The organism is Shewanella sp. YQ_9 (genome assembly GCF_043103185.1).
Lineage (GTDB): Bacteria > Pseudomonadota > Gammaproteobacteria > Enterobacterales > Shewanellaceae > Shewanella > Shewanella algae.
Genome location: NZ_JBICJO010000074.1, coordinates 57,672 through 115,342 on the forward strand (window position 1 = coordinate 57,672; position 57,671 = coordinate 115,342).

Sequence of the window (57,671 nt, forward strand, 5' to 3'; positions counted from 1 at the left end):
TAATTGACCACAGATATGGCAGGAATCATGGTTGTGATTCAGATGGCTGTCACCGCTGTGGACCTGGGCAATCTCTTCTCTGGGCGACAAGCGATCCCAGATCCATGAGCTGTCGATAACGGAGACAAACTTCACCAATAGCAGGCTGTAGAGGCAAAAAGCCCAGAAAGATGGCCCAAAACCGACATCTGCCAAGGCGATAATCTTCACCATGGCCACCAAGATCCCTACCAGAAACACATCGGCCATCAACCAGGATTCAAACTTGAAAATAAGCTTGCTGCCGGTTCTGGCCCAATCTAAAGACACTGCCTTGCCTTGGCTCGCCAGATAACCCAGGCGATAGATGCACATGGCAAAAAGGATATAGATCAGCGGCAAGATCACCACGCACAGTAAGATCACCAACGCCAATATGCTGTTGCTGGCATAATGCATGCTGACCAAGGCGCCCCAGAGGCTGACCTTTTGCGATAAACCCTGCACACTGAAAGACAGAAAGGGAAATCCCAGGCTCAAGGCCAACAGGATAAGAGTCGCCAAGCCATAGGCCCAAACCTGCTGAAACGGCACCTTCAAGGCTGACTGTAAGCCGTGATGACAGCGAGGACAGCTCACCTTATTGCCGGGTTTTGGCTCACTAAAAGCACTCACCAAACCGCACTCTTCACAGGCCTGCAGCTGGGTATTTTGCCCTTGGCGACCAGCACCTTCCGGCGGGGTATTTAACGGCTTCACAATAACTCCTGTGATTTTCAGTGTGACCAGACTCAGCGGTTCACTCAGGAAAAAGCGGGTGCAGGGATAGACTCACACAAAGTCCCTGCACCTAAGATCAACGCCTTATCGTTGCGACTGGGTTTGCTCCAAGCTCCAGTCACCCCCGAGCGCCTTATACAGAGTGACAACAGTAGAGGCGGTATTGAGCCTGGCCACCACTTCGGCATCCTGAATGTTGTTTTTGACGTTCTGGGCATTCAACACACTCAAGTGGTTCTCAAGCCCGGCTCGATACAGGGAGGTGGCCTTGGTCACCGCCGTCTCGGCTTGGGCCTCGGCCTTGGCTATATGCTTATGATATTCCTGACTATTGCCGTATAGCCTCAGCACAGTTTCCACCTCATTGATGGCGTTATTGACCGTCTGTTGGTAACTCATCACGGCGGTCTTAAAGCCACTCTTCTGGATATCGACCATGGCTTGAGTCCGACCGGCATCGAAAATATTCCAGTTAAACCCCGCCGCCAGCGCCCAAGTGGTGGAGCCTGAGGAGAAGAGATCGTCAAAGTGATCTGCCGATAATCCCGGGGCGCCGGTCAGATAAAAGCTAGGGTACTTGGCGGCAATAGCGGCACCCAACTCCTGGTTCTTGGCGGCAATTTCCCGCTCGGCCAAAGCGATATCCAAACGCCGGGTCAACAATTCAGAAGACACCCCGGTCGGGATCAACTGCTGCATCTGCGGCAATGCGGCATCAGTCAAACGCGCCTGGGTTTGATTGATATTCTCCCCAAGCAGCAACGCCAGCCGATGCAAATGCGCCTGCTTGGCCGAGTCCAGCATGGGCAGCATCGCCTTGGTCGTCGCCAGTGCCGCCTTGGCATTGGCCACATCCAAGCTGGAGCCATAACCATGGCGCTCCAGCGATTCCACCAGTGCCAGCACCTCTGTCTGCTCCTTGATATTCTTGGCCGCGATCAGCATCCGCTCCTCGGCGCCGCGATATTGCAGATAGTTATCTATGACTTCGGCCGTCATCAGGGTGGTGAGGTTGGCTCTCAGTATTCTTGCCTGCTCAACCCGAATTTCGGCGGCCCGGCTCAGGCTATCGATACGACCAAACAGATCGGCCTCCCAGGCTATAGTCGCCCCAAGAAAGCTGCTATTGGGGTCTCGGTCCATCAGTTTGACGCTGCCGCCACCGAGGGCATCGGGCAAGGCAACACCGGAAACGGCGCCCCCCATCATGGGGTCGTTCTCACTGATCCGCAGATCCATATACCCACCGCCCAGAGAAACTGAAGGCAACTTCAAAGATGACACTGCCGTTTCGTAGGCCTGAGCCGAACGGATCCGCTCGGCGGCGATTTTCAGGTTGATGTTTTGCTGCTGCGCCGTGGCTACCAAGGCATCCAATTGCGGATCATTGAACTGCCGCCACCACTCTTGATAGTCAAGGGCCTGAGCCGCCACGCCTTGGGTATCGGCATTGAAATACAGCTCACTGACCTTCACGCTTGGCAACTGATAGTCAGGTGCCATGCTGCAACCACTGACCAGGGTTACAGCGACAATGGCAGCCAAAATATGCTTCTTCATTACTTCACCTCTTTGGCTGCCAATACAGGCTGTGATGGGGCCGCCAACTCAAGTTGTTCGGCTTCTCTTTGTTCATCCCTGTGATAAAACAGGCGATAAAGGGCCGGCATTACAAACAGTGACAGCACGGATGCCGCAGTTAGACCGCCAATAATGGTGGCCGCCATCTGATCGAACAGGCGATCGGTAAGCAGAGGGATCATCCCCAGCGCCGTAGTCAACGCCGCCATTGAGATCGCCATGGTTCGATTCAAGGTCGCAGCCTTGATCGCCTCGGCAATGCCCGAACCGTTACGACGCTCAAGCTCTATCTGCTCCATCAGGACAATGCCGTTTTTGATGATCATGCCCGAGAGGCAGATCATGCCGACTATCGCCATAAAGCCGAAGGGTTTATCCAGCAACAACAGGCTCCAGACAATGCCGATGGAGGCCAGTGGCAAGGTGATCATGATGATCAGAGGCTGGCGGAAGGCATTGAACATGGCGACCAGAATGATCAGCATCAACAGGGTGGCCTTGGGATTTTGTTCCAGCAAGTCATCAATGGAGCGCTGCTCGTCATAGTATTCCCCGCCCCACTCCATCTTGTAACCGGCCGGCAAGGCAATGGCTTCAATCTCGGCGGCAATCTGCTGACGAACATTGGATGCGGTGTCGCCACTAACTCCGGCCTGAACCGTGATAGCCGGCAGCCGGTTGCGACGCCAGATCATGCTTTCTTCACCCTTGATCTCTATGCTCTCAACCACTTGCCCCATAGGCACACTGTGAGTCCCCAACAAAGAGCGCACTGGAATATTCTCAAAATGCTCCAGAGTCGCGTTGGCGCTGCGCAGCTTAATGGGAATAAGGTCATCCCCATGCCTCATGGTGCCCACCTGACTGCCTTCGGTCACCCGATTGATGGCATTGGCAATATCGGTTCGGGTCACGCCGGCGAGGCGCGCCGCATGCAGGTCCACCATAGGTGTCATCACCTTGCTTTCCTGGCGCCAATCGTCGCGAACATATTTGAGATTGGGGTGTGAAGCCATCACAGCCTTTGCCTCATCGGCCAGGCGATGCAGCACCTCGGGATCCGGGCCGATAAAGCGCGCTTCAATCGAATACTTATCCTTGGTTGCCAGCTTGAGATCCCTGAATCTCGGCTCGGCATAGGGGAATTGCGCCTTTAACCAGGCATCACCACGACTGACCAGGGGCTCAATATCCTCATAGCTGCGGGTATTGATCAGTATCTGGCCATAGCTGGAGTCCAGCGGCTCGGGTTCAACCGTCACCGAAAAGCGCGGCGCACTCTCGCCGACCGAGCTGGAGATACTTTCCACCTCTGGCTGCTGCAATAACCAGGCTTCCACCTTGCGCATATCGGCAGAGGTCTGCTCTATGCGACCACCATTGGGCAACCAGTAATCCAGAAACACTATCGCCCGGTCCGAAGACGGCATGAAGTTCACCTTCAGCAGCGGTGCGGCCAACAGGGTGCCAACCAGTAAAGGGATGACATACAACAAGGTTTTCTTGGGGTTTTCCACGACCCAATCGACCGCCTTTTGATACATCAGCCAATAGCGTGAAGGGGCTTTTGCCTTGTCTTGCTCAGCGACCTTACCGAGGAAGAACCAGCACATCAGCGGCGTGACTATCATGGCTATCACCCAGGAAAGCAGCAGTGAACTGCACAGCACCTGGACAATAGACAGGGAAAACTCGGCCGAATCGGTTTGTGACAGCAATACCGGCGCCGTGCCCATGGCGGCAATCACAGTCGCCGCCAGCAGCGGAACAGCCATCTCCTTGATGCTGTCGACAACCGCCTGGGTACGCTCTATCCCTTGTTTAATCTTGGCCTGGAACAGATCCACTATCACAATGGCGTTATCCACCAGCATTCCCAAGGCCAGCACAAATGAACCCAGGGAGACCCGCTGCAGATCCACATTGGTCAAATTCATATAGACCAGGGTAAAGAGAATCGTCAGCAGCAAACTGGCGCCGACAATCGAAGCGCTGCGCCAGCCCATAAAGATCAGCAGCACAACCACAACAATCACAATACTTTCAATAAGATTGCTGATGAAGTTATTGACCGACTTCTGCACCTCTTCCGGCTGATAAGCGATAACCCCGATACCGGCACCCGCAGGCAATTCGGCCTGGTAATCCGCCAGCACTTGTTTGAGGGTGTCGCCTATGCTGACCACATTGATACCGTTGACCGGGCTCACAGCCAGAGTAACCGCTTGTTGGCCATTGAAGCGGCTCAAAGTAGTGGCAGGATCCTGATAATCCATGCTGATATCGGCGATATCGCCCAGGCGGATCACCGCCGAGTTCAAACCATTGATCCCGGTTTGAATACTGACGTTACGAATATCATCCACGGTTTGGAAACTGCCGCCCTGCTCTACCCGCAGGTTTTCAATCCCGAGATCAAAGTCACCGGCGGTCACTGGCATATTCTGGCTCTGCAGCTGATCGATCAGTTGCAGCATGGTCAGGCCGGTTTCGCTCAGACGTTCTTCCGAGATGCGGATATTGACCACCTGCTCGTGAATGCCGTGCAGCTGCACTTTTTTCACGCCCTCGACAGCCTTGATCCGCCGCTGCAATTCCCTGGCGTGGTCTTTCATCTCCGCCATACTCATGTTGTCGCCATAGACCGCAAACAACATGCCGTAGACTTCGGAAAACTCATCCTGGACTATGCTGATCTGCGCCTGCATCGGCAGCTCCAGCTTCACATCTTCCACCTTGCGGCGCAGTAAGTCCCACTGCTGCGGCAATTCGTCAGAGTTCACCTTCTCTTTGAGATCGACAAAGATCATCGAGCTGCCGGGACGGGACAGCGAGCGCAGCTTCCACAGCGACTCCATCTCCTCCAGCTTGGTCTCGACCTTGTCGGTCACCAACTGTTCCACTTCCTTGGCATCGGCTCCCGGATAGAGAGTCACGATAACCGCGCTTTTAACCGTAAATGAAGGGTCTTCCAACTTCCCCAGATCGAAATAGGAATAGATCCCGGCAATCATCCCCAGGACAGTGAAAAAAATGACAAAGGTTTTTTGTCTCAGTGCAAACGTAGACAGACTCATGACTCAACCTGCGCCTCGCCCAATACCGCCACCTTGTGCCCTTCTTCCACAAAGGCGCCACCGGCCAAAATAATGCGCTCGCCCTGCTGGAGTTCACCGGAAACACAGATAGAGTCATCGGTTTGGCTCACGGCTTTGACCGCTACCGCCCTGGCATGCTCATCAACCACCCGATTGACATACAGCTGAGTCTTTTGGCTGGATACCGCCATGGCCGGAATGCAAAACACCGGCTTTTGGCTGGCGTAAGGCAAACTCACCGCCACATTGACCGCCTTTCCGGCAACCAACTGCCTGGGCGCTTGTTTCAAGGCAAAGGTCACTTCATAGGTGCGTTTGAGCCTATCGGGGACACTGGCAATCTGGGTGATCTCGGCCGCAACCGAACCTTCGGCGTTGAACCAGGAAACCTCACCACTGGCGCCCTGGCGCAGATTCCAAATTTGGCTTTCAGAGACATCGACCACGGCATTAAGTGTGGTGGGTTGATGTATGGTGACTATTTGGGTGCCGACATCCACCAGCTCATATCGGTCGACGAAGCGCTTACCTATGACGCCGTCATAGGGGGCCTTGAGAGAGGTATAGGCCAGGGAATCCTGGGCCTTTTTCAAAGATTGCTTCAGCAGCTCGACACCGGCATTGGCGCGGGCTTCGGCGCTGATCGCCCGATCCAGCTTGACCCCGGCTATCGCCTTTTCATTCATGGCGGCGCGAACCCGCTTAAGCTCAATGGCTGCCAAGCGATGTGCAGCCTCGGCCTCGCTGAGCCTGGCCTCAAGCTCCATCACACTGACCCGGAAGTCATGGGGATCCAAACGGGCGATGACCTGGCCCTTTTTGACCTCACTACCTTCATCGGCCAAGATCTGCTCCAGTGTGCCCGGCACCCGAAAAGACAGCTCGGCCGTCTTGTCCGACTCCAGAATGCCACTGAACTGATGCACTCTGTCACTGACAGGAGCCGGAAGCTCCATCACCTGCACCAGAGGAAGCGCGGCCGAGGCCGCCTGTGGTTGCTCACTGTTACCGCAACCCCACAGCATGAATACCACGCTACTGCAAAGCAGGCTCACCTTTAGCCCGGTCGGTTTTACTCTTGTCACTGCAATTTCCTAACTACTTGAATCAATTGCGGCACAGAGTAGTAGTAGCACTAATCTAAAACAATAATGTACATTTATACAACAATGTCACGTTTTTCGTGACAATATATTCAGGGGTGAATTTTCTGGGCTTCTTCCAGCAGGCTGTCGATCAACAGTCTGGCGGCGTGAGTCATCCCCTTGCGGCTGGGATACACCAGCCAGGCGTCATCCACATAAACCTCGAGTTCCGGCAGCACTTCCAGCAACTCACCCGACTTCACATGCTCTATAGCGCTCAACTCCGCCAACAAACTGATGCCGGCACCGTTCAAGACAGCATGTTTGATATAGTGACTGCTGTTGGATATCAAACGGCTGTGAACCCGATACTCGCCCAGATTAAAGTTCCAGTTATCTTCCAGTTCGCCGTTGGCCAAGCGGTGGATAATCAAGGCGTGATTACCGAGATCATCAATCGATGTCGGCATCCCATGCTGCGCAATATACTCCGGGCTGGCATAAAGCTTTCGTAGCACTCTCATCAAGGGTCTGGCAATAAAGGAGCTGTCTTTCATCTCGCCTATATGCATGCTGGCATCCAAGCCATAGGTCAAAATATCGTGGTATCCGAGGTTGCTGACATGGGTTTCCAGCGTAATAAGAGGGTAGGTTCTGAGAAACTCCTGCAGCAAGTTGTGCGCAATAACATCAGCATCCCCGACCAAGCCCAGCTTGACCGAACCTGTAGGCATGTTCCTCTGGTTCTTTATCGACTCGTTCAACGACTCCAGCCTGGGAATAATCTCCAGCAGCTGCTGGTAGTAGATTTCACCGGTTGGCGTCAGAGTCAGTTTACGCGTGGTTCTGGTAAAGAGTTTGCTGCCTAAATCGGCCTCCAGCTCACCGATACGGCGGCTGACAAAAGCCCTTGGAACCCCAATAGAGCTGGCCGCAGCCGCGAAGCTACCCAGATCCACAACCGACAGAAATAACCTGAGATCATCAATTTTCACTGTGCTTTTCTCACACCATTGCCACTTACACACTATGCCACTGAGTATACCAGTATGCGGAGGCGCAATTCCTCAAGCACACTGGTTATTCGCCAATAACTGCGAGTGACGCAGTATCGAAAGCCATGTCCTCTCAAAGTTATTCACCTCCAGAGTCAAGATAGATGAAGATAAGACGGCAAAAACATCACTTCGACTGGCGCAGGGAGCGTGCAATAGAGATTTACTGTCAAAATCGATAGCAGCAATCACCTTGATTTACAGAACAAATTTAAGATCAATAAGCGTAATAATCTCAAAATTGTTTCAATTTTCAAGACAAAGAGGTTCGTTTGTGAGGACTTATTCCAAACGATTCCCTGGCGTAAAGTAGGACTCGTCAATCCAATCGATATTTTAATACAACGACTTAGCAGTCTTAGGAGTCCATGATGAATCTGAACAAAATAATGATGATGGCTGTTGGTGCAGCATTGGTTTGTAGCAGTGCTCAGGCCGTCGAAATCGATTACTTCGCCGGGGTAGGCCTGGGGTATCAAACAGATGAGATAGAGGGCGCTATCAATAAAGATAGCGAAGATCTGAACTATCAGGCCCGAATAGGTATGCTGATAGAGCAGCAACACCGAATTACCGGCACATTCGGTTATATGGAAGACAAGTTCAGCTATGCCGCCAATGACTATAAACAGGAACAATACAGCTGGTTGGTCTCCTATGACTACCTGCTGCCGGTACATCAAGATGTCAATCTGTTTGCCGGTGTCAGCTTGGGTGCAAATGACAACAAAGTCGCCGGTGAATCTTCAACTGATTTCGTCTGGGGCGGCCAGGTTGGCGTGCAGTACAAGTGGAGCGAACACTTTTCCTCAGACCTCGGCTATCGTTACCTGGCCCAAGACTATGAAGAGAATGGCATAGAGATTAATAACAGCCAGCAGGTGTACCTGACTCTGGATTACAAGTTCTGAACTGAATTGGCATGATTGCCGATAGGTAGTTAACCCAGCAAATTTATTCTCATCCTTAATTCATCAACCCAATGGCCATTTGGCTAATGCCAGTCAGCTTTTAACTGACTGGCATTTTTTATTTTGGGCCATACACCTCTGAATAGGGCCTGGTTTCAAATATCAACAAAGCTTTTCCTATGAGTGAAGAAAGAAACTAATAACGGATAGATATCATCAAAATTGTGTTAGTGTGATTTCCAAAGGATACTGGCGGCATAAACAGCAAGCGGCTTTGGTATCAACAGACAATTCAAGTCATTAATGCACGGAGATAAAATGATAAATAGAGTGACAAAACTTCTGGCTATGGTACTCGGATTCTCCGTTCATTTTGCTATGGCAGAAACACCTGCTGCAAATATCCAGTCGATAACGGATGAAGTAGATCAGCAAGCCGATATGCTGATGGAAAAGTACCATATCCCTGGCATGGCTATCGCCATTAGTATTGGTGGGGAGCAGCATTTTTATCACTACGGCATGGCCGATGTGAATGCCGGCATCAAGGTATCTCGGCACACCTTATTTGAATTGGGTTCTATCAGCAAAACCTTTACCGCCATATTGGGCAGCTATGCACAAAGCCTGGGAGCATTTAACCTGGAAGATAATGCAGCCAAGTATGTGAAACTATGGGAAGGGACTCCGATTGGTAATACCAAACTTATCAATCTCGCCACTTATACAGCGGGAGGGTTGCCGCTGCAGTTTCCCAATGAAGTCACCACCAATGATGAGATGCTGGCTTACTACAAAGCCTGGCAACCTGAATTTGCCGCCGGAACCCATAGACTGTATTCAAACCCCAGCATAGGTTTGTATGGCTATCTTGCTGCGCTGAGCATGAAACGTGAGTTTTCTGAGTTGATGGAGCAAACTGTCTTGCCTCAGTTGGCAATGAACAACACCTTCGTCAAGGTACCCGATAACAGAGTGGCGCAATATGCCTTTGGTTATAATGCAAAAAATGAGCCCGTACGAGTGTCACCAGGCATGCTTGATGCCGAGGGTTATGGCGTCAAATCCACCAGTGCCGATATGCTACATTACCTCGAGGCCAACATGGGGCTCAAGCCTTTGTCACCTCAAATAGCTGCAGCCATCAAAGAGACTCACAAGGGCTATTATGACACAGCCAGCTTCACCCAGGCGTTGGGCTGGGAGATATACGAATATCCACTGACCTTGAGTAAATTACTTGAAGGAAACTCAAGAGAAATGGCATCGCAACCAACAAAAGTGAAGGCCAGCGACGATATCGTTGAAAAAACGGGGGAAGTCTGGATAAACAAAACCGGTTCCACCGGCGGTTTTGGTGCTTATGTAGCTTTTATTCCGGCCAAAAAACTGGCCATAGTGATGTTGGCAAATAAGAGTTATCCCATTAGCGCACGGGTTGAAGCTGCCTATAAAATACTTGCAGCAGCACAGGAATGATGAGCATTTTAATATTTCCATACAGAGAAGGTTCGTATCTCATGCCGGCGGCTATGAAGCGTAAAAATTATTAATTTCCAAGCTGGCACTTGCTTTCGCAGGCAACAAAAAGCCAAAGATGCGCCATTAAATTTAACACAAGACAGTATTAACCATTGAATAAATATTGTTATTACAAATCCAGAATCGACATTAAAAAATATATGGCTTGTTAGATGCAAATGTAACTCCAAGGTAAATGGAGATTTGAAATCAGCGGGCTTTCATTCAGTTAAACAGAATTCCAGAGTATCTATTATGAGTAACAAACATTGGTCAAAAGTGACCTTACTGCATGAAGCTGTCACCAATCCCAACATCACTATCAAGGGTAAACACAGTTATTACAGTGACTGCTGGGACTCGGGCTTTGAACAATCCGTCGTACGATATCTTCAAGGGGATGAGATCAGCCGCGATTGGGAGCTGGCATGGACAATCGATAAACTCCATATCGGTGACTATGTTTGCATCGCCCCGGAAGTGGTTATCTTGATGGGTGGAAACAGCACTCACAGAGCCGATTGGTTTTGTTTATACCCATTTATGGACTTTATCGAAGATGCCTATGTCGGCAAAGGTGATACACATATTCATGATGGGGTATGGCTGGGCATGAGATCCATGATCATGCCTGGGGTCACCATTGGCGAAGGTGCCATTGTTGCCGCAAACAGTGTTGTCACTCACGACGTTGAGCCGTACAGCTTTGTGGCTGGCTCGCCTGCCAAAACGGTGAAATATCGCTTTGATAAAGCCATTATCGAAGAACTTCTGGCTCTAAAGATTTATGACTGGCCCGAAGACAAGTTTAATCACCTTAAACAATATCTTTGCGCAAATGATATTGACGCCCTGAAGCAAGCCAGTGCTCTTTACGATAACGACATTCTGGAAGCTGATTAAGCGGTTATCTCAAGTTGCCGACTGAACCTTGCCTAGTGGCTCAGCAAGCCATACTGAAGCCCCGGATTCGTTCTATCTCAGTCAGGGTATTCGAGTTATCGCCAGTTCGGCGCTTATGTTTGAGCTGACGACTTTGCCAAGAGGCAGACGGCTATGACTTACCGTCACTAATTTGTTGCCCTTCCTGCGGCTTTTTCAATCAGCATTGAGGAAGTTAACACTTGCGGCAATACTTGCGGCTGCAGGTTCCCTCTTTGATACCAAAGATATAAGGGCACACCAGAGCGGTGATGTTTTGCCAGAAAGCCAGTGATCTCTGGGTCACCATTTGTCCAGTCCCCCAACATCACCGCCGTATTGGCACGGGAAAAAGCCGCTTGGGTTTCCTGCCGCTCAATGGCTGTCTTCTCATTCACTTTACAGGTTAAACACCAGTCGGCACTGAAATAGACAAAGACATCCTGATCTTTTACCAAGGCCGAGAGAGTTTCTTCATCGAACGCCATGGTGCTCTCTGCATCTGTGACAGTTGCCTTGGTGCCACTTCCGGGAGCAACTGTCGTCAGGGAGCCGCCGCTAATGACTAACACCAAAACCAGTGGCCACCAAGGTTTTTGACGCCCGGTCTGTTGGAACAATCCAGTAAGCCATAATCCCAAACTCAGTAACAACACCAACAGCAACGCAGTAAACACATATTGGCTGTTAGACTGTTGCATCAATACCCAAACCAATCCCAGAGCCGTTAAGAACATGGGCACAGCAAATAAACGTTTTGTCGTCACCATCCAGGCGCCGGGTCTGGGCATACGTTGACGCAATGCCGGAACAAACCCCACCAGTAAAAAGGGCAAAGCCATGCCCAACCCCAATCCGGCAAACACCATCACCCCTATGCTCGTCGGCAACACCAGGGCGGCGCCCAGCGCGGTGGCCATAAAGGGCCCGGTACAAGGGGTTGCCACGAATGCAGCCAGCACTCCGGTCCAAAAATCTCCCACCGCACCTGGCTTATGCTGCAACCGACTACCCGAACTCAGGGTACCCAGTTCAAACAAACCGGCCAAATTCAGCCCTATGGCCATCATCAACAGAATAAGTGCTACTATGATTTCCGGTCGCTGCAATTGAAACGCCCAGCCCACTTGATGGCCAAACTCCCGCAACATTAAGATGAAGGCACCGAGGAGAAGGCACGCCAGCACAGCACCAAGGGTGTAAGCCACAGCCCCGGTTCTGGCCACACGCTCATCACTCAAATTGGCAAGACTCAGCACTTTCAAACTCAGAATGGGAAATACGCAGGGCATCAAATTCAGCAAGAATCCGCCCAGTACCGCCCCGAGTACGGCAATCAGAGAGGTGACAAGCAAATTGCCGGGTTGCTCGGGCGGCAAACTCACCTGGGTTGGAAACACCAAGTCGCCCTCCGGTTGCCGGACAGCCTTGATTCTGATTGCCAGCGTCTCATTCAAGGAAAGCACCCCGTAAAAGTCGCTGACATTGCCCTCAGTGGCAACGGTTTGCATAAAGAGGCGATCGCCCTTTCGAACAAAGGATTGTGATGCCGTGTTGGATAGCACCCCGTTCACTTCAGGGTAAAAGTGCGGCTCCTCGGCCAAAGTGATAGATTCAGGTAACGGCAGCGACAATACAAACTGATCCTTGTGAACAGTAAAATCTGCCGACGCCGCGGCAGGCCTTGGTATCAACCGTCGCCATGTATTAAAGGTCTCAAGATATTTCTTGGACGCTCTCTTTTCCCCAACTTTGAACCGGGTTTGTAATCGCTGCTGCTCGGGCACGCACAACTTGGGACTGCACACCAGATAGCGAATATCCACGGCGAGGGTGATAGGTGTGCCCGCCGCAATATCATCAGCAATAACCAATGGCGCCAATAAGGCATAGTCGCCGTGATAGATGTAATTCATCAGGTCACTTGCCAGCAACTGCTCGGGAGCGGGATATTGCAGCTCGCCAACCGTTACCCCTTCAGGCAGATGCCATTGCAGCTGCAGCGGGAGCCCGGCGTCCCCTGGGTTTAACCAGTAGCCATGCCAGCCCGCCTGGGGAGACATACGTATTGCCAAGGTGGTTTCGGTTCCGGCCGCTGGCATGCGGGACTCAAGTAAAAGTGATGCCGCTATCTTTTGGCCTTTATCTTCATAGGCTTGCGCTGACATTGCAGAACACACCATGAGCAGGCAAGCAGTAATGATTCGCATCCATAACGAGGTGGTTTTCATAGTATGTTCTGCGCTCCAACCGCTTTACTTACCACTGAGTAACACCTGGAGGCGTTCGGCAAAGTCAGGTGCCTGGCGGCTAACCTTTTCAGTGACTTTGCCGCTCTCATCGATAAAGACTATGGTCGGCAACTGGGTAACACCGAATTGCCCAAACAGGCTGCCTTCCTCATCGAAAATAATTGGCAAACGAGTTTGATAATTGGTTTGGTACTCGACCAAATCTGTCCGGGATGACCAGAGGTTAGTGGAAATATGCAGCCATTGAGACTTGCCATTGGAGGCGGACTGCTCAACCATTTGCCGCACCAATCGACACGATTTGGCCGTATCCGGCTCTGATTCAGCCAGGTACCACTCACACCAGGGGGCAAAGAACACGAGCCCGGTAGCTTTACCCTGCCGGGTTGTGGACGGTAACGGGTAGCCAATGCTGGCAATCGACTTCAATCTCAAAGAGGCAAGCTTATCGCCAACTTCGTAGCCTGAAGCTTTTTCAGCAACAGTGCCGCTGAGCAGCGCCTTGTTTTCACCTTTGTCTGCGATAACCGCTTCCAACGCCTGATGAAACGCCTCGTCATCCTGATGCCCCACATACGCAATACGGCCACTCCTATCAACCAAAAAGTGCTGTGGGGTTACCCTTAGCTTAAACGCCCTGGCCAGAGTGCCATCGTCTATGGCCACCGGCATGTTCAAACCGGCCTGTTTCACAAAAGCCCCGACGGAATTGATGTCATCACTGATACCGGTATTCACGGCGATCACTTGCAACTTCTCACCGTACTGCTGATAAATTTTTTCAAACCCCGGCATTTGCTGGCGACATGGAACACACCAAGTTGCCCAAAACTTGATGTATACAGGCTTGCTGCCATACAGCTGTTGTAGATTGAGCGTTTCTCCGGTCAGAGTGGTCAGCTCTCGCTGCGGCGCCAGTGTGCCAATGAGTTCGCTACCGGCGAGTTTGGCCCTTCTTTCCCCTTCGGCGGCAAAATCATCCTCCGCCGAGGCCTGCCCTCCAAACACAACAGATAGAAACGGGGTTAAAAGACACACAATCAATAACTTGGATAGCTTAGGGGGTAAATGCGTCATGCTGTATTCCCATATCAAGTGATGGCTAAATGAAGGCCGTGGGGACCAAGGAGGTTTACCTGACTGAGATACAAAGTCGCCTTGAATTGGTTACGCAATGAAATGCCAGGTATCACGGCTGCTGGAATATTAGCTAACGATGGAAAATGCGAATTGTAGATTTTCGACATTTCATTAAGATGCAGTGAGGGTTACCGTGTTTTTGCCCAGCCGAGCTTTGATATACCCGCCCCCAGTTGATGGAGCACAGTAATATGTCGACATTGCCACATCTTGGTTTTCAGCGTTATCAGCCCTGTGCTCTACTGCGGCCTTATATCAGTTGTTACTGGCAGATTTATAGACCAGCCGGCCCTGAGTCACTATCGACAGAATTTATGCATCCCGAGGGAGGCACTGGCATCATCTTCAATTTTGGCGCCCCGATGCACTTTGATGGCTTGCAGCATAAATCGCTGTGCCTGGTGACGGGGCCCACAAGGCAAAGCACCAGATTGGAGTTGTCAGGTCAGGTAGATGCTTTGGGGATCCGCTTCTGGCCTGGCAGCGGGCGCGCATTTTTAAAATCCCCCCTTTCGGAAATCATGGGGCAAACCCTTACGCCGGCCGACCTGTCTTTGGCGCTGCTCAGCGATGAACTGGCGCAGCGCTTGGCCGTACTGCCGACAGCGCCGGAACGCATTGCGCTTCTGGAAACCAGGCTGATGCAATATCTGGCAGGTCATGAATCATTGGCCAAGGCAATGGAGCCGAGGATGAAATATGCACTGCACTGGATAACGGCCCAAAACGGCCAGGGAGAGATCCGCAACTTATTGACCAAGATAGATATCAGCCAACGCCAACTCGAACGTTTGTTCCAGCAAAACTTAGGCATGTCTCCCAAGAATTACAGTATCTTGCAGCGCACAGCCTTCGCCCGGGAACTACTCAAGCAGGAAACAGATAAGTCTCTTACAGAGATAGGCTATCACGCCGGCTTTTATGACCAAGCCCATTTCATTCGAGAATTCAAACAGGTGATAGGCATTACCCCTGGAAGTTTTAGAAGCAAGGCCCTACAGGGGCGATAGCACTGAAACCACCACATTTTGATAGCACTAATAAACTCAAGACTGTACATTTCCATCGATAAGATTTCCCTGTTTATATGTTAATATTCCAGTCGACGTCCTGAAATGGTGTTTCAGGAGTATCGTCATGCTGGATATGCGGGTGTGGCACTGCAAAGTTGAGCTGTCGCCAAAATGCAAAAAATTGTTCAAAAGACTATGAAGGAAGTACTTTTTGTTTTTTATCATACTATTATCATGCCTATTCATTAGAGAGTCCGGCATCAACACTTATGCGGTTTCGCAAGATCTTGTCAAAATTAACAATGAATTGATCGATTCAAACAAAGTTAATGGCGATATATTTTTTGATATAAGAAACTCATCTGAACCTTACATAAGGATTTTGATGAAAAAACACAGCATTAAACGAATTACTTTTAGTAAAATTAACCAAAGGATATCTATACGGTATTCTTTTGGCGGATGGGCGAGTTGGTTAATGCCCTATCGTTATTACTTATTTAGCTCCGACGGATACACTGAAGAGTATCAAGTTAAGTCTGTTAGACAATCAGTGAAAGATGAAACCGAAGAGTTTTATCATTTCTGCCAAAAGTTAGAATATGAAAACTGGTTCTATTGTGAATCTCAATCGTAGAAAGCATACATTAATGATATTTTTACAAAAAACTAAGTCAGTTCACCCCTTTACTTACTCCTCGAATTAATGGTGCATACAAAAACTCCATCAGTCGGCGGGTACCCGTTTTAACCTCTACCATGACTGACATGCCAGGCTTTAACTTAACCCACTTGCCATCAACATTAATTTCGTCTGTCACCAATGATGCTTTAAGGGGAAACAATAGACCAAGCTGTTCGTGCTCTATCGCGTCGGCTGAAATATCAGTTATAACACCATAGGGTTATCGAACGAAGGACGCAATCATACGGCACAACAAAGTTACCGTATTGGCAGTAAAGAGCCTTGGTTACTGGCAACCAACTTACCTATGGAGGTTTTCTCTTCAACCCAGGCGGTCAAGCTTTATGCCAGACGGATGCAAGGAGGAGAAATCTTTCGCGACCTCAAACGACATGGACTCAGACAAAACTGCAACCATTGTCCAAATCGTTATGATGTGTTGCTGTTGATAGGCTTTGATGTATCGCTCTGGCTTGATAAGGAGGCGCGACAACGTCCGGAATGCACAATCATAGAATCACATTTCCGCAGGCCCTAGGGTGAATTTCTTAAACGGGTTAACACTTCTGGGAGACCCGAATTATGAGGGGATCCTCCAGCGCCAGATCAACAGGCTAGTTGACCAATAAAATGCCAGCATAGTGAAGTGAGAAAGCCTACTAATGTGAGCGTTTGGTTGTGGGAAATTAAAGCAGAACTATGGGGTCAAGGTTGTGGGCCGGATGATATAACCACCTGAAAACAAAAAAACCGACGCAATGACTTACTCAGACCTGACTCGGGGCTGACTCGGGGCTGACTCGGGGCTGACTCGGGGCTGACTCGGGGCTGACTCTGACCTGAAAACAAAAAAACCGACTCAGGGTCGGTTTCTGTTATCTCTCAGGGAGATGGTACCAGAGGTCGGACTCGAACCGACACGCTTTTAAGGGCGGGGGATTTTGAATCCCCTGTGTCTACCAATTTCACCACTCTGGCACATATAGATTGTTTCGCGACGAAGTCTCATCGGCGAGTGAACGGCATTATACCTGTGCTCACTTCAATGGCAAGCGCTTTACGAGCCTGTTTGCCAAAATCCTGATCGGTTGGACAAAATTCAGTCTGACTACTGGGCTCCGCGGGCAATTAGGAAGCCTGTGTACTCCTTGTCACTGCCCTGAATATGGTTGATAAGCCAGGATTTGAGGAAGGCCATCAATTCATCGGCAACATCTTCACCATTGGCTACTCGTTTCTGGAAATCCAGTACCTTAGCCACTAATTGCTGGTGTTTAAGCTTGTGCTGCTCGGTCTGCGGATAACAGAAACGGGCAAACAACTCCTCTTCATAGGCGAAATGATTGGCGGTGTAATCCACCAGGCCCTGTACTATGCGTTTAATCGCTTCCAGGCCATAAGCTTCTTCCAAGGTGCGGTGCAGTTCATTGATCAGGGATACCAGACGTTGGTGCTGACGATTGATCTCTTCCATGCCGAGATCCAACTGCGGCCCCCACTCAACAAAGCGATGGCGTTTCTCCAACTGTTCCATCGCCCGTTTGTCGACATGGAAGCGCCCAAGCAGAGAACTGATCTCCTGCGACATATTGAATACCTTCAGGCTGGAGAGGTTGGTACTGTGGGTCTCTTTGGCATTCTCCACCGCCACTTGTGCCATGGAGGAGATATTACTGCTGATCTCTTCGGCAACTGCCTGCTGTTGTTCCGAAGCTGCCGCTATTTGATGCGACATATCTGTAATGCTTTCAATCTGAGCCACAATTTGCCCCAATGCTTGCTGCGCCTGGTGAGCCATAGCATGGGTGGCACTGGCCTGCTCGACACTGGTGGTCATCACTTTCACGCCTTCATCGGCGCCCTGTTGCAATTGCAATATCTGTTGTTGGATCTCAACTGTAGCCGCAGACGTCCGCTGTGCCAGGCTACGGACTTCATCGGCAACCACAGCAAAACCTCGGCCATGCTCGCCGGCGCGGGCACTCTCGATAGCGGCGTTGAGCGCCAGCAGATTGGTTTGCTCTGCCACTTGGGAAATGGTGTCTATGATGGTACTTATGTTGTTGCTGTCTTCCGCCAGGCGGGCAATCACTTGCTGAGTTTGCCCAACCTGAGCCGACATATCATCTATCTGCCGCACAACCTGCCTGACAGTTTGGTCGCCACTGCGGGCCGCCTGCCTGGCTTCTTCTGCGGCATTGGCGGCACTGGCAGCATTGCGGCTGACCTCCTGCACAGTAGAAACCATCTGGGTCATGGCGGTCGCCGCCAATTCCGCTTGTTTTTCCTGCTCCTCCACTCCGATATGGGCGGCATCGCTGATGGACTTGATATCCATAGCCACACTCTTCATCGCATCTGCAGTATTGACCAAAGACAAAATGGTGCGGCCAACGTCCTCTCCCATACGGTTGATACCGTGGACCACAGAATGGAACATGCCGGCATCCTGTTCCGACAACTGATAGCTGAGATCGCCTTCTCCCAGATGACGGGCGGCATTTTCCAGGCGCTTGAGATTGGACAGCTGTCTGGCACCGAGCCAAGCCAGCACTATCAAGGCGGCCAATAGAGAAGCAAAGGCGAGATAACTGGCGCCGTGTAACAGGCTCCACAGGGGGTAAAGCAACAAGAACAACAGCGGATAAAACTGCCACTGGTTTAATATCAGTTTTAAAAGACCTCGGGATGTTTGCATCGCACGCTCCTTGCCAATGAACAATCGCAGGCCAAGCCACCCTACTCCTTTAGTGTAGTAATTAATATTAGCCTTTGATCCTATTCCCTTTAGGGAACACTTACGTTGCTCCTTAGCCGGCTAATTTAAGCAAAACATGATAAAGCTCATGTTTTAACAAGCTGACTTACCCGATTAACAACTCTGACAACATTTGTTGATCGAGATCAGCTCCGGCCGAAGCAAATTTGGTTAGTTTAGCTTTGACTTTACAAGAAAGAGGACTTCAGTGATGGCATTCTGGTTAGATCTAATGTTCGGAAACCCCATAGGTTTACTGTCGATGATAGTTATCTTCAGTACTATCGGGATCATCTCCTACATTATGTGGATGTTTATTGTAAAGTCAGCAAAGCCTTAGCTTTGATTTCCATGTTCTTTTAAATGCAATGACGTTTTTGAGTATTGCTTGGGCAGCCTGTGGCTGCCCTCTTTTTTGCCGTCTTCAAGCGGCATGTTTCCGCACTTGGGCAATACCATTGATAAATTGCGGTCTTGCCTTGATAAGATGCTGCAGCTCTTCCTGGCTGGGCTCTCCGGATGGTAAACGCAATACTTTGCGGTTCAGATGCTTACGGGCAGCCATGGCTATCTTGTACTCGGCTGTGGGGCCTTGAATGGCGTAATGGCGTTCATTTCCCAGGCTCTCGAGTATGTGAGCCTTGAGCAGTGCCTGCACCGGCGTTTCATTTTGCGGCAGAGTCAAAACACTGGCTCCCTGCAGGAAGAACTCCCTTAACAGGGCACGCTCGGCGGGATCCAGTAACCTGACTTTCTCTTCAATCATTTCGTTGATCCGGCGCTCACTCAAACGGCTTATCGCTTCATCCAACAACAGATTGACGGCCAGCGCACCAATATAGGCCAAGGCCAGCAGCAGTGTCAGGCCAATATAATGGGCATTGGTGTCTACCCAGGATTCCAAATGCAACAGGGCCAGCAAGGACTTTGGCATAAACAGCAGCAATGTGGTTATCAGCAGCACCCACAGTGTCAGTTGCAATGCAGCGGCCTTGAACTTGCCCTCTTTCAATACCTCAAGTTTCAGTCTCTTCATGGCTCTATCCAGCGTCAGAAAATTGTTCCAACCGCTAATCAAGCAAAACCAGTGCCAGGATTGCTCAGTGAACTTTGCCATCAGCGGCAACAAAAAATGCCGCGAAAGTCAGATGCGAAGCTATGCTTAAAGCTATCCACAGCAAGCACTTAAGATAGTTGAAATTAATGCCCGGTTTTATGCAGCAGCTCATCAGTAGTCCCATCGGCCGCAGGCTGACTCTGGCTATTATCCTGTTCAGCTCACTGATCACTCTGGTGACCACAGGTTTGCAGTTGGTTTCCGATTACAAGGGTGACATTGGCCGAATCAACGATGAGTTTGCCAATATTGAAAAAGCCAACCTGGATGTGCTGGCGGCAAGTATCTGGGTAATAGATGAAAGGCTTATCAAGACCCAACTCAACGGTCTCAACCAACTGCCGGATACCAGCTATGTGGTCATAGAAGATGACAGTGGTAAAGAATGGACCGCCGGCGAGTACAGAGACCAAGGTGTAATAGAGAAGCGCTTTCCGCTGGTGCACAAGACCAGCAGCCAGAATTTCAATGTCGGTGAGCTGAGAGTTCAAGCCGATCTCTCCAAAATCTACGACAGATTGGTGAACAAGGCCTTACTGATACTACTGGCCAATGGTATCAAGACCTTTCTGGTGGTCGGTTTCATTCTCTATCTGGTTTGGGCCACCATTACCCGGCACCTGTTGCAACTGAGTGAGTACTGCTCAGAGCTCGATTTGGAGCAGGATTATCAACCACTGCAGTTTAAGCGCCGGGACAAACAGGATGAATTTACCCAGGTTGCCCTGGCCATCAATTTGATGCAGCAACAGCTGCGCGCCTCCTTCACCCAGTTGAACCGCTCCCGCTACGAACTGCAAGAAGCTCTGAGTGACAGGGAAAGACTGTTGGAACTGGAACGCAGTTATAAAGATGAGCTGGCAAGGCAGGTCAAAGAACAAACCAAAGAACTTGAACAGTCGCTGTTGGTGTTGGAACGGGCTCAACAGGTGATGGTCGAACAGCAGAAAATGGCCGCGCTCGGCGGTCTGGTATCCGGCATCGCCCATGAGATAAACACCCCGATAGGTATCTGCCTCACCGCTGCCAGTAGTCAGCTGCAGCATATCAATGAATTGGTTGAACTGTTGCAAAACGATGGCGCTACGCTGGAAGAGCTCAATGCCATTCTCAACGAATATCAACAGAGCTGTGAATTGATCATCAGTAACATTACCCGCGCCAGTAACCTGATCCAGAAGTTCAAGGCGATTGCTGCCGAGCAAGGCAATGACGTGCACGAACAGATGCTGCTACCCCAGGTATTGCAGGAATTTGCCGATGCTGTAGCGCTATCTTTCAAGCAATTCCAGGTAGATGTGGAGATCCAGGTCGAAGCCGATCTTTGGCTTACCAGCAGCCACAGCCTGCTGAAGCAGATAGTGACCAACATACTTTCCAATGCCTATGCTCACGCCTTTGAGGGTGATACCGGCCATAAGATCAGCATCAGCGCACAACAGCAGGGTCAAGAACTACAGCTGGATATCGAAGACAATGGCAAGGGAATCGCCCCCGAGATTGCCGGCCAGATCTTTGAGCCCTTCTTTACCACCAGCAGACGAACCGGCGCCACCGGGCTTGGATTGGCGGCGGCCTTCAATGCCGTCACACTACTGAAGGGCAATATCACCCTTCTCAATGACTCCAGCCTCGGCGGCGCACACTTTCGGGTTCGCTTCCCGGCTGTGGTAGAGTCCCGCCCCGCCGATGACGACAGGGTGGAACTCTTTATTTAGATTACTCGGCGTATCTTTGAGTGGTTAACCTGGCGATATTGATGATCACCTCTACCGCCTTTTCCATTGACTCAAGACAAACATACTCATGTTTGCCATGGAAATTGTGGCCACCGGCAAAGATGTTGGGGCAAGGCAGCCCCTTCCAGGACAGTTGCGCACCGTCAGTGCCGCCGCGGATAGGTTTGATATCCGGTGTTATGCCGGCCATCTCCATCGCCTGACAGGCAATATCTGTCACATGAGGCACAGGCAAGATGCAGTCCTTCATATTGTAATAACTGTCGCTGATGCTAATCTCCAGGCTACCGGCCTGCAGCTCGGCATTACATTTGGTCACAGATTCCTGCAGCCAGGCCTTGCGCTGCTCAAACTGAGCCCTATCAAAGTCCCTTATCAGGTACACCAACCTGGCTTCTTCTGTTTGGCCTTCCATGGATAACAGATGGAAAAAGCCCTGATAACCTTCGCTGGTCTCGGGTGCATCATTGAGTGGCATTCTGGCGTGAAATCTGGCAGCCATGGTCAAGGCATTGACCATCACCCCATAGGCACTGCCTGGATGACAATTATTGCCTTTTGCGGTGATCACCGCAGTGGCGGCATTGAAGTTTTCATATTGAAGTTCGCCAACTGCGCCACCATCGACTGTATAGGCCCAATCGGCGCCGAAACGCTCGAGCTCCAAGCCATCAGTACCTCGGCCTATCTCCTCATCGGGCGTAAAACAGAGGTTGATCTCTCCATGGGGAATTTCAGGGTGTTGCAATAGATAGTGCAGCGCCGTGATGATTTCGGCTATGCCTGCCTTATCATCCGCGCCCAATAGCGTAGTGCCATCGGCAGTGATCAATGTTTTATTGAGGTAGTTCAGCAAAGAAGGAAACTGCTCAGGACTAAGCGCTTCCCCCTGCTCCAGTTCAATGATCTGCCCTTGGTAGTCATCTATCACCCGAGGTTTTACCCCGGCGCCGGAGTAATCTGCCGCCGTATCCATATGAGCCAAAAAGCCGATTGCCGGCACCTTGGCAGTATTCGCCGCTAATTTGGCATAAAGGCAGCATGATTCACTGAGGAAGACATCATCAAATCCCAACTCGAGCAGTTCTTGCTGTAACTGCCTGGCAAAGGCCACCTGACCTTGGGAACTGGGAATAGACTGGGAGTTCGGATCGGCTTGTGTATCCTGTTTGACATACCGCAGGAAACGATTGAGCAGCGCTTGTCGCATAAGCTGAATATCTGTAGCGAAAAAGTGTCTGGATTCTAACAATCCAGACACCTGCTGCATTAGACTCAGATCATGTTTTGTGCTGTTTATTCAGGCTTGGGATTATTGGCTTCCTGCGCCAAGCGCGCCAACACCCGGCTGGCTGCCACAAAGCCAAAGCTGCCGGTCACCATGGTCACGGCACCAAATCCCGAGGAGCAATCCATTCTCATGCTACCTTCGACACCAACCTTGGTGGAACAGACACTGCCATCCGTCTGGGGATACTTGAGGTGTTCACTGGAAAACACGGCATCAACGGCAAACCGCCGCTGTGGATTCTTGCTGAAACCATACTCTTTACGCAGCAAGTTGCGTACCTTGGCCAGCAATGGATCCTGAAAAGTCTTGGCCAGATCCGTTTGCTGGATCTGGGTTGGATCTGTCTGACCGCCGGCACCGCCAATAGTCACCAACTTAATCTTATTGCGTTTGCACCAGGCGATTAAGGCCGCCTTGGGCTTTACCGCATCTATGCAGTCCACCACAAAGTCTATGCCCTTGTCCTGTGCCAGATACTGACTCAGATTATCTGCTGCAATAAAGTCTTCTATTTCATCCACCCGGCATAGAGGATTAATCGCCTTAATCCGCTGCGCCATCACGGCGACCTTGGACTCGCCTATGGTGTCTGCCAAAGCATGGATCTGACGGTTGGTATTGGTCACACACACATCGTCTAGGTCCATCAGGCTGATGTGCCCTATTCCACTGCGGGCCAAAGCCTCTGCAACCCAAGTGCCGACGCCACCTATACCTATCACCATTACATGAGCCTTGGAAAAGGCTGCCAGTGCAGCAACACCATATAAACGGGCAATGCCGCCAAAGCGCTGTTGATAGGCTTCGGACTCCAGCAGTTCTGTGTCTGTATCTTGCATAACTTGGTTCCCAATTATCTTCGGCGGCATTTTAGCCGAATACCCGGCTATCCCCAAGCCGAGTAAGAGAGTGTGTATATCCCGGGTATGTTTTGCTTGGGCTTATGGATATAAACGGCTTAGTAAATACAGAGCTTCTTTTAGGGATAGATAGGGCACCATGGAGTGAACCAGGACAGCTACTTGGCTATATAAGGCAGAGTTTGCCACTGGCCGGATTGGGTGCCTAAATGAGAACCAGAGCACATAAATATCATTTTTATGATGAAAAATTTCACTTTTATTAAAACTTCATCTATCACTAATTTACAATTTGATCTATTAAAAATAACCAGCTGATACAGTCCTTCATACTGCAAAGTTATCTTTTTATAGCGAAAAGATGATTATGCTGATTTTGTGAACAATGGCGGTTGAATAGTTTTTAACCGAAATGGACATTTTGGTCACAGATTAAGGCTTTTCCCACAAGAATGGGGCAAAAAGTTTGATCTAGGCCACAATCTTGAGCAAACAAAACTGTAAGAATCAGCGCAGCTTTGTGACGGACAGGATGTCCGCTACAAATCCAGGAACACTCGTTTGTTAAATAACCATAAATACATGGAATAGAACTCAGGTTCTAGGGAGCACAACACATGAAGAAGACCCTTATCTCTGCGTCAGTAGCAACAGTTCTGGCCGCAGCCTCTTTCGGTGCACTGGCTGATGGCCCAACTCTGTATGGCCGTCTGGATCTGTCTATCACCAACTCTGACCAAGGCGCCACACTGCAAACTGGTACTAACGGCGTAGAAGTAGGTGAAAGCGGTACTTATATCGAAAACAACTTCTCACACCTGGGTGTAAAAGGTTCCGAGAAGATTTCTGATGGTGTAGACATCATCTATCAGATGGAGTTCCAAGTAGAGAACACTTCTGGTTCTGGCGACACTTTCAAAGCTCGTAACACTTACCTGGGTGCCAAGACCAACTTCGGTACTGTACTGGCCGGTCGTAACGACACAGTATTCAAGCAAGCTGAAGGCGGTGTAGACGTATTCGGTAACACCAACGCGGATATCGACCGTATGCTGGGTGGCCAAGTTCGTAGCGGTGACGGTGTTTGGTACTACTCACCAAAGATCGCTGACCTGATCACTCTGAACGCCACTTACCTGATGGAAGACAACTACGCGACTTACGACGCGAACGGTAACGAAATCGACAAAGACAACATGTACGCTCTGAGCGCCACTATCGGTGACAAGAAGCTGAAAGCTCAGAACTACTATGCTGCCATCGCCTACAACAAGGCTATCGGTGGTATCGATGCATACCGCGCCGTTGGTCAAGTTAAGCTGGGTGACTTCAAACTGGGCGGTCTGTTCCAGAACTCTGAAAGCATCGTTGACGGTTCTGACGACAACAACACTTACTTCGTGAACGTAGTTTACAACCTGAACGGCGTTAACCTGAAGCTGCAATACGGTTATGACGAAGCCGGTTTCGGTAAGTACTACAAGGCTCTGGGCGACAATGCTGGCACAGACATCGAAGTGACCAACATCACTGTTGGTGCCGACTACCGTGTAGCCAAGTCTACTCTGCTGTTTGCTCACTACGCAAACTACCAAGGCGAGTACAAAGACGCTGGTGCTAAGTTTGACCTGGAAGACGACAACGTATTCACCGTGGGTGTACGTTACGACTTCTAATCTCTGTTGAGATAGTGGTTATAGACACTAAAGGCGACCTCTGGGTCGCCTTTTTGTATGCCAGTATTCCTACTAACCGCTTGTTCCACCTTGGATTATTATAATTTCCTGGGGAACTTATTTACGTTTCAGCAGATAGGCACTCTCATTGAGCCAAGGCACCTCTTTGGCAATGAACCTGGGGTTGTCGGCCAATACATCGGCTTGCTCCAGCAAAGTGACCTCAAACCACTGGCTCATATGCTCCCTTATCCACTCCTGAGTCACGCTGAATGGCGGCCCCTTGAGCATATCCTGCGGATATTCCAGAGTAACCAACAAGCCGCAACAACCCCTTGGCAACAAGGTGGCCAGCTTGGCGGCATATTGCAAACGCATCTCCTCAGGCCAGGCGATTAGCGCCGCCCTGTCGTAGAAGGCGCCTACCGACGCCAATTGCTCAGCCTTGAGCGCAAACAAGTCGCCCTGCAACAAGGTCATCTGTTCGCTGGAAAACGCCTGCAATTCGCCAAAGGCATTCTGTTGATACTCAAGGCCGTTCTCTTCAAAAAACTGCCTGACGGCCAATTCGCTCAGTTCGCAACCAAGCAGATCATGGCCCTTCTCGGCCAGATAACACATATCCAAAGACTTGCCGCAAAGCGGGACAAAGACCTGCTCATTCCCCCTGAGTGCGAGTGTGGACCAGTACTTCACCAAAAAAGGGTTAATATCCTGCTGGTGAAAACCTATCTGCTGCTTGTGCCAGCGTTCATGCCAGAATCCGGGTTCCATCTATCCATCCTGTGTATCAGAAAACCTTGATACTCTATCGACTTGGACGCCGATTGCAAAGAGCCCAACAGCAACAGACAAAAAAGCCCGCCGCGGAGCGTGCAATGACTCCGGGGCGGGCAGCATCAGTTTTCAAGCTATTCAGGGCAGTCTGGCCAGGGTCTCCTGCACCTTGCGCAACCAATTACAGTTATCACACTGGCACTTGCGTCGTGACAAATGGTGCGGGCTCAGGCTGGAGTCGACAAAGTCGACGGCAATCAATAACTGCTGCTTCAACTCTTCGAGTGATTTCTGTTCCAGATCCACCAGTTCATCATTCTGGTTCATCCAGATACACTCCAATCCCTGATGACAAAAGTTACAGCGGTCGTCCACCGGATTGTAGAAACCCGCATGGGGACAATGACGCAATTCCATCGACTGTATCACCCTGGGACGAGCATACTCGAACAGTTCGATCAGCTCCTGCTTATCTGGCACTGACATAAGGCCTCCAAATCTCTTCTGCCACTGCGGCTTGTTGCAAACAGGTTACTCTGGGGAGGGCGCAATGAAATTGATATAGGTCAAAGTGCCGCCCAAAAGGATACGCTAGGAAGCCTGGTTCTGAGCTGGATCCCAGAGTCACAACTTGCCGCTGTTATCCCTTGCTGTTTTAATGAGCTTCTGCTTGTTGTTATTTTGTATCCTTGCCTGTGCCAATGGAGAAATCGCTTGCAAACACCTGAACTGCAGCACTTTTATATTTCTGAAGAGCAGTCCGTCTATCTGCTTAAGGCCGATGATGCCCGCAAACACAGGGCCTGGATCCGCCTCTGCCGCCAGCAACTGATCAAGTTGGGCTATGATGACCCGCAACTGATAGGCAAAGGCGCCTATGGTTTTGTGTTCGCCGGACGAAACCGCCATGGCCAGGAACATGTATTCAAGTTCTCTCGCATCACCCTGCCTCAGCAGGTACAGGACAGATTGGAAGAAGAGGCTTTCATGCTGTCTCAGGTCAATCATCCCAATGTGCCGCCACTGATAAAGTTCGACAGAGTCGGGCGCCAGGGGATCCTGGTGATGGCCAGAGCTCAGGGCCAGGATCTGGATCAGCGCTGCCGCCGCCAAGGCGCCTTGCCGGTGGCAGAAATCATGAGCATTGCCAGGCAGTTGGCGGATCTATTGCAGTATCTTCGCAGCGGCAGACCCTTGGTACACGGGGATATCAAACCTTCCAACCTGGTTTATGACCCAGAGGAAGACAAGTTGTCTTTGATTGACTGGGGCTCGGCGGTATTTGCCCAGCGCGATGCCGACAACCGCCCGGTTGGCGGCAATGTGATGGAGTTAATGTCGAGCGATCAGCAGCATACCAACGCCCGCATGGGCGATGTTTACTTTATCGGCGATGAGCAACTCTCGGGGGCGCTTTCCAGCCCCAGGTTTGATGAACAGGGGGTTGCCGCCACCCTCTATGCGCTGGCGTCCGGTCAGGCCAGCCGCTTCGGTTCCCAGGTTATCCCGCCTACCAGCATAGGTCTACCGATGGAACTGGCCAGGATCCTCGAGGGGATGTTGGGCTCAGATCCTCTCACCCGCCTCAAGGCCGGCGACTACTTCCTGCGCAGTATGAGATACAGCCAGCATCTTTTACTGCCACCGCTGCCACAGGAGCTGAATGCCGAGATCCCCGTCTGGGTACAGAAGCGAGCCCGGGATGTGGAAACAGTCAGCTACAGTTCGCGTAAGTCGTTTCTGCGCAGCCATCATCCGGACGCCGATGCCGAGGCTATTCGCGCCGAAGATATTCAACTGGAGAAGTACTACCGCAACTTCCTCGCCGGTATGGGAGACACAGAGAAGGGCTTTATCGCTGCCGTAGGCCGCCTGGGTCAGTATCCTATAGTGGGCGGTTTGGCGATTCATTGGCAGGAGACAGGCGTCTATATCGACTCCAACCTGGCGCTTTATGATGAAGAGCTCAGGCCGGCATTGATTCAGGCGGTCAACAACATGGTGACCCTGGCCCGGGGCATTCATCGCATAGGTATCTTCAAGGCCTGTTTCTTCAACGCCAAAGATACCCTGCACCTGGAACGCAGCGCCCCTTCAGAGCCGTTCAAGGCCAAGGCGGATCAGCTGCTGCCCTTTGAGGTGGGCGATGTGCCGACACTCGAAGATCAATCCAGGCTGCACTCTTACTTTGAAGATGGCCGGGATCCGGATGAAAACCTGGAGCTGCCTGCGGAAATCATGACAGAGCTGGGCTGGCTCAACCAGATACACCACACAGGCTGTATCATCTTCGAAGCCCTGCCAACCCATATGAAGATCCACAGTTATCTGAGACTGCTCAACCCGAGAAAACAGGCGCAGTTTCGCGCCTGTCTGGACAGGATCCTCCGTCATGTCGACAAGATCCAGGGCCAGGGGGTTTCGGGGTTTATGAAGCTGCCCTATAAAAATACCCGCAGGTTCGAACACCTGCAGCGCAAGCCGGAACGCTTCTATCCGAGAAACCCCAAGAGCGGAGGTTAGCCGCCGTAACTGCTGGTCACGCTCAAGCGGCGATCATTCTCAAGATACTCACGAGCCAAGGCTTCCAGGGCTTCACCATCCAGTTGCCCCAGTATCTGCCTGCGCTGTTGCCATCCTTGCCAACGGCCCGGCCGACTTTGGGCCGTTGCCGCCAGATCCAACCAGAAACCGTTACTTCCCGGGGCACTTTCAAACCACTGCAACAAGGGCTGGCGCGCCCGCTCCAACAAATCGGCATCTATGCCACCCTTGGCCTTGACTCTGGCCACGACCGCGGCAAAGCCCTGTTCGGCCGCCTTCAGCTTGGCGGCATCTGTGACAGTAAAGAGCCCCAGATAACCGTAACCTGTTGGATGCCAATCGAAATGATTGAAGGTATAAGGCGAATATCCGGCGCCGGTTTTTTCCCTGACCTCTTCATTCAACAGAATGCCCATCACCTGCTCGAGTAACATCAGTTCGCTGTGGCGTCGAACATTCTGCATGTCGGTGGTCGGCCACAGCCAGGCCAGTGCCGCCGAGTTCTCGGCGCCCCGGTGCAAGATTTGGCTCTGTGCCGGCACCTTGGGGAATACCGGACGCTCGAAGGCCGGGGGCTTGGCCGGATGCCGCTTGATGGCGGCGAATGTCTCGGCAACCGCTTTTATCCCCTGAGCCTCATCGAAATCACCTACCAGCGCGATTTCCAGCATTCCCTTATCCAGCGCCGAAGCCAACACCTTGGCAATTTCAGCAAAGTCCCGCTGTAATACCTGTTCTTCCCGGCCATAACCATAACGGGGATCGCCGGGGAACAAGAGTCCGCTCAGACCATCCCAGAAGGCCTCTTCCGGATTGGCATTACGGCTCTGGCTCTCTGCCTTGACTTGTTGCCGGAAGAGGTTGATGGCTTCCTGTCGCCAGCCCGGGGCGGTTAGAAAGGCGGCCTGTAGCCCAAGTTGGGTTCTGAGCTCATCGGCATTGGTATTGGTCACGCCGCCAAAGCCTTCAGTACTGACGCCAATATTTGCCGAGATGTTCTGCCCGGCAAAGATATCCGCCAGCTGTTGCCAGGAGTGCTGCTCCAGCCCGCCGTAAATAAAGGCATTATTGAACAGAGTGCCCAAACCTTCTTGGCGCGGAAATGGCAAATCACCGAATCCCAATGACAAGCTGACGGCCACATTGCCCTGCTCAAGCTCGGTAGGTTTGAGATTGAGTAGAGTTCCATTGGCAAAACGTAACTGCCGTATTCCGGTATCGGGATCCCGTTTATCGGCCACTATCTTCCCGGGTTCACCAAAGCTTTGATAGGCAAACTCGCTGGCTTGTTTGGCCTTATAGGGGGTAACAGATTGCAGCAAGCTGTTCTCATATGCCGTCAGCAGTTGTTGTTCCGCCGCGGCCGGCGCCTTGGCACCGGAGAGATAGATCCAGGGTTGCCCCTGCCAAAGCTCAGTCAGTGTCTGTTGGATAAGCGCCGGGGTAATTTGCGGCGCCAAGGCCTCAAAAATGGCCAGCTCATCTGCTGGTTCTATCGGTATCAAGGCCTCGGCATCCATTGATACCAAAGCCTCGGCCATATTCAGGCTGTGAATGGTGTTACTGCCGGCCAGATTGAGCTGATACTGCTTATGTTGGCGTTTCAGCGCCTGCTGCAACTCTTCATTGCTGAAACCGTATTGCAAGGCCTGGCGTATGGTCTGTTCCAGCAGTACCACGCCATCCTGCCAGTTGTCCTCCAGGGTCGCCAGAGCCAATTGCGCCCTTACCGCAGTGCCAAACTCTTCCCCTATCTCAACGGAGGCATCGGTGAAACCTTCTTCGGCAAACAGGTGCGGTTGCAACCTCTGATAGAGCATATTACTCAGCAGCGACTCAAGCATCAGCTGACGACGCCGTTCAATACCATCAGGCTTTGGCTTTATGGGCGTCAGCACCCCAAGAGAGACTTGGGTCGGCAAACTGGGGTCGAAGAAAGCGTCCGCCTGAGGCTGCTTTCTGACTACAGGCGGAGAAAGTTTCACCTGAGCTGCGGCAACCGCCTGAGGGTGCGGCTTCCAATCGGCAAACAACTGCTTGATTTGAGCCTCGGTACGGGCGATGTCCAGGTCGCCGACCAAGATCAGCGTTGTCCGCTCCGGGGTATAGAAACGTTGGTACAAAGAGCGCAGCTTGGCGACATCTGCCGCCTTGATGCTGGCTACTTCACCGATAGGGAAACGTCTGGGCAGCAGGCTGGAGGGGTACCAGAAATGCAACTGGTTGCGATAGTTTTCCAGCCCGGCCGATGTGCGCTCCTTGAGCTCGGCCAGCACTACGGCTTTTTCCTTGGCAAGCGCCTTGGGATCCAGAGTGAGTCTGTCGGCAATCTCCCGCATCAACATCAACCCGGTATCCAGCTTCTGCTCATCCCCTTGGGTGATGTTGAACTTATAGACTGTTTGCGTAAATTCAGTCACGGCATTGGTATCGGCGCCAAAGCTCAAGCCGAGACGCTGCAACCTTGGGATCATATCCCCTTCAGGCACAGCGGCCGAGCCTTTGAACGCCATATGTTCCAGCAGGTGCATCAGCCCCTGCTCATTTTCCGCCTCAAGCAGCGAGCCGGAGGCGATCCGCATCCGCATTATGACGGTATTGGCCGGCGTCTTGTTGTCCACCAATTGATATTTAAGACCGTTGTCCAGTTGGCCCTGATGAATGCGAGGGCTGACGCTGAGCCCATCGGCCTTGGCAACGAAGCAGAGAAGCAGCAATAAGCTGCCGAGCCAGGCTCTGAGAAACAGGATTGTTGGCAAAAGAATTCCCCCAAAAAACAGAGGTTCGGTGCAAAACGGGCCCGAACCTCTGGAATATGAAAGATGCCAATATAAGATATGGCATTAATTATGTCACATAATCAATACCTTACGACGTACTAAATCGGCGATCCCGGTGGTATTTCCGCAGGTTTGCTGATCACTCTGACCCCGGCTTGTTTCAGTGCCTGTTCAAGCACAGCTTGCAGTTGTCCATAGTGGGCAGCCTTGTAACCTGAACTTCTTTTTTCCTTTCTGGGCAACTGCTTAAGCAGATAATCCAGCTTCATTCTCACCATGGCTTTGACTTCCGGGGCGCTGGCGTCACTCTCCAGACTCTGCAACATGCCGTCCAAAACCACCGCATTTACCCGCATCGCAATACTGGTCTGATCTCCCGAAGGCAGGGATTTCAGCAGTGTCTTACCCAGCAATCTGTCCAGCAAATCCTCTACCGAAAGCTGCTCTGTGTCTCTGGCAAAGGCCTGATCCACACGGTTGAGCCGCTCAGGGTTCAACAGCGCCGACACAGTGTGGCGACTGAGCACTTCTGCCATGGCCAGCTGATCCACGGCAACCCCCAGAGATGAGCCGAAACTCTCGCGGCTGCGGTAATAGTTGCCGGCCTTGGGCACCAGTTGCTCCAGGAGCTCGGTTGGCAGATAAAGCTCTCTGGGATCCAGAGTCGCCAACAGGGTATCGAGCGCCCGCTTCTGTAATTCCGGCGCAATAAAATGCCAATTACCGCTATCGGCATCGGCCAGATAATTATAGTCAATGCCGCCGACAAACTTGGCAGCAGCGCTAATCTGGTAACGATTCAGCAGATAGATGGGCACCAGAGCATCGCTGAGTTCACCCAAGGGTTGCCCCGGCAACAGCGCCTTGGCGGAGAAAGTTTCCAACGCCTGGCGCCTGACCAGCTGCATTCTGGCCAGCTCCTTGACAGGATCCTCGCCTCTGTCCCAAAGACTGGCATAGGCATGGGCAGCTGAAGCTGCTCGCGAATCACCCTCGCCTATGTATCTCAGCCCCTGCTGCTGCACCTCTTTGAGCAGCGACTTGAGCGCGGCCTGGGTTTGGGCTTCATCACCAAAGTCACCATAACCGTACTTGATGGCAAACTTATCCCAGGCCCCCAGCCCTTCGGCGTAAGGCTGGCTGATATCCACCCGCTTGCCATCGAGGCGCACATAGGGATGTGGGTAATCCATCACAGAGGCGTTGTTATTGGTGGAAGCGGCAAAGTTATGATCCAGCCCCAGGGTGTGACCGATTTCATGAGCCGATAACTGGCGAATACGCGCCAGAGACAAGGCCATGGCAGCTTCATCGGCCGCCTGCCTGTCTTCCCAACCTGCGGTAAGGCCACGGGCAATCAGGTGATCCTGACGCACCCGCAGACTCCCCAGAGTGACCTGGCCCTTGATGATTTCACCACTGCGGGGATCTGTCACCGCCGCACCGTAGGACCAGCCACGGCTGGCCCTGTGCACCCACTGGGTCACGTTGTAGCGCACATCCTGAGGGTCGGCGCCTTCCGGCAATAGCTCCAACTTGAAACCGTTGATAAACCCCGCCTCATTGAAGGCCTGCTCCCACCAGCGGCCGCCTTCAAGCAAGGCACCACGGATAGGCTCGGGTACACCGGGATCCAGATAATAGGTAATGGGCTCAACCACTTCGCTTGGCTCAGGGCCGGGATTAACCTTCTGCAGCCGGTGGCGCAGCAAGAAACGCTGGTTGATATCCTGATCTATGGCGGTGGCATAGTCCTTGTATTCATCGGACAGATAACCACTCATGGGGTGATAACGACGCGCCTGATAACCCGGCTCGGGCAAGGCGATAAAGGAGTAGCGCAGTCTCAGAGACAGGGCCTGGCCATCAGGGGTCACCTCGGCGACTCTGGCGCTGGCCTTATCACTGGCGAAAGTCAGCTGCACATCCACATCCGAGTTACGCTCGAACGACTTGACCGAGGCTGGCAACACCACAGAGCGGCTGGTGTCAAGACGATAATGCCCTTGGCCCCTGGCCGCCAACTGTTGGCTGATGCCATGCAGGTCCTGCAACATCAAGTCATTGACCGGCACCAACAGACGTTTTCCCGGCAGGAGTTTACCGCGCCAGAGCACAGATTCGGCAAAGGCTTCATGCACGGCTCTTTGCTCGGCTTGGTCGTCGGTATCGGCACGAAAACGGGTATTGAGCTGTTTGAGCAGAATATAGGGCCCCTGACGCTCAAACTGCACCATGCGGGTATGCCCCAGTTGCCCACGGTCGAGCCCAATATCATTGGAACCGGCGCCGTGGGGCAAGCTGGAGAGCAGCAGCATAGGCTGGTTGAGTTTGCTCGGTTCCAGATACAGCTGCCCGGCTTTGGCATCATAAAAGAGATTGATAAAACCTTCGGCCTGAGTGCTTTCGCTGATGACGTCGGCGGCCTCCCTCTCCTGTGCCGCCTGCGCCAATCCGGGTACCGCGATCAGCGCCAGCAACAAGGTCCAACTTTGAGGTTTCATCCCATCTCCTGATTGTTATCTGTAAGTTGCCATTCAAGTTAAGGGATCGGCCGGTTTATCTCAAGTCCTGCCCACCCATTCACTCAAGGTATCAAAGAGTTCATTGAGCATAATGGGCTTGGTGATATGGGCGTTCATTCCCGCCGCCAGGCTCTTCTCACGATCGCCTGACATGGCGTGGGCCGTCATGGCGATAATCGGCAAGGTCTCCCTGTCGTATTTCTTGCGCAGTTCCCGGGTCGCCGTCAGGCCATCCATCACTGGCATCTGAATATCCATCAATACCGCGTCGTATTGACGCTGCTCCACCATATCGAGGGCAATTTGACCATTGTCTGCCAGATCTACCTCATAACCGGCGCTGCGCAGCAGTTCAGAGGCCACCTGCTGGTTGATCAGGTTATCTTCTACCAGCAGCACCAAGCCTTTATGACCACCGCTCTGATTGTCGGTAATTTCAGCCACGGTCGCCGGATGGGGTTTCTCGGCGAAGGCAGAGATTATCTCATCAAACAGAGTCGAGGCCTTGAAGGGCTTTTGCAGCAGCGCAAACACATTGGCATCTTCCACCTCCTGCGCCAGCGGCTCGGCGGCATAGGCCGTCATCATGATCACCACAGGGCGCTTGCTGATCCTGCCATCGGCCACCATCTCGTCCAGGGTACGGATCACCTCGCGGCCATCCATTTCCGGCATCATCCAGTCGATAAGCAGCAGGTCGGTTTCCTGTTTGCCCAGCTTATAGAGGGCTTCGGCACCGCTGGCGGCGGTGTCCACCTCGAAGTGGAAGTCGCGCATCAGGGTCGAATATATCTGCAGCGCCGTGGAGTTATCGTCCACCACCAGCGCCCGCAGGCTGTTGAGCTGCTCCGGCATCACCAGAGGTTCAATCTTGGCCTCTTCGGCGATCTCAAAGCTGATGGTAAAGCTGAATACACTGCCGACACCCGGCTCACTCTGCACTTGCATCTTGCCGCCCATCATGGACACCAGATGCTTACTGATGGACAAGCCAAGGCCGGTGCCGCCATATTTGCGGGTGGTGGAGCCATCCGCCTGGGCAAAGGCGTCAAACAGTATCTCCTGTTGCTCCTTGCTGATACCTATGCCGGTGTCCCGAACCCAGAATTTGAGGGTAATGCGATGATCGCGTTCGCCGACATCTTCACAACCGAGTTCAATCTCCCCCTGGGAGGTAAACTTAACCGCATTGGACAGCAGATTCACCAGCACCTGACCGAGACGCAGCGGATCGCCCTTGAGGATCAGCCCGGCGGTCACAGGGGCATACAACAACAGCTCGACCCCTTTCTCCTGTGCCTTGAGTGAGTTGATATCCAGGGCGTGCTCCAGCACCTTATCCAGCGGGAAGGAGACCCGCTCCAGTTCCAGCTTACCGGCTTCAATCTTGGAGAAGTCGAGAATATCGTTGATGATCCGCAGCAGTGACTGAGCCGAGAAGCCGGCCTTCTCCAGATAGTCTTTCTGCTGCACCGTCAGGTTGGTGCGCTGCGCCAGTTGCAGCATGCCTATGATGGCATTCATCGGCGTGCGGATCTCATGACTCATATTGGCCAGGAATTCACTCTTGTAGAGGTTGGCCAGTTCGGCATCTTTCTTGGCCTCCAGCAAGGCCACTTCATTGCTCTTGCTGCGGGTAATGTCTTTGTGGGTACCCAGCATACGCCTGGGCTCATTGTTGGCGGTAAATTCCACCACCCGGCCACGGGACAGCACCCAGTGATACTGACCACTCTTGCCGCGCATCCTGAACTCTATCTCATAGGCTCCAATAGGATCGGCCAGATACTGCTCGCGATACTCTTCGACCCGGATCCTGTCATCCGGATGGATCAGCTCGTCTATGGTCGACAGCAGCGCCGGAAACTCATTGGTCTTGTAGCCCAGCATGGTGTAGTAAGCCGGGTTGCAGATGATCTGCTCCGAATCCAGATACCAGTCCCACAGGCCATCTTCCACCGCGTCCATCGCCAGGTGATAACGTTCTTCCGACAATCGCAGCTGTTCGGCCGATTCATATTCGCGGGTCACATCACGCCAAACGGCAATCAAGCCCAGCATCTCGCCACGGCGGTTATAAAACGGCAGCTTGAGGGTGTCGAGCAGCACGGGCTTACCCGCCAGCTCGACCTTTTCCTGATAACGCAGCGGCGCCCTGTCTTTGAGTACCTGTTCATCCTCGGCGCGAATTCTGGCGGCCTGTTCCGGGCTGGTAAGTGTGTCTGAATTCAGGCCTATCATCTCGGCTTCTGTGTAGCCAAGCACCCGCTCGGCCGACTTGTTGCAGCCGAGGTACTTGCCTTCTTTATCTTTGAAGACAATGGCTTCAGGAATCGAGTCCAGCAGAGAGCGCAGCAGGGCATATTCCCGCTCACGGCGCTCTGTGGTTTCTTTCAGCCGTTCGGTGCGCCGGGCCACCAGTTTATCCAGCCGCTTGTTCTGCTCCGCCAGGTGACGGGTATATTGCTGGTTCTCTTCAAAAATGCGGCTGACCAACTGGAACCAGGGCTCCCAGCCCTGGGTGATCTTCTCCGGCGGCCGAATCGGCTCACGGGAACAGTCTTCCAGGTGCGAAAGCAGGCGCGAGGCCGGGCTGACGAAAGAGCGACGAGTCTGCCAGTGCACTATGGTCACCAGCACGGACAGCGCCAGTACCACAAGAATAAAGGTCAGCTGCAGCTTCTCGAACGAGTCCAGAAACAGGTCATCGACATCCTGCAGATAAAGCAGGCGCCAGGGGGCGTTGTGCAGCGCCACTGAGTGGATGTAATAGCCGTTACGGATCATCCCCTCGTGGGCATCGAACAACTCGGACTCCGGCAGTGAATGCAGCTCGGATGGGATCCGCTGACTGATGTGGTAGACCCGGTTGATACTTGAAGTATCAAAATCGCTGTGGGAGAGAATATTGTTGCCTTGATCCAGCAAAATCACTGTGCCCGGCATCTTGAAATAGAGGCGTATCTGTTTGGCGAGCGATGCCAGTGTCATGTCCAGATTAATGGAGCCGATAAACTCATCTTCGAGATAGATGGGCACCCCGAGCGTAGTCAAAAGACCATTGCCGGCCGAGTCCACATAGGCCTCACTCCAGAACACACTGCGCTGGGGGTTCATCGCCGGCGTCGCCAGTTGAAACTGTTTCTTGTTCAGCAGTTCATCGCGAAAACGCTGCTCGTCCGAAGGCCAAGGGTAATAGGACATCATTCGCCGCTTGGACAGGTAATAGATGGCCGAGGCCTTGGGTGCGGCTTCCTTGGCGACCGGGAACGACAACGACAGCTCGAACAGCATCTCCAGTTCCTGATAGAACTTGTCGCTGCGGCCATCGAGAGAACCGGAACCGGTTATCCGCCCCATGTTGGTGAATGGCTCACCACTCTTGGCGTAATTGGGCTCCAGGGTAAAGAACTGACCGCTTTCGTTGAATTTCTCGTACTGGGGCAGTCTGTCCTTGCGTACCTGCTCGGCCAGGCGCAAGTGGTCCACGGCCACATTGCGCAGGCTCTTGACCGCACGGATACTGGATTCCAGCAAGAGGTCAATCTGCATCACATGGCGATCGACCTGTTCTTCTCTGAGCTCCATCTGTTGGGTCTTCTGGCGCTCAAAAAACACCCAGGCGGTGAGCAACGCCAGTACAATTACCCCCATATAGGTGTAAAACACTGCGCGGTTGTAATTTTTCTGGATCGGAGATTTCAGCTGCAGATCCGGCTCACTCGATTTCATCCATTACCCTTGCATCACGTCCCATCCCCAAGCGGCGGGAAGGAAGAAGAACAAAGCCAATATCATATACTTAATTTGGTCGAATATGCAGTACCCCGCACAAAGCAAAGGCCCCGAAATGGGGCCTTTTTCAGTAGCAGGGGTTATCAGAGCTGCTCTTCGGCAAACTCCGCCAGCCGTGAGCGCACTACGCCGTTGAGGTAAATGTTGGCGCTGCCTTCAAAATTTTTAAAGCGTTCAACCATATAGGTCAAACCCGAGGTGACCGCGGTCAGATAGTTGGAGTCTATCTGCGCCAGGTTGCCACAGCAGATAAGCTTGGTGCCTTCTCCCATACGGGTGATCATGGTTTTCAGCTGTGAGGCGGTCAAGTTTTGACACTCATCCAGCAATACCACTGAGTTCTGAATCGAACGCCCACGCATGAAATTGATCGACTTAAACTGGATATTGGCCTTTTCCATTATGTAGTTGAGTGAACCACTGGGATTAACGTCATGCTTGTGCAGCACCTCCAGGGTATCGGTAATTGCCGCCAACCAAGGGGCCATCTTCTCCTCTTCCGTGCCCGGCAGGAAGCCTATCGATTCAGCGATTTCCGGAGTATTTCGGGTGACTATCACCTTGTCGTAGAGATTACGCTCCACCACCAGCTCCAGTGCCGCCGCCATCGCCAGCAAGGTCTTGCCGCACCCTGCTGGGCCGGTGAGAATGACCAAATCGATATCGGGATCCATCAAAGCCTGCAGCGCCATGCCCTGATAGATGTTCTTCGGCCTCACGCCCCAGGCTTCCATATTCATCAGGCGCTCGCGACCGAGATCCAGCACATTGAGACTGGTTTCGCTGCGGCCGACCACCCGGCCACAAAACTCGGATTCCTCATCCAGCAGATATTGGTTGATGTAAAAGAGATCGTCGCCCAGGTCCTTGAGCGGCACATCATGCACCGTATGACGGCCATGACGCTCGGTGGCTACCTTGTGCAGATGCTCCCAGAAGTTGCCTTCAAATTGATGAAAACCCTTGGATAGAAAACGTATGTCATCGATCAGTTGATCTGTGCGGTAGTCTTCTACCAGGAGTATCCCGGCACCTTTGGCCTTGAGACGCATATTGATGTCTTTGGTGACCAGCACCACGGTACGGGGCTCGTATTGATTTTGCAGATGCAGGGCTGTGTTGATGATGCGGTTGTCGTTGTTGTCGCCGGGCAGCGAGCCTATGGTGAATTCAATCTGGTGGTCGGGGAAGATGGCCAGAGTACCTGTGGCATCTGTGTGCCCTTCGCGGCTTGGAAGGGGAACCCCTTTGATTATCTGTTCCGGTGTGGTCTTGCCGCCGAGGATATCTTCCAGTGCCCGAATGGCGACCCTGGCATCGCGGCTGACATCCCGCTTTCTGTCTTTTATCTGGTCCAATTCCTCCAGTACCGTCATTGGGACCACAACATCATGTTCTTTAAAGGAGTAAATCGCTAAGGGTTCATGTAATAACACATTGGTATCAAGTACAAACAACTTTCTGTCGTCTTGTTCCATGGCGCCTCCATTTGCGTCAATGAGCTACTCACAGCTTTGTTGTCATGGGCCAGCGCAGGCCTGGGGTTGGGGTATATGGCACTCCTGTTTCTGACAGATGGCGGGTAGGTTTCACCACTGTGACATGGCTTAAACTAATACTGGCACCTTTAGCTGCGGATGACAAATACCCTTTGCAGTCTGTTCAATGGCCACTGCGCGGTATCCGTTTTTGAGTGTAGGATGCTAAAGATGACGATTGGATGACAAGCGGGCGAAAAGGCCTGCGTCATAAGGGGGGCAGGATTGGTATTATACTCGGATTGGTATAACATACGCGCCCTTTGAGAATCCGCCCGGAGATGAGAGTTAAAGATGCCCTTCGCCTTAGGTCAACGCTGGATCAGTGATACCGAATCAGAGCTTGGTTTGGGTACAGTAGTACAACTGGAAGGCCGCATGGTCTCACTGCTGTTCCCCGCCACCGGAGAGAACCGCATGTTCTCCCGCAACGACGCCCCGTTAACCCGGGTGATTTATAACCCAGGTGATCAGGTCAAGAGCCATGAAGACTGGACACTGACCATCAACTCTTTGGATGAAAAAGACGGGCTGGTGATCTACACCGGCATTCACAGCGAAACCGGTGAAGAAGTGCAGCTGAGGGAAACCCTGCTGGATCACAACATTCGCTTCAACAAGCCGCAGGACAGACTCTTCGCCGGCCAAATAGACAGACTGGACAGATTTGGGGTGCGCTACGCCGCCCAGCAACTGCGCCACAATCTGGCCACCTCAGATCTGCTGGGGCTGCAGGGTCCCAGAGTTGGCCTTATTCCGCATCAGCTGTGGATTGCCCATGAAGTCGGGCGCCGCTATGCGCCACGGGTGCTGCTGGCCGATGAAGTGGGCCTGGGCAAGACCATAGAAGCCGGCCTCATCATTCATCAACAGTTGATGACAGGCCGCGCCGAGCGGGTACTTGTGATAGTGCCCGATACCCTGCGCCACCAATGGTTGGTGGAGATGCTGCGCCGCTTTAACCTGCGGTTTGCCGTATTCGATGAAGACCGCTGCATCGAGGCCTTTGCCGACCATGACAACCCCTTCTACACAGAACAGTTGGTGATCTGCTCGCTGGAGCTGCTGCGCAAGAAGCGCCGTCTCGACCAGGCGCTGGATGCCGACTGGGATCTTATGGTGGTCGATGAGGCCCATCACCTGGAGTGGACCGAAGAGGCTCCGAGCCGGGCCTATCAAGTGGTTGAAGCTTTGGCGGAAGTGGTGCCCGGCGTACTGCTGCTGACCGCGACCCCGGATCAACTGGGCCATGAGAGCCACTTTGCCCGACTGCGACTGCTGGATCCGGATCGTTTCTACGACTATCAAGCCTTTATCAAAGAGGAAGAAGGCTACAAAGAGGTGGCCCTCGCCGCCGAGGCGCTGGCCAGTGGCAACAAGCTGCCCGACAATGCCATCAACAGCCTGACCGAGCTCTTGTCCGAGAAAGATATCGCCCCCGCCATTCGCCTTATCCAGGCTGAAGGCGTCGATTCTGAGCAGCAGCAAGCCGCCCGTGACGAGCTGCTGCAGGAGCTGCTCGATAGACACGGCACGGGTCGGGTGCTGTACCGTAACAGCCGCACCTCGGTCAAAGGCTTCCCGAAACGCATTTTCAACGCCTATCCACAGGCCATGCCGGAGCAGTACCTCACTGCGGCCCGAGTCAGTGCCATGATGAATGGTCACCGCACCCTGGAAATGAAGGCCGCCTACGCGCTGGCGCCGGAAAAAATGTATCAGGAGTTTGATGAAAACTCCGCCGCCTGGTGGAAGTTCGACCCCAGGGTCGACTGGCTCATCGACTTCCTCAAGCAAAACCGCAGCAAGAAAGTGCTGATCATCGCCAGTCAGGCAGCCACGGCGCTGAGTCTGGAAGAAGCGCTGCGTACCCGTGAAGGGATCCTCGCCACTGTGTTCCATGAAGGCATGTCCATCATAGAACGTGACAAGGCCGGTGCCTTCTTCGCCCAGGAAGAAGGTGGTGCCCAGGCGCTGATCTGCTCGGAAATCGGTTCCGAAGGGCGTAACTTCCAGTTCGCCAGCCAGTTGGTGCTGTTCGATCTGCCGCTGAACCCGGATCTGCTGGAGCAGCGCATAGGTCGCCTGGATCGCATAGGTCAAAACCATGATGTAGAGATCCACCTGCCCTTCCTCACCGACACGGCGCAGGAGCGTCTGTTGGCCTGGTACCATGAAGGCCTCAATGCCTTCGAGCTCACATGCCCCGGCGGCCATATTCTGTTCAAGGAGTTTGGCGCCCAGTTGCTGCCACTGCTGGTGGAAGAAAACGAAGAAGAGATGGCCAAGCTGCTGCGCGATACCCGCAGCCGTTATAAAGAGCTCAAGCAGGCAATGGAGCAGGGCCGCGACAAGCTGCTGGAACTCAACTCCCACGGCGGCGACAGGTCATTGGCATTGGCCGAGAGACTGGCGCAAATGGATAACGACACCCAGCTTATCGGCTCAGTGATCCGTCTGTGGGACATCATAGGTCTAGATCAGGACGATAGAGGTGAAAACACCATAGTGCTGCGCCCGAGTGAGCACATGATGTTCCCCACTTATCCCGGTCTGCCGGAAGATGGCATTACCGTGACCTTCGACCGGGATACCGCCCTGTCCCGCGATGATATCGCCCTGATAACCCAGGAGCACCCGCTGGTGCAAACCGGATTGGATCTGATCACAGGTTCTGAAACAGGCACCACAAGTGTTGCCATCCTCAAGAACAAGGCGCTACCGGCAGGTACCGTATTCCTGGAGCTTATCTACCTGGCACAGGCCTCGGCGCCCAAGTCCAGCCAGCTGTATCGCTATCTGCCGCCGACACCGCTGCGCATTCTGCTGGATAAGGATGGCAACAATCTGTCTGACAAGGTGAGTTACGAGCATTTTGATCGCCAGCTCAGCGCGGTTAACCGCCATATTGGCAGCAAGCTGGTCAATGCCTCGCAGGCGATACTGCATCCTTTGCTGGCCAAGGGCGAAGCCCACGCCATGGAGGCCATGTCCAACCTGCAGGCCGAAGCCCTGCAGCAGATGGAGCGCCAATTGGGCGCCGAGCTGGAACGTCTGGAAGCCCTCAAGGCGGTGAACCCCAATATCCGCGATGCCGAGCTTGAGTATCTGCAAAATCAGATAGCCGAACTACGCGGCTATTTGGATCAATGCCAGCTGCAGCTCGATGCCGTGCGCCTGGTGCTGGTCAGCCACGCCTGATAATCCACTCAAATATCATCCCCCAAGACCCGCTAACTGCGGGTCTTGTTTTTTGCGCTAAATTTCAGAAGCCCTGGTGCACCACGCCTTCAAGCATTGGATCGACACACAAACTTTCGATACAACAGCTACTAGTGCACAAATTTGCGGCTTATAATTTTGGCATTGAGTCAATAAAGGCTGCAGAATCATGCTATTCCAGCCTATGAAAAGTTTAAGGAGTTCACTTGGCGCTGATATCCAGGACGATAGCTATGCTGTGCTTTTTCCCTTTGATGGCACTGGCAGCCGACGAGCCAGCCAACAAAGACATGGCCAACCAGGAGCAGACTCAACCGCAACCGGTGCAGAAGCCTGCCAAGCAAACACCTGAAACAGCCCCAATGAAACCCAGAGACAATAGCCGGGCGTTGGAGCATGTCGCCGCCTCAGAACAGCAAAAGATCCAAGTAGATGGCGAGGAGCAAACCGTTCTGGTGCGCCCCTGGAGTGGCCCGAAACAATTGGGCGCAGCGCTGTTGCTGCCGCCCCCCGGCACCCATGCCGATGCCCCCGGGCTCAACGCCTTCTTGCGCCGCAGCATCAATCCGGCAGGCTGGGCCAGTCTCAGCATGACACCACCTCCCTTTCCTGAGCAGCCCAACTTCACCACAGAGGCCCAGGAAATAAGCAAGGCCGGCGATGGCAAAGTGCAGGGCAAGAGTAATCAGGCAACAAGCCGCAGAGAGGCGGAGGAGTGGCAGAAACTCAGAAAGCAGCAACAAACCTTTATCCAAAAGAGTCTGGCGCAATTGGACGCCTTGGGTGAGCCCTTTCCCGGCAAGCGCTTGCTGATAGCCCAGGATCAGTCCGCCGCCTTGGTGATTGAGTTGTTGGCGGCGCAGGAGTTGGCCAAGCCGGACTTGTTGGTGGTGATCAATCCCTACCTCGACGATCCCTATGCCAATTTGGCACTGCCAAAGAAACTGGCCGGGTTGGAGTTGGCGATACTCGATATCCAATCTCCCGACGGTCACCAGGCCTCGCAGGCTACTGTGGAAAGTCGTAAAACCCTGGCTTCAAGCAAGCCGGACAATCAATATCGGCAGCAGTTGCTGGCGCTGGATCTACGCCAGGATGTAGCCTTTGAAAACACCTTGCTGATGATAGAAGGCATGGCCAGAAAGGTGCTGAAACAGCAGGCGCCAAACGAGAAGGCGGCCGCTGAAACCAATCAGTGACCGCCTAATTGCAGAAGTTGCTGCCAAAACCGGCCGGCAGACCAAGCTTCCCGTAGAGCAAATATCGGCAGTGCGATTACTCTTTCTTGCCGCCCTTGGAGAACATCAACGCCAGGGAGATGAGCACCACAGTGCCGCCCATGAACAGCAAGTCCAGTGCCGAGCTGGGTTTGATATCGGCAAAGAAGGAAAACACCTTGATGATCAGCATCATCAATATCACTTTGCCCAACTTGCTCTTGAGCGCATCTATGCTGGAGATGATCAATATCTTGCCGCCGGTATCCGAGTTACCGGCCGGCTCCAGGTTACGGATAAAGAGCTCATAGAGGCCGAAAGCGAAGATCAGCAGCACAGCCCCGAGCAGGAAGGTATCCAGTATCTCCACCAGTACCATCACAAGATCGTTACGCACATCATAGCTGCCACTGAGCAGGTATTCCCACAGCAGGGCAAACATATGCAGCACGTCCTTGACTCCCATGACAAAAGTGACCAAGGCCGCCAGCACACAGGAGAAGACTCCGACCATGACAGACAAGCGACTGCCCCAGAGCAGGCGTTCAAAAAAAATCCGCATCCCAATTTCCGTCTAAAAATAAAGTGACGGATTTTCAGGCAGTTTTGCCATTGAGGTCAAGTTATTATCCCATCATACGTGATAGGTATCTCACCAGTTTCGCCGCGGTTCAAAGGCCCGCTCGGGATCCTTGCCCTGACGCACGGCGGCAATGGCTCTGTTGCGCCCCAAAAGCAGACGCACCTGGCTCCAGGACTCCCGCGCCAGCAGCCGCCTACGGGAACCGTTCCAGCTGCGGTTAATACTCAGCTTTATCGCCGCCAACGCATCGGGAGAGCGCTCATTGAGCTCAGCTGCCAGTTCTTTTGCCCGGGCCAGGGGATCACTGCAGCACTCGGTCACCAGCCCAAGATCCAATGCCTTGGAAGCCGGGATTAACTCCGCCGTCATGCTGAGTTTCAATGCCTGATCTTTTGCCAGAATTTCCCGCAAACTCACCAGGCCGCCCATGTCGGGAACCAGGCCCCACTTGGCTTCCATTATTGACAACTCAGCGTCATTGGCGGCAATGCGAAAATCGGCGCCGAGAGCAATTTGCAAACCGCCGCCATAACAACGGCCATCCAAGACGGCAATGACAGGAACCGGCAACTCACGCCAGGCGACAGACACCTGCTGCGCCAGATTGGCATTGCCCGGTAACAGCTTGAACAGCAGTTTCAGCGCTTGCCAGGGAGAGTTGGCCACACTCTTGATATCCAGGCCTGAACTGAATTGGCCGCCCTCACCTCTGAGGATCACCGCCCGCAAATGTCGTTGACGGTGCAAATGACGCGCCATCGCCTTGAGTTCACTGAACATGGTGTAATTAATGGCATTGAGCTTATCCGGCCGATTCAAGCTAACGATAGCCAGCTGTTGTTGCCATTCCAGGCTGAGTGTCTGCCACTGCATCTGCAGGTCCTTGAAAGTTGAAGTTATGTTAACGGTATCACCATCACACTGGTCAGGCCAGAGCAAAAAGCGTCCCGTTTCAACAACACAGAGCAGTCTAAATTTTGACTAACGTCAACAATCTGACATTAGCTTTGACTTAGTGACAACAAGTGTTCACAATATCGACCCTCAACAGGCAAGCCATTGCACTATAATAAGATTTTCTCCTGCCAAATGTATGAGAAACGGGCATCAAGCCCGAGCTCGCCGATAACTGACTATCGGCCCAGTCCTCACTGATCCAGCGGCATAATCAGAGGATAATCACAAAAATGCCGCTGTAGGTGTTATCTTCAAGTAATGCAGTAGAACAGGAAATCTCTATGGCGATTCCGGTACTCATATGCGACGACTCTGCGCTGGCGCGAAAGCAGATGGCCCGTACTCTTCCCAAAGATTGGGAGGTAGACATCAGCTTTGCCGCCAATGGCGCCGAAGGACTGGAGGCAATTCGCGCCGGCAAGGGCGAGATTGTCTTTTTGGATCTCAACATGCCGGTCATGGACGGCTACGAAGTGCTGCAAACGATTCAGCAGCAAGACCTGCCGGCCATGGTGATAGTCGTCTCGGGCGATATACAAATTAAGGCTCATCAGCGAGTCAAAGCCTTGGGCGCGCTGGATTTTATTCAAAAACCCGTCAGCGCAGATGCCATCAGCAGCATACTGCAGGAATATGGCATTTTGCAGTTGGCCGAAGGCGGCGAAAGCAATGAAGAGCCAATGATCCAGGTGGATATGCGCGATGCCTGCCAGGAGGTTGCCAACGTTGCCATGGGCCGTGCCGCCGATCTGCTGGCCAAGCTGTTGGATGTATTTGTGCTCTTGCCTATTCCCAACGTCAATGTGCTGGAGGTCAGCGAATTGACCATGGCACTCAAGGCCACAGAGGAAAGCCCCAAAATTTCGGCGCTGTGCCAAGGCTTTATCGGTGCCGGGATTGCCGGTGAGGCTCTGTTGCTGTTTCACGACTCCAGCTTTAAGGATATGGCCAAGTTGATGGGCCTGTCGGATCCCGAAGATGCCAACACAGAAATCGAGGTGATGATCGACACAGCCAACGTGTTGATCGGCGCCTTCCTCAGCGGCATCTCGGAGCAGTTGGACATGCAATTCAGCCAGGCGCACCCTGTGGTGCTCGGTCGACATTGCACAGTAAACGATCTGATCCACGATAACTCAGATCGCTGGCAACGCACGCTGGCGATGGAGATCAATTATCGTATCGAAGATCACAATGTGCAGTGCGATCTCTTGCTGCTCTTTACCGAAGACTCCTTGCCGACGCTGAATTTCAAGCTCGGCTATCTGATGAACTGACAAAAACAGGTTTGCCATGGCAAAGGATTTGGATGCAATGAATGAACTGCACTGGCTGATCGATATGGTACAAACCATAGAGGTCGGCCTGGTGGTGCTGGACAGAGAGTACAATATTCAGCTGTGGAACGGCTTTATGGAGAACCACAGCGGCGTTTCTCCCAACGATATCAAGGGAGACAACCTGTTTGAACGTTTCCCGGATCTGCCGGCCAGCTGGCTCAAACAGAAGATGGAGTCTGTGTTTCTGCTGAAGAACCGCGCCTTCATCAGTTGGGAGCAGAGGCCCTATGTATTCAAATTCAAGAACTACCGGCCCATCACTGGCCGCGCCGAATTTATGTTCCAGAATGTCACCCTGTTGCCGCTGGCCTCTCTGACCGGGCAGATCTCCCATATCAGCATCATCATCTATGATGTGACGGATATTGCCATCAACAAGCTACAGCTCAAGAGTGCCAACGAGCGCCTGGAACACCTGAGCCAAACCGATGGCCTGACCCAGCTGCATAACCGCAGACACTGGCAACTGTGCATGCAGCGGGAATTTGATCGCCATTCCCGCTATGGCGATCCTGCCAGTCTGGTGATGTTCGATATAGATCACTTTAAGCGGATCAACGACAGCCTGGGGCATATCGCCGGAGACAGGGTTATTCAGCATCTGTCCCATATTCTCAGCCAAAACCTCAGGGAAACCGACTGCGCCGGGCGCTACGGGGGCGAAGAGTTTGCTGTGGTCTTGTCCCACACCAGCGCCGAGGATGCCCGCTCCTTTGCCGAACGGCTACGCTCTCAGGTGGAAAGCAGCCGCTTCAGCTTCAATGGTCAGCCGGTGCCCTTTACCATCAGCCTGGGGATCTGCGATCTGAGTGATAAGGTGGAAAACAGCGATCAATGGCTGGCCAATGCCGATCAGGCCCTGTACCAGGCCAAGGTTTCCGGCCGCAACTGTGTCAGTATTTTCAGTGATTGATCCACAGATGACGGCCAATAAAAAACCACCTTCAGCGTTAATGGGATACTTGTTTTTATTCATTTTTAACGCACGTGGATAGGCTCCCATCAAGCTTGAATTGCCTCCTCTTGGTGTACTTCCAGGCGTTTGAGATGACAACTGAGTCAATTTAAAAATGATATAACTCGACGCATCTCTAAAGCTTAATTGGTTCGGATGTAACGACGGTAAGCTTTTAGCCCTCAACACCACCTTGTATCTGATGAGGTTATAGGCCAACAGTATCCCCCCACAATTTTTGGATAACCAACTCTGCAATTGACTGCGTAACGTAAAGCGACTCTCCAGAAGACGCTGCTTCACTTCCCGATAGCCCACTTCTATCTCCCATCGATGGGCATATAAATCCGCTATCTCTACCCCCGGATAACGCAAGGGGTCTGTTAATGAGGTCAAAATGGAAACCGACTTACCTTTTATCGTCTTCGTCAGTAAGCGGGCTTCAATATTGTCAGGCAGCATAGGCCACTTCTTTCTGGCTTGAGGCGTGGTGGCTAACTGCACCAGTTGGTCGTGTTTTCCTAAAGAGCGTACCACTTCATATTGTGTCCCTTTCTTCAATGGCAGCAGCCAGTGGCTGTTCGGTTGAGCCTGTTGCCAAGCGTGCAAAAGTCCCAACGAATAGAAGCCTCTGTCAAACTGCAGTGGTATGGCGATTTATGGAAACGGTTTCACCTTTTCCGGGCAGCGGACACGGCAAAGAAGAAATGTAGCAGTATTGCAGTTATTTAGAGCCTTCGCTCAGCTAAAGGGATCTCTATTGTTGTACTGCTGTCTTTTACGCCCAGAAATAGCCGTTGCACTAAAAACCTCATGCCGGAGCTATTTCCCCCTCCCCCTTGATCCCTATAAACTAATGACAAAGCGGGACTGTTCACGATAGCATAAGCGAATGAAAAACCATCATTCACTAAGCCATTCATTTTAATTGTAAATACAGGGGTATTTCGCGAAAGAGTGATGGCAAAAGCCCAGCAACAAGCTTAATGAAGCAACTCGCAACAAGGACTTTGCATGAAACAAGGATTGGTATTTCTTGGCCTGGCCCTGGGTGGCCTGACTCTCAATGTCAACGCTCAGCAGTGCGACCTCAGCATCACAGGCACTGTGCCCGAAGGGATTAGCCTGGATAAATTGGTCGTTTCCACCTATGACAAGGAGCTGCCGGTCACCAGCAGGGACTACTCCCTGTGCGCCAGTAAGCAAGATCTCCAAGTCGTCGGCCGCCATAGCCCCAACAACACCATCTACCTGATGGATAAGAGTGGTGCTATCCCCAGAGGCATCTATACCGCCGAGGTGTTTGTCCAGAGCGAGGCGATCACCTTGGGCCCGGCTTCCAGTTTGACCAAGCAAGCCTGTAACCTGCGCTGTGGCTACTATGCCAGCCAAAGGGTGCAGAACTCCAAAGAGTTGCAACAACTGGCGGCCGAATACCAACGGCTGTCTGCCACTGATGGTAAGGCGATTGGCGCCTTCCTTAGCCAAAACCAAGCCAAATTAGATCGAATCTATTACGGCGATATCCACCCTAAGCCATCAGCCCCAATAAGCACAGGCGATCTCTGGGTCGATCCCTACAGCGGCGCGGGACTCTACTTCGATGCCCCCGAAACCATACTCAACAGCACCTTTAGAGATTATGTGAGCTCCGAAGCCAGAGCGGCGCGGCAACAGGATGAGGCCATAGCCGAAGCGATGAAGCAGCATAAAGCTTCACTGCAAGCTCTAATGAAGGGTTTCAACAGTTGGCAAGAGCGGGTGGAGGCCGTCAACAGAGTCAGCGCGGAGCTAAAAGCCAACCAGGATCCGGCGGCGATAAAGGTGGCGCAAATATTCGAGCGCGGCCTTGAGGAAGCCGAGGCAACTCTTAAAAGTTACCTTACCAACGACAACAAGACCCCCATCGCATCTCTGACCCAGGCAAAAAAGACGTTCGAACTCTTGTTGGCCGACTGGACCAACGCCGCCTATATCCACAGCAAGGACAAACAGGTCTTCGCCGCCCTGTTCAGTGAGCAGTTTAAGCAGCAACTACCGATACAAGATCGCGAGTTGGACAAGGCGCTGAGCCGCCTTATCGATCTGCCAAATCATCTGGGGAAGTTGTCTATCGAGGATGGTTATCAGAACATTCAGCTGGAGTTTAACAATCTCCTGCCAGACTCGAACCAACGCTATGACTTTAAGGATGCCCTGCACAGCGTTAGCTTCGTGTATGAGAAGGGAGCCTGGCGACTCGACAGCGTCAGCCAGCTGCCCATTCGCCACTATGATCAGGGCTAGAATAAAGGCTAGATATAAAATGGCGATCAAGGGGGCGAGTTTGAATCAACACCTCAGCCCCTTGATTCCCACTCTTTCAACAACTCTGGCATCTTGACTTTGTTCACTCTTAACACGTTATTTTTATCAAAAAAAAACAATAAACTAAGCCAAAGCAGCAACTTATAAATCATAGCAAGCCATCATATTATCTAATCTCTTTATCATAGGTTTTCATCTATTTAGCCAAAGGAGTCATATCAATGTCATGGTCTTAAATTCGGGGGAAAGGTCAGTTCATTATTACTTGTTAGGGTAAAAAGTTAAGATCACGCCTAATCCATCTTGCTTGATATCTTGCAGCATGCCCACCAGTTTCTAAATATATGACAAATGTAGCCATACACGAATCACAGCGATATACATCACTACCGTTGTAAGGGTAATGCGATAAACTCACAGGAGCCATATCTGAAAATGGATTACTACCATTTTTAGTGTAAGTCTGATAACCAAGAAAAGTTATTGGTTCTATTTTGCCCATAAAATGAAGTTTGTTTTCCAGGCCATCAGAGTTAGTCAAATGAAGCTTGGATTCTTTTCCGCACTCCGAGCAAGAATTAGATTCTTGTTCTGCTAAAACATTGAGTAAGTCATCGATATTCATAAAACCCTCAGAACATAAAATCAAAATGGGAAAAGAAAATGCAAGCTGAAAATATCGAGTCAAAAATGAGGAAATATATGGCCCTCGGCTCTGCAAAGTTAATGTTGGCGCTTACTTAATTTGTTACATGCTAGTAAACCGCGATGTCTCACCAGTTTCTTAGCTTTATCGGCTTCAAGCAACCAGTATACTTCAAATACATACAATGGAAGAAAACTTATAAACGCAGTCATTAGGCTTTCTTTAAGCAATTCATAAAGTGGCCCCATTACCAATAGCAGTACATAAAAAGCAATCACCCCCCAAAACAACATAAAGTAGGAGTGTGCTTTAATAGATTGAAACATAACCGCATCCTGGTTATATCTCATCGCTCTAATTTCGTTTAATCTTTTTAATTTTATCTTGCGAAATGGCCCCTTTAAAATATGCGATATTTTTCGCATCATTGAATCTATGTAGGGGGCTAACTTGGGTATTAGATACGCCAAAATAGCACTACCCAACAAACCTATTACTACACCTGTATCCATCTACTTTCATCCTCCGACACTTATTTAATGTGTAACACAGTGCGCATGACCAAGGTAATTGGCGGCTTCTTTGCGTAAGCAAAAAAAGGGACTATTGCTGTGTTTTATTATGCGTTTGATTTATTTTCCTGAAACAATTCATAGGCCGATGCCTCTAACTCACCACAATCTGATATTAGGCTGCCATGCTCATCATATATTTTATATTCTTGCTGTATCCCACCGATTGAAGCACAGCCATCTAAACCCAGTAGCAAGTTATAAAATGTATCGTTCAGCAATTGATCAACTACCTTTGCGAAAACCTCTCGCTGTTCAGAACTTAGATTAATTTGTTCTACCAACTTAGACAGAGCGCTTCCATAATTTGCATTGAAGCACCGTTCTAGAATCATTTCCTTTTCCTTCCTCCATAACTCGCAAAACTGATCAGAATTCATTCATATTCCTTACGCATAATACCCTGTTAATGGGTGAGCAACGCAATACTGAAGCTGCCACATACCACCTTAATCACTAAATTCAACGCATAGTAAAAATGCCACGAGTTGCGAATCACTCTTAAATAGTTTGTGAAGTTTATTTTTCAACGTCTTTGGATGCATTGATGTGGTTATGAATTTCTATTTTGAGGTTATTGCTGTTTCCAGATACTTCTATGCCGTTAATCTTAATACTTTCATTAGATTTTTTGCTTTTCAGCTTGTCATAGAGCCAAGCTGAAAACAGACTCAAAGCGACTGAGCTGCCTGAAGTAACAATAAATGTTAGTACTTGATTCGATGTTGCCATTACCTGAGGGTCTGCACAATCGGCAAAGTTAATTCGTTGGCCAACTTGAAGGTCATCAATTTTCAAGTTTCTTAGCGCGTTTGCTAATTCTCGATCTACAAATTTCAGTTCAAAATCTCGTTCCATTGTCAGATTTCCTCTTATAAACTTAACGGCTGTATAGTGCGCATGCGCGTTTTAGTCCTCTTAGGAGTGAAAACACGCATCACTATGTATTTGTATTGATTAATTAAAATAGGTTTCGGTCCTAATATCCCTTACAGCTAAACGCGTATGCGCGGTTTTCAAACCGATTATCTACCAACAGTGTTTTATATCTTTTTGAATTTAAATCTATTTTCTGTGACATTACAGAAATAACGCGCAAATTTATCTTCAAATTGCCAGGCATTTTGTCAAAACTTTATAGACAAGCAGCGTGGCTACCGCAGGGGGATTAAGTGTTCTGCCTCTTCCCCTAACCTAAATTTTATCTTTCTGTATCAGTATCTTGTCAGAGATTAACAACATTAGGCAAGCGATAAATTTGCTATCTTTTGGTCAATTCTTCAATCTGTGCCTGAGTGAAATCACTCATCCAGTAGCACCAAAGATAACCGCGAATAAAACAAGAGCGATACAAGCCGCGGAGTCACTTCAATCCCTAAACCAATGCACCTATTTCAAACTGTTTGCGGCTGTGGCTAAGCCGTCAAGAAGGCTCAGCCCATGAGCATACAATGAGTATGTGATTGGGGGAGCCGACACAGCCAATAACGCCACGGTCGTCAACAAAAAATAAAGCACTGACAAAGCCGCCGAGTAGCTTTAGTTCCTGAGCAAATGCACCTATTTCAAACTGTTTGCGGCTGTGGCTAAGCCGTCAAGGAGGCTCAGCCCATGAGCATACAATGAGTATGTGATTGGGTGAGCCGACGCAGACAATAACGCCACGGTCGCAAACAGGAAGAAATAGAAGAAATATCAGTAGTCGAAACCAGGCTGCGCTTTAACCCCCGCCTCAAACGCATGCTTCACACTATTCACCTCACTGACAGTATCTGCCAATTCAATCAGTTGCCTGTGGCAGTTGCGGCCGGTGATGATCACATGCTGCATGGGTGGGCGATTTTGCAACGCATTTATCACTCGCTGCAGATCCAGATAATGGTAACTGACCATGTAGGTGAGTTCATCGAGCAGGAGTATGTCTATGCTGGCATCCTGAAGCCATTTTTCGGCGGCCGCCCAGGCCTTTTCGGCGGCGGCGATATCCTTGGCTTTGTCCTGGGTGTCCCAGGTAAAGCCTGTGCCCATGACTTCGAACTTGACCCCGGCGCCTTCCAGTAGCTTGCGCTCACCGCACTCCCAGGTGCCCTTGATAAACTGCACCACGGCACCCTGCTTGCCATGACCGACCGCACGGGCCAGAGTGCCAAAGCCGGAGGTGGACTTGCCCTTGCCGTTACCTGTCACTACCAGGAGTATGCCCTTCTCTTCGGTGGCGGCCGCGATTTTGGCATCCACCGCCGCTTTTACTTTCTGCTGCCGCTGTTTATGACGCTCTGCCTTGATATCGGTTTGATTATTATCGGTCACCCGGGTCTTCCTCTTTGAATATGTTGATTATTTTATTGAAATCCAGATGTTGCTCCAGCACATCGGCCAAACGATCCAGCTGTTGTTGCCGCTGCTGATTGATATCCACGGCATGGCCCTGTGGCGCCGTCATCCCGGCCCAGGCGAGCAGCAGTTCACAGGCTTCAGGGCTGTCAAACAGGCCATGCAAATAACTGCCGAGAATTTGATTATCCTCCGACAGCAGACCTTCGTTGCGGGGTGCTGTGGTTTTTGCAGGCTCAGTGATTTTTGCAGGCTCAGTGGCGCTGACACAGTTGGCGTCACTGCCTCGCTCATTAAGCAACAGTGGCTGGGTGCATCTGTCAGGGATCCGCGATGCTCCGCAGTGGATCTCATAACCGGAGACTGATGCCGATGATTGCCCAAGCCTCAGGGTACCGCTGACATTGAGCAGCTGTTTTTCGACTTGCAGCTCGGTAGTGAGTGGCAGGTAGCCCAGCCCTTGGCTGGTACCGGGCAAGTCTTCCAGTCCCAAGGGGTCGGCAATGCTCTGCCCCAGCATCTGAAAGCCGCCGCAGATACCGATAAGCTTGCCGCCATAGCGCAGATGGCGAGCTATGCCCTTATCCCAGCCCTGTTGGCGGATAAAAGCCAGGTCGGCGCGCACATTCTTACTGCCGGGCAGCAGCAGGAGATCCAGCCCTGGAAGTTCGCCCTGATGGGTCGGCCCTATATAATAAAACTCGATATCCGGATGCAGCCGCAGCGGGTCAAAGTCGGTATGGTTGCTGATCCTGGGGTACACCAAGACGCCGACTCGCAGTCGCGTCCCAGTTCTTTCAGATTGAGTTGTTTCAGATTGAGCTCGTGCTGATTGAGCTGTTACCGGCTGCTCGGTAGCAGCCTGAGACTGAGCAGTTGTTTGCACCAGTGCATCTTCGGCGTCCAGATGCAGGGCATCGAGGTAGGGCAATACGCCCAATACCGGCTTGCCGGTGTGAGCCTCGAGCCAATCCAGCCCGGACTGCAGCAATGAGATATCACCGCGAAAACGATTGATCACAAAGCCCTTTACCCTAGCTTGCTCATTCTCGGACAGCAGGGCCAAGGTACCGACCAGGTGGGCAAATACCCCGCCCTTGTCGATATCGGCGATGAGGATCACCGGGCAGTCCACCGCTTCGGCAAAGCCCATATTGGCAATATCGCCCCGGCGCAAATTGATTTCGGCCGGGCTACCGGCGCCTTCTACCAACAGCCAGTCAAACTCCTGCTGCAACCTGTGCCAGGATGCCAACACCGCCTGCATGGCAGCGGCTTTATAGTCACGACTCTCGGGGCCGAAAAAGGCGGCGGCTTCCAGGCTGGTCAGCGCCTTGCCCTGAATAATCACCTGCGCCTTGGTATCTGAGCTGGGTTTAAGCAATACCGGGTTGAAGTCGATTCTCGGCTCAAGACCGGCGGCCACCGCCTGCAGCGCCTGGGCCCGGCCAATTTCACCTCCATCCCGGGTGACGGCGCTGTTGAGTGCCATATTTTGCGGCTTGAAGGGCGCCACTCGCTGACCATGACGATGAAACACCCGGCAGAGTCCGGCCACCAAGGTACTCTTACCGGCATCCGAAGTGGTGCCCTGCACCATAAGGCTGCGACCAGGCCGGGCCAGAGTCGAGAGCGCGGCTTCAAGTTCAGCGCTAATAGCTGTTACTGGGCCGCTCATGTATTACCCCGCTGATCCGGGCTTGTACCCGAAGTGCTCAAGCCCTGGGAGCCACTGCTATCAGAGCTCACAGGCTTTAACGCCAGCGGTAAACCGGCGACCACCAGAGTGACTCTATCGGCCTTGGCGGCAAGCGCCTGATTGAGCCAACCGGCCTCATCGACAAAACGCCGACTCAGCTCCCCAAGCGGCACTATGCCGGAGCCGACTTCGTTGCTCACCAACAGCAGATCGCCGTCAAACTCGGCTACCGCCTGCAGCAAGGCCGCGCGTTCGCTAGCCATATCGGCACCAAAGCAGAGCTGATTACTGAGCCAAAGCGTCAGGCAATCTACCAATACCGGCGCTCCAGAGCCTGAGCGCTGCACAAGCGCCTTGGCCAAATCGAGCGGCACCTCGGCCAACTGCCATTCGAGGCTGCCGCCTTGGCGTTCAGTTTGATGGTGGACGATACGCCGGGCCATCTCCTCATCGGCGGCCTCGGCCGTTGCCAGATACCAGGGGCGGACATTGGCCGGGCACAAGTCGGCCAGTTGCCGCTCGGCGTAACCACTCTTGCCGCTGCGGGCTCCGCCCAGAATAAGATGGATCATGCCGGGCTGCCCCCCAATGCCAGCAACAGCATATAAACCGCCAGCTCACTCACCTGCTGCGCCGCCCCCAGGGTATCACCTGTGTAACCGCCAATCTGGCGCCGGAACCAGAACACCAGGGCCCAACGCAGCAGCAACATGGTCGGTAGTAGCCAGAACAGCAGCGTGGTGGACAGCAGTGCCGTCAGCACAATTCCTGTCAGCAGCAAAATACCCAGCTCATTGAGCCCCTGCTGCTGCGCCAGAGGTTTGCTCTTGCCCTCGTCGCGAACATAGGTTTCGCTGAAGATCATGCTGGCCGCCGTCACCCGGCTGACACAGTGCGCCAATACCAGGGCCAGCGCCGCCTGGTTGATGTCGTAAAGTGCCAACTCCAGCAGTAACTGGTACTTGAGCAGCAACACCAACACCAATGCCAAGGCGCCATAGCTGCCAAGGCGGCTGTCTTTCATGATTTTCAGTTTGTCTTCTACCCGCCAACCACCGCCGAAACCATCGGCGGTATCGGCCAGGCCATCTTCATGAAAACCGCCGGTAACCAGCACACTGCAAATCATCGCCAGCACTATGGCAATGGAGCTTGGCAATATGCCGGCGGCCAGCAGTAACACCAAGGCGGAGATCAAGCCCACCACCACGCCCACCAGGCCAAAGTAGCGGCTGGCCTTGTTGAGGCTGTCGCTGTCCACCGTCAGGGCACTGGGCACAGGAATACGGGTGAAAAAACCTATTGCGATCAAAAATAGCCGCAGCTGTCCGAGCCAGAATCCCATCAGAACACCTCTTGGGTAGCAGGCTCGACCACCTTGTCGACCCCGGCTTCACCAAAGCTGGCCATCTGGTTGTAGAAGTTGGCCGCCGCCTGCACCAAAGGCAGCGCCAGCGCCGCGCCCGAGCCTTCGCCCAACCTGAGCCCAAGCCGCAGCAAAGGCTTGGCGGACATAGCCTCTAGCAGCAACTTGTGGCCGCGCTCTTCAGACTCATGGGCAAAAATAAGATAATCCCTCACCCCCGGCGCCAAACGCACAGCCGCCAGCGCCGCTGTCGACGCGATAAAACCGTCCACCAGCACGGGCACGCCAAATTCGGCCGCCGCCAACATGGCTCCTGTCATCTGCACTATTTCAAAGCCACCCAGGCAGGCGAGGATACTGAGCGGCTCGGTCAGCTCGCAGTGGTGCAGCAGCAGTGCCTGCTCTATCAGCAGGCATTTGCGCTTAAGCGTCGCGGCATCTATACCGGTGCCGCGGCCGACACATTCACTCACAGGAAGGCCGGTCAGGGCGGCCATCACGGCGGCGGCAGAAGAGGTGTTGCCTATTCCCATCTCCCCCAGCGCCAGCAGGTTGCTGCCGGCATCGATATGGCGTTTTACCAAGGTGCGCGCCATGGCAAACCCTTGATGCACAGCGCCCAGAGTCATGGCGGCGCGTTTGTGGATAGGCCCGGTACCGGCGCCCAGACGCTGCTCTGTAACCTCGGGGATCCCCAAGGGGCTGAGAATGCCGCAGTCAATCACCTCCAGCTCGAAGCCGGTCTGGCGACAAAACACATTGATGGCGGCGCCGCCGGCAACAAAGTTGAGCACCATTTGGGTGGTCACCTCGCTGGGGGCAATCGACACCCCGGCCGCGGCAATACCATGGTCGGCGGCAAACACCAGCATCACGGGGCGGCGGATGACCAACTCATCTGTGGCGGAACCGAGCTGAATGCGCCCCAATTGCAGCGCCAAAGCCTCCAACTCACCCAAAGCGCCCAGGGGTTTGGTCTTGTTGTCTATGCGGGCCTGAATCGCGTCATCCAGCGCGTGATTGATTGCTGCTACCTGGTACATCCTTCCCTC

At 52.3% G+C, this 57,671-nt stretch carries 41 protein-coding genes, 1 tRNA gene and 2 pseudogenes (1 of these 44 only partly in view); 14 read left to right on the forward strand and 30 right to left on the reverse strand.

Going from position 1 to position 57,671, the window contains the following annotated elements:
• The 5 genes from ACF8D4_RS19920 to ACF8D4_RS19940 form a co-directional block, all read right to left on the reverse strand.
• Positions 1-738: the 5' portion of a PqiA/YebS family transporter subunit gene (locus ACF8D4_RS19920; protein ID WP_392466892.1), read on the reverse strand. The gene continues 570 nt to the left of window position 1, outside the view; only the first 738 of its 1,308 coding nucleotides appear in the window; its start codon is at positions 736-738; its stop codon lies beyond the left edge, outside the window.
• A 105-nt stretch (positions 739-843) separates the two neighbouring features.
• Positions 844-2,319, reverse strand: a complete 1,476-nt coding sequence (locus ACF8D4_RS19925; RefSeq protein ID WP_392466894.1) for an efflux transporter outer membrane subunit — start codon at positions 2,317-2,319, stop codon at positions 844-846.
• Positions 2,319-5,417, reverse strand: a complete 3,099-nt coding sequence (locus ACF8D4_RS19930) for an efflux RND transporter permease subunit (RefSeq protein ID WP_392466897.1) — start codon at positions 5,415-5,417, stop codon at positions 2,319-2,321. Before ACF8D4_RS19930 ends, ACF8D4_RS19925 begins: the two co-directional genes overlap by 1 nt.
• Positions 5,414-6,523 (reverse strand): efflux RND transporter periplasmic adaptor subunit, encoded by a 1,110-nt coding sequence (locus ACF8D4_RS19935; RefSeq protein ID WP_244997897.1) that lies wholly within the window; start codon positions 6,521-6,523, stop codon positions 5,414-5,416. The genes ACF8D4_RS19930 and ACF8D4_RS19935 overlap by 4 nt, the downstream gene beginning before the upstream one ends.
• A 110-nt stretch (positions 6,524-6,633) precedes the next feature.
• Positions 6,634-7,518, reverse strand: a complete 885-nt coding sequence (locus ACF8D4_RS19940; protein WP_025010334.1) for a LysR substrate-binding domain-containing protein — start codon at positions 7,516-7,518, stop codon at positions 6,634-6,636.
• Positions 7,519-7,946: 428 nt separating this feature from the next.
• On the opposite strand from ACF8D4_RS19940, the gene ACF8D4_RS19945 reads away from it, so the two are divergent.
• The 3 genes from ACF8D4_RS19945 (at position 7,947) to ACF8D4_RS19955 (ending at position 10,913) form a co-directional block, all read left to right on the forward strand.
• The gene (locus ACF8D4_RS19945) at positions 7,947-8,489 is read left to right on the forward strand and encodes an outer membrane beta-barrel protein (protein ID WP_392466900.1); all 543 of its coding nucleotides are present in this window, start codon (positions 7,947-7,949) and stop codon (positions 8,487-8,489) included.
• Positions 8,490-8,819: 330 nt separating this feature from the next.
• On the forward strand, positions 8,820-9,968 hold the full coding sequence (ampC, locus tag ACF8D4_RS19950; protein WP_392468934.1) for a class C beta-lactamase: 1,149 nt from the start codon (positions 8,820-8,822) through the stop codon (positions 9,966-9,968).
• A gap of 297 nt (positions 9,969-10,265) precedes the next feature.
• Positions 10,266-10,913: a CatB-related O-acetyltransferase gene (locus ACF8D4_RS19955; RefSeq protein ID WP_044733724.1), complete on the forward strand. Its 648-nt coding sequence runs from the start codon at positions 10,266-10,268 to the stop codon at positions 10,911-10,913.
• Between the two features lie 167 nt (positions 10,914-11,080).
• On the opposite strand, the gene ACF8D4_RS19960 is transcribed toward ACF8D4_RS19955, so the two are convergent.
• Together ACF8D4_RS19960 and ACF8D4_RS19965 are read right to left on the reverse strand one after the other, a co-directional pair.
• Positions 11,081-13,099: a protein-disulfide reductase DsbD family protein gene (locus tag ACF8D4_RS19960; RefSeq protein ID WP_392466904.1), complete on the reverse strand. Its 2,019-nt coding sequence runs from the start codon at positions 13,097-13,099 to the stop codon at positions 11,081-11,083.
• A gap of 87 nt (positions 13,100-13,186) precedes the next feature.
• Positions 13,187-14,260 (reverse strand): redoxin domain-containing protein, encoded by a 1,074-nt coding sequence (locus tag ACF8D4_RS19965; protein WP_392466906.1) that lies wholly within the window; start codon positions 14,258-14,260, stop codon positions 13,187-13,189.
• 254 nt (positions 14,261-14,514) lie between these two features.
• Between ACF8D4_RS19965 and ACF8D4_RS19970 the strand changes: the two genes are divergently transcribed.
• Positions 14,515-15,333, forward strand: coding sequence for a helix-turn-helix domain-containing protein (locus ACF8D4_RS19970; RefSeq protein WP_345880274.1), 819 nt, complete (start codon positions 14,515-14,517; stop codon positions 15,331-15,333).
• A 911-nt stretch (positions 15,334-16,244) separates the two neighbouring features.
• Positions 16,245-16,496: pseudogene (locus tag ACF8D4_RS19975) on the forward strand (IS4 family transposase); the annotation flags it as partial.
• Between the two features lie 416 nt (positions 16,497-16,912).
• Here the strand turns inward: ACF8D4_RS19975 and ACF8D4_RS19980 are convergent.
• Positions 16,913-16,999 (reverse strand) — tRNA-Leu (locus ACF8D4_RS19980).
• A 130-nt stretch (positions 17,000-17,129) separates the two neighbouring features.
• Positions 17,130-18,719 (reverse strand): bacteriohemerythrin, encoded by a 1,590-nt coding sequence (locus ACF8D4_RS19985; RefSeq protein ID WP_208135361.1) that lies wholly within the window; start codon positions 18,717-18,719, stop codon positions 17,130-17,132.
• 271 nt (positions 18,720-18,990) lie between these two features.
• On the opposite strand from ACF8D4_RS19985, the gene ACF8D4_RS19990 reads away from it, so the two are divergent.
• The gene (locus tag ACF8D4_RS19990) at positions 18,991-19,119 is read left to right on the forward strand and encodes a DUF3149 domain-containing protein (protein ID WP_071237139.1); all 129 of its coding nucleotides are present in this window, start codon (positions 18,991-18,993) and stop codon (positions 19,117-19,119) included.
• Positions 19,120-19,203: 84 nt separating this feature from the next.
• Here ACF8D4_RS19990 and ACF8D4_RS19995 read toward each other — a convergent pair whose 3' ends face one another.
• Positions 19,204-19,815 carry a superinfection exclusion B family protein gene (locus ACF8D4_RS19995; RefSeq protein ID WP_044735654.1) on the reverse strand — a complete coding sequence of 204 codons (612 nt, stop codon included), beginning with the start codon at positions 19,813-19,815 and terminating at the stop codon, positions 19,204-19,206.
• Between the two features lie 167 nt (positions 19,816-19,982).
• On the opposite strand from ACF8D4_RS19995, the gene ACF8D4_RS20000 reads away from it, so the two are divergent.
• Positions 19,983-21,614 (forward strand): ATP-binding protein, encoded by a 1,632-nt coding sequence (locus tag ACF8D4_RS20000; protein WP_392466998.1) that lies wholly within the window; start codon positions 19,983-19,985, stop codon positions 21,612-21,614.
• A gap of 1 nt (position 21,615) precedes the next feature.
• Here the strand turns inward: ACF8D4_RS20000 and pepT are convergent, their stop codons facing one another.
• The gene (gene pepT, locus ACF8D4_RS20005) at positions 21,616-22,845 is read right to left on the reverse strand and encodes a peptidase T (protein WP_071237150.1); all 1,230 of its coding nucleotides are present in this window, start codon (positions 22,843-22,845) and stop codon (positions 21,616-21,618) included.
• An 86-nt stretch (positions 22,846-22,931) separates the two neighbouring features.
• Complete coding sequence (gene tcdA, locus ACF8D4_RS20010; protein ID WP_037436925.1) at positions 22,932-23,765, reverse strand: tRNA cyclic N6-threonylcarbamoyladenosine(37) synthase TcdA; 834 nt, start codon at positions 23,763-23,765, stop codon at positions 22,932-22,934.
• A 638-nt stretch (positions 23,766-24,403) separates the two neighbouring features.
• Between tcdA and ACF8D4_RS20015 the strand changes: the two genes are divergently transcribed.
• Positions 24,404-25,462: a porin gene (locus tag ACF8D4_RS20015; protein ID WP_028780502.1), complete on the forward strand. Its 1,059-nt coding sequence runs from the start codon at positions 24,404-24,406 to the stop codon at positions 25,460-25,462.
• A gap of 117 nt (positions 25,463-25,579) precedes the next feature.
• On the opposite strand, the gene ACF8D4_RS20020 is transcribed toward ACF8D4_RS20015, so the two are convergent.
• Both ACF8D4_RS20020 and ACF8D4_RS20025 read right to left on the reverse strand, forming a co-directional pair.
• Positions 25,580-26,236 (reverse strand): thiopurine S-methyltransferase, encoded by a 657-nt coding sequence (locus ACF8D4_RS20020; protein ID WP_096142530.1) that lies wholly within the window; start codon positions 26,234-26,236, stop codon positions 25,580-25,582.
• A gap of 141 nt (positions 26,237-26,377) precedes the next feature.
• Positions 26,378-26,725 carry a hypothetical protein gene (locus tag ACF8D4_RS20025; RefSeq protein WP_025010325.1) on the reverse strand — a complete coding sequence of 116 codons (348 nt, stop codon included), beginning with the start codon at positions 26,723-26,725 and terminating at the stop codon, positions 26,378-26,380.
• 228 nt (positions 26,726-26,953) lie between these two features.
• Between ACF8D4_RS20025 and ACF8D4_RS20030 the strand changes: the two genes are divergently transcribed.
• Positions 26,954-28,762 carry a protein kinase gene (locus ACF8D4_RS20030; RefSeq protein ID WP_392466912.1) on the forward strand — a complete coding sequence of 603 codons (1,809 nt, stop codon included), beginning with the start codon at positions 26,954-26,956 and terminating at the stop codon, positions 28,760-28,762.
• Here the strand turns inward: ACF8D4_RS20030 and ACF8D4_RS20035 are convergent.
• The 4 genes from ACF8D4_RS20035 to ACF8D4_RS20050 all read right to left on the reverse strand — a co-directional run bounded on the left by ACF8D4_RS20035 (position 28,759) and on the right by ACF8D4_RS20050 (position 39,361).
• Positions 28,759-31,542: a M16 family metallopeptidase gene (locus tag ACF8D4_RS20035; RefSeq protein WP_392466914.1), complete on the reverse strand. Its 2,784-nt coding sequence runs from the start codon at positions 31,540-31,542 to the stop codon at positions 28,759-28,761. The genes ACF8D4_RS20030 and ACF8D4_RS20035 overlap by 4 nt on opposite strands.
• Positions 31,543-31,661: 119 nt before the next feature.
• Entirely contained in the window at positions 31,662-34,067 is a 2,406-nt protein-coding gene (locus ACF8D4_RS20040; protein WP_392468936.1) for a zinc-dependent metalloprotease, read from the reverse strand.
• 60 nt (positions 34,068-34,127) lie between these two features.
• Positions 34,128-37,820, reverse strand: a complete 3,693-nt coding sequence (locus ACF8D4_RS20045; protein ID WP_025888772.1) for a response regulator — start codon at positions 37,818-37,820, stop codon at positions 34,128-34,130.
• 146 nt (positions 37,821-37,966) lie between these two features.
• Positions 37,967-39,361 carry a PhoH family protein gene (locus ACF8D4_RS20050; RefSeq protein WP_025010322.1) on the reverse strand — a complete coding sequence of 465 codons (1,395 nt, stop codon included), beginning with the start codon at positions 39,359-39,361 and terminating at the stop codon, positions 37,967-37,969.
• Positions 39,362-39,715: 354 nt separating this feature from the next.
• Here ACF8D4_RS20050 and rapA point away from each other — a divergent pair, with 354 nt between their 5' ends.
• Positions 39,716-42,622, forward strand: a complete 2,907-nt coding sequence (rapA, locus tag ACF8D4_RS20055) for an RNA polymerase-associated protein RapA (protein ID WP_392466918.1) — start codon at positions 39,716-39,718, stop codon at positions 42,620-42,622.
• A gap of 254 nt (positions 42,623-42,876) precedes the next feature.
• Complete coding sequence (locus tag ACF8D4_RS20060) at positions 42,877-43,842, forward strand: DUF3530 family protein (protein WP_144220398.1); 966 nt, start codon at positions 42,877-42,879, stop codon at positions 43,840-43,842.
• Positions 43,843-43,918: 76 nt separating this feature from the next.
• Here the strand turns inward: ACF8D4_RS20060 and ACF8D4_RS20065 are convergent, their stop codons facing one another.
• Together ACF8D4_RS20065 and ACF8D4_RS20070 are read right to left on the reverse strand one after the other, a co-directional pair.
• Entirely contained in the window at positions 43,919-44,422 is a 504-nt protein-coding gene (locus ACF8D4_RS20065; protein WP_025010320.1) for a YqhA family protein, read from the reverse strand.
• A gap of 90 nt (positions 44,423-44,512) precedes the next feature.
• Positions 44,513-45,316 (reverse strand): crotonase/enoyl-CoA hydratase family protein, encoded by an 804-nt coding sequence (locus ACF8D4_RS20070; protein ID WP_144220399.1) that lies wholly within the window; start codon positions 45,314-45,316, stop codon positions 44,513-44,515.
• A 365-nt stretch (positions 45,317-45,681) separates the two neighbouring features.
• Between ACF8D4_RS20070 and ACF8D4_RS20075 the strand changes: the two genes are divergently transcribed.
• Positions 45,682-46,677, forward strand: a complete 996-nt coding sequence (locus ACF8D4_RS20075; protein WP_025888766.1) for a response regulator — start codon at positions 45,682-45,684, stop codon at positions 46,675-46,677.
• A gap of 16 nt (positions 46,678-46,693) precedes the next feature.
• On the forward strand, positions 46,694-47,653 hold the full coding sequence (locus tag ACF8D4_RS20080) for a GGDEF domain-containing protein (RefSeq protein WP_392466922.1): 960 nt from the start codon (positions 46,694-46,696) through the stop codon (positions 47,651-47,653).
• Between the two features lie 39 nt (positions 47,654-47,692).
• On the opposite strand, the pseudogene ACF8D4_RS20085 reads toward ACF8D4_RS20080, so the two are convergent.
• Positions 47,693-48,334: pseudogene (locus ACF8D4_RS20085) on the reverse strand (transposase); the annotation flags it as partial.
• A gap of 375 nt (positions 48,335-48,709) precedes the next feature.
• Between ACF8D4_RS20085 and ACF8D4_RS20090 the strand changes: the two are divergent.
• Positions 48,710-49,981, forward strand: coding sequence for a hypothetical protein (locus ACF8D4_RS20090; RefSeq protein ID WP_392466924.1), 1,272 nt, complete (start codon positions 48,710-48,712; stop codon positions 49,979-49,981).
• 289 nt (positions 49,982-50,270) lie between these two features.
• Here the strand turns inward: ACF8D4_RS20090 and ACF8D4_RS20095 are convergent, their stop codons facing one another.
• The 9 genes from ACF8D4_RS20095 to cobT all read right to left on the reverse strand — a co-directional run bounded on the left by ACF8D4_RS20095 (position 50,271) and on the right by cobT (position 57,662).
• Positions 50,271-50,627 carry a hypothetical protein gene (locus ACF8D4_RS20095; RefSeq protein ID WP_392466926.1) on the reverse strand — a complete coding sequence of 119 codons (357 nt, stop codon included), beginning with the start codon at positions 50,625-50,627 and terminating at the stop codon, positions 50,271-50,273.
• A gap of 98 nt (positions 50,628-50,725) precedes the next feature.
• On the reverse strand, positions 50,726-51,160 hold the full coding sequence (locus tag ACF8D4_RS20100; protein ID WP_392466928.1) for a hypothetical protein: 435 nt from the start codon (positions 51,158-51,160) through the stop codon (positions 50,726-50,728).
• Positions 51,161-51,267: 107 nt separating this feature from the next.
• On the reverse strand, positions 51,268-51,600 hold the full coding sequence (locus tag ACF8D4_RS20105; RefSeq protein ID WP_392466930.1) for a hypothetical protein: 333 nt from the start codon (positions 51,598-51,600) through the stop codon (positions 51,268-51,270).
• A 139-nt stretch (positions 51,601-51,739) separates the two neighbouring features.
• Positions 51,740-52,078: a hypothetical protein gene (locus ACF8D4_RS20110; RefSeq protein ID WP_392466932.1), complete on the reverse strand. Its 339-nt coding sequence runs from the start codon at positions 52,076-52,078 to the stop codon at positions 51,740-51,742.
• A gap of 837 nt (positions 52,079-52,915) precedes the next feature.
• Positions 52,916-53,530 carry a cob(I)yrinic acid a,c-diamide adenosyltransferase gene (gene cobO, locus ACF8D4_RS20115; protein ID WP_025888764.1) on the reverse strand — a complete coding sequence of 205 codons (615 nt, stop codon included), beginning with the start codon at positions 53,528-53,530 and terminating at the stop codon, positions 52,916-52,918.
• Positions 53,520-55,154, reverse strand: a complete 1,635-nt coding sequence (locus tag ACF8D4_RS20120; RefSeq protein ID WP_392467001.1) for a cobyric acid synthase — start codon at positions 55,152-55,154, stop codon at positions 53,520-53,522. Before ACF8D4_RS20120 ends, cobO begins: the two co-directional genes overlap by 11 nt.
• Before the next feature lie 74 nt (positions 55,155-55,228).
• A complete protein-coding gene (gene cobU, locus ACF8D4_RS20125) occupies positions 55,229-55,825 on the reverse strand; it encodes a bifunctional adenosylcobinamide kinase/adenosylcobinamide-phosphate guanylyltransferase (protein ID WP_392466934.1) in 597 nt (198 codons plus the stop codon).
• Positions 55,822-56,598: an adenosylcobinamide-GDP ribazoletransferase gene (locus tag ACF8D4_RS20130; protein ID WP_392466937.1), complete on the reverse strand. Its 777-nt coding sequence runs from the start codon at positions 56,596-56,598 to the stop codon at positions 55,822-55,824. Before ACF8D4_RS20130 ends, cobU begins: the two co-directional genes overlap by 4 nt.
• The gene (gene cobT, locus ACF8D4_RS20135; protein ID WP_071237202.1) at positions 56,598-57,662 is read right to left on the reverse strand and encodes a nicotinate-nucleotide--dimethylbenzimidazole phosphoribosyltransferase; all 1,065 of its coding nucleotides are present in this window, start codon (positions 57,660-57,662) and stop codon (positions 56,598-56,600) included. The genes ACF8D4_RS20130 and cobT overlap by 1 nt, the downstream gene beginning before the upstream one ends.
• Between the last annotated feature and the right edge of the window lie 9 nt (positions 57,663-57,671).

What these genes read in the sequence shown, in the direction of transcription:
- ACF8D4_RS19925 (WP_392466894.1), bottom strand. Translation starts at nt 2,319, where the DNA reads ATGAAGAAGCATATTTTGGCTGCCATTGTCGCTGTAACCCTGGTCAGT.
- ACF8D4_RS19930 (WP_392466897.1), bottom strand. Translation starts at nt 5,417, where the DNA reads ATGAGTCTGTCTACGTTTGCACTGAGACAAAAAACCTTTGTCATTTTT.
- ACF8D4_RS19945 (WP_392466900.1), top strand. Translation starts at nt 7,947, where the DNA reads ATGATGAATCTGAACAAAATAATGATGATGGCTGTTGGTGCAGCATTG.
- ACF8D4_RS19955 (WP_044733724.1), top strand. Translation starts at nt 10,266, where the DNA reads ATGAGTAACAAACATTGGTCAAAAGTGACCTTACTGCATGAAGCTGTC.
- ACF8D4_RS19960 (WP_392466904.1), bottom strand. Translation starts at nt 13,099, where the DNA reads ATGTCAGCGCAAGCCTATGAAGATAAAGGCCAAAAGATAGCGGCATCA.
- ACF8D4_RS19965 (WP_392466906.1), bottom strand. Translation starts at nt 14,260, where the DNA reads ATGACGCATTTACCCCCTAAGCTATCCAAGTTATTGATTGTGTGTCTT.
- ACF8D4_RS19970 (WP_345880274.1), top strand. Translation starts at nt 14,515, where the DNA reads ATGTCGACATTGCCACATCTTGGTTTTCAGCGTTATCAGCCCTGTGCT.
- ACF8D4_RS19985 (WP_208135361.1), bottom strand. Translation starts at nt 18,719, where the DNA reads ATGCAAACATCCCGAGGTCTTTTAAAACTGATATTAAACCAGTGGCAG.
- ACF8D4_RS19990 (WP_071237139.1), top strand. Translation starts at nt 18,991, where the DNA reads ATGGCATTCTGGTTAGATCTAATGTTCGGAAACCCCATAGGTTTACTG.
- ACF8D4_RS19995 (WP_044735654.1), bottom strand. Translation starts at nt 19,815, where the DNA reads ATGAAGAGACTGAAACTTGAGGTATTGAAAGAGGGCAAGTTCAAGGCC.
- ACF8D4_RS20000 (WP_392466998.1), top strand. Translation starts at nt 19,983, where the DNA reads ATGCCCGGTTTTATGCAGCAGCTCATCAGTAGTCCCATCGGCCGCAGG.
- pepT (WP_071237150.1), bottom strand. Translation starts at nt 22,845, where the DNA reads ATGCGACAAGCGCTGCTCAATCGTTTCCTGCGGTATGTCAAACAGGAT.
- tcdA (WP_037436925.1), bottom strand. Translation starts at nt 23,765, where the DNA reads ATGCAAGATACAGACACAGAACTGCTGGAGTCCGAAGCCTATCAACAG.
- ACF8D4_RS20015 (WP_028780502.1), top strand. Translation starts at nt 24,404, where the DNA reads ATGAAGAAGACCCTTATCTCTGCGTCAGTAGCAACAGTTCTGGCCGCA.
- ACF8D4_RS20020 (WP_096142530.1), bottom strand. Translation starts at nt 26,236, where the DNA reads ATGGAACCCGGATTCTGGCATGAACGCTGGCACAAGCAGCAGATAGGT.
- ACF8D4_RS20025 (WP_025010325.1), bottom strand. Translation starts at nt 26,725, where the DNA reads ATGTCAGTGCCAGATAAGCAGGAGCTGATCGAACTGTTCGAGTATGCT.
- ACF8D4_RS20040 (WP_392468936.1), bottom strand. Translation starts at nt 34,067, where the DNA reads ATGAAACCTCAAAGTTGGACCTTGTTGCTGGCGCTGATCGCGGTACCC.
- ACF8D4_RS20045 (WP_025888772.1), bottom strand. Translation starts at nt 37,820, where the DNA reads ATGAAATCGAGTGAGCCGGATCTGCAGCTGAAATCTCCGATCCAGAAA.
- ACF8D4_RS20050 (WP_025010322.1), bottom strand. Translation starts at nt 39,361, where the DNA reads ATGGAACAAGACGACAGAAAGTTGTTTGTACTTGATACCAATGTGTTA.
- rapA (WP_392466918.1), top strand. Translation starts at nt 39,716, where the DNA reads ATGCCCTTCGCCTTAGGTCAACGCTGGATCAGTGATACCGAATCAGAG.
- ACF8D4_RS20060 (WP_144220398.1), top strand. Translation starts at nt 42,877, where the DNA reads ATGCTGTGCTTTTTCCCTTTGATGGCACTGGCAGCCGACGAGCCAGCC.
- ACF8D4_RS20065 (WP_025010320.1), bottom strand. Translation starts at nt 44,422, where the DNA reads ATGCGGATTTTTTTTGAACGCCTGCTCTGGGGCAGTCGCTTGTCTGTC.
- ACF8D4_RS20070 (WP_144220399.1), bottom strand. Translation starts at nt 45,316, where the DNA reads ATGCAGTGGCAGACACTCAGCCTGGAATGGCAACAACAGCTGGCTATC.
- ACF8D4_RS20075 (WP_025888766.1), top strand. Translation starts at nt 45,682, where the DNA reads ATGGCGATTCCGGTACTCATATGCGACGACTCTGCGCTGGCGCGAAAG.
- ACF8D4_RS20080 (WP_392466922.1), top strand. Translation starts at nt 46,694, where the DNA reads ATGGCAAAGGATTTGGATGCAATGAATGAACTGCACTGGCTGATCGAT.
- ACF8D4_RS20090 (WP_392466924.1), top strand. Translation starts at nt 48,710, where the DNA reads ATGAAACAAGGATTGGTATTTCTTGGCCTGGCCCTGGGTGGCCTGACT.
- ACF8D4_RS20095 (WP_392466926.1), bottom strand. Translation starts at nt 50,627, where the DNA reads ATGAATATCGATGACTTACTCAATGTTTTAGCAGAACAAGAATCTAAT.
- ACF8D4_RS20100 (WP_392466928.1), bottom strand. Translation starts at nt 51,160, where the DNA reads ATGGATACAGGTGTAGTAATAGGTTTGTTGGGTAGTGCTATTTTGGCG.
- ACF8D4_RS20105 (WP_392466930.1), bottom strand. Translation starts at nt 51,600, where the DNA reads ATGAATTCTGATCAGTTTTGCGAGTTATGGAGGAAGGAAAAGGAAATG.
- ACF8D4_RS20110 (WP_392466932.1), bottom strand. Translation starts at nt 52,078, where the DNA reads ATGGAACGAGATTTTGAACTGAAATTTGTAGATCGAGAATTAGCAAAC.
- ACF8D4_RS20120 (WP_392467001.1), bottom strand. Translation starts at nt 55,154, where the DNA reads ATGGTGCAGGGCACCACTTCGGATGCCGGTAAGAGTACCTTGGTGGCC.
- cobU (WP_392466934.1), bottom strand. Translation starts at nt 55,825, where the DNA reads ATGATCCATCTTATTCTGGGCGGAGCCCGCAGCGGCAAGAGTGGTTAC.
- ACF8D4_RS20130 (WP_392466937.1), bottom strand. Translation starts at nt 56,598, where the DNA reads ATGGGATTCTGGCTCGGACAGCTGCGGCTATTTTTGATCGCAATAGGT.
- cobT (WP_071237202.1), bottom strand. Translation starts at nt 57,662, where the DNA reads ATGTACCAGGTAGCAGCAATCAATCACGCGCTGGATGACGCGATTCAG.